General features: G+C 71.7%; 46 protein-coding genes, 3 pseudogenes and 1 riboswitch (2 of these 50 cut by a window edge). Of the genes and pseudogenes, 15 read left to right on the forward strand and 34 right to left on the reverse strand.

Annotated elements, in window-relative coordinates; genetic code table 11:
- Positions 1–851 carry the 5' portion of a peptidase C39 family protein gene (locus ACFU5O_RS19075; RefSeq protein WP_384241810.1) on the reverse strand. It extends 517 nt beyond the left edge of the window, so 851 of the gene's 1368 nt are visible here — the first part of the coding sequence; the start codon lies at positions 849–851; the stop codon falls past the left edge of the window.
- Positions 852–1632: 781 nt separating this feature from the next.
- On the opposite strand from ACFU5O_RS19075, the gene ACFU5O_RS19080 reads away from it, so the two are divergent.
- The 3 genes from ACFU5O_RS19080 to ACFU5O_RS19090 all read left to right on the forward strand — a co-directional run bounded on the left by ACFU5O_RS19080 (position 1633) and on the right by ACFU5O_RS19090 (position 5728).
- Positions 1633–2610: an alpha/beta fold hydrolase gene (locus ACFU5O_RS19080; RefSeq protein WP_384241812.1), complete on the forward strand. Its 978-nt coding sequence runs from the start codon at positions 1633–1635 to the stop codon at positions 2608–2610.
- 208 nt (positions 2611–2818) lie between these two features.
- On the forward strand, positions 2819–3463 hold the full coding sequence (locus ACFU5O_RS19085; RefSeq protein ID WP_384241815.1) for a uridine kinase: 645 nt from the start codon (positions 2819–2821) through the stop codon (positions 3461–3463).
- A 360-nt stretch (positions 3464–3823) separates the two neighbouring features.
- A complete protein-coding gene (locus tag ACFU5O_RS19090; RefSeq protein WP_384241818.1) occupies positions 3824–5728 on the forward strand; it encodes an AAA family ATPase in 1905 nt (634 codons plus the stop codon).
- Positions 5729–5824: 96 nt separating this feature from the next.
- On the opposite strand, the gene ACFU5O_RS19095 is transcribed toward ACFU5O_RS19090, so the two are convergent.
- From ACFU5O_RS19095 to ACFU5O_RS19145, 11 genes are all read right to left on the reverse strand, one after another.
- Positions 5825–6943: a hemolysin family protein gene (locus ACFU5O_RS19095; protein ID WP_384241821.1), complete on the reverse strand. Its 1119-nt coding sequence runs from the start codon at positions 6941–6943 to the stop codon at positions 5825–5827.
- Positions 6940–8271 (reverse strand): hemolysin family protein, encoded by a 1332-nt coding sequence (locus ACFU5O_RS19100; RefSeq protein ID WP_384241823.1) that lies wholly within the window; start codon positions 8269–8271, stop codon positions 6940–6942. Before ACFU5O_RS19100 ends, ACFU5O_RS19095 begins: the two co-directional genes overlap by 4 nt.
- 184 nt (positions 8272–8455) lie before the next feature.
- A complete protein-coding gene (locus tag ACFU5O_RS19105) occupies positions 8456–8917 on the reverse strand; it encodes a PH domain-containing protein (RefSeq protein ID WP_384241826.1) in 462 nt (153 codons plus the stop codon).
- Positions 8918–8940: 23 nt separating this feature from the next.
- Positions 8941–9798, reverse strand: a complete 858-nt coding sequence (gene hisG, locus ACFU5O_RS19110) for an ATP phosphoribosyltransferase (RefSeq protein ID WP_384241829.1) — start codon at positions 9796–9798, stop codon at positions 8941–8943.
- A 64-nt stretch (positions 9799–9862) separates the two neighbouring features.
- Positions 9863–10135 carry a phosphoribosyl-ATP diphosphatase gene (locus ACFU5O_RS19115; RefSeq protein ID WP_093658196.1) on the reverse strand — a complete coding sequence of 91 codons (273 nt, stop codon included), beginning with the start codon at positions 10133–10135 and terminating at the stop codon, positions 9863–9865.
- A gap of 33 nt (positions 10136–10168) precedes the next feature.
- Complete coding sequence (gene ribH / locus ACFU5O_RS19120; protein ID WP_384241832.1) at positions 10169–10654, reverse strand: 6,7-dimethyl-8-ribityllumazine synthase; 486 nt, start codon at positions 10652–10654, stop codon at positions 10169–10171.
- Positions 10655–10683: 29 nt separating this feature from the next.
- Positions 10684–12000: a bifunctional 3,4-dihydroxy-2-butanone-4-phosphate synthase/GTP cyclohydrolase II gene (locus ACFU5O_RS19125; protein ID WP_384241834.1), complete on the reverse strand. Its 1317-nt coding sequence runs from the start codon at positions 11998–12000 to the stop codon at positions 10684–10686.
- Positions 11997–12650, reverse strand: a complete 654-nt coding sequence (locus ACFU5O_RS19130; RefSeq protein ID WP_384241837.1) for a nicotinamide riboside transporter PnuC — start codon at positions 12648–12650, stop codon at positions 11997–11999. The genes ACFU5O_RS19125 and ACFU5O_RS19130 overlap by 4 nt, the downstream gene beginning before the upstream one ends.
- Positions 12647–13255, reverse strand: coding sequence for a riboflavin synthase (locus ACFU5O_RS19135; protein WP_384241840.1), 609 nt, complete (start codon positions 13253–13255; stop codon positions 12647–12649). The genes ACFU5O_RS19130 and ACFU5O_RS19135 overlap by 4 nt, the downstream gene beginning before the upstream one ends.
- Positions 13256–14338 carry a bifunctional diaminohydroxyphosphoribosylaminopyrimidine deaminase/5-amino-6-(5-phosphoribosylamino)uracil reductase RibD gene (gene ribD / locus ACFU5O_RS19140; RefSeq protein ID WP_384241842.1) on the reverse strand — a complete coding sequence of 361 codons (1083 nt, stop codon included), beginning with the start codon at positions 14336–14338 and terminating at the stop codon, positions 13256–13258.
- 155 nt (positions 14339–14493) lie between these two features.
- Positions 14494–14624: riboswitch (FMN riboswitch) on the reverse strand.
- Between the two features lie 458 nt (positions 14625–15082).
- On the reverse strand, positions 15083–16261 hold the full coding sequence (locus tag ACFU5O_RS19145) for an ROK family transcriptional regulator (protein ID WP_384241845.1): 1179 nt from the start codon (positions 16259–16261) through the stop codon (positions 15083–15085).
- Positions 16262–16371: 110 nt separating this feature from the next.
- Between ACFU5O_RS19145 and ACFU5O_RS19150 the strand changes: the two genes are divergently transcribed.
- A complete protein-coding gene (locus tag ACFU5O_RS19150; RefSeq protein ID WP_384241848.1) occupies positions 16372–17592 on the forward strand; it encodes an MFS transporter in 1221 nt (406 codons plus the stop codon).
- 317 nt (positions 17593–17909) lie between these two features.
- Here the strand turns inward: ACFU5O_RS19150 and ACFU5O_RS19155 are convergent, their stop codons facing one another.
- Together ACFU5O_RS19155 and ACFU5O_RS19160 are read right to left on the reverse strand one after the other, a co-directional pair.
- On the reverse strand, positions 17910–18671 hold the full coding sequence (locus tag ACFU5O_RS19155; protein ID WP_384241851.1) for a hypothetical protein: 762 nt from the start codon (positions 18669–18671) through the stop codon (positions 17910–17912).
- Between the two features lie 356 nt (positions 18672–19027).
- Positions 19028–20215 carry a glycoside hydrolase family 6 protein gene (locus ACFU5O_RS19160; RefSeq protein ID WP_384241854.1) on the reverse strand — a complete coding sequence of 396 codons (1188 nt, stop codon included), beginning with the start codon at positions 20213–20215 and terminating at the stop codon, positions 19028–19030.
- A gap of 134 nt (positions 20216–20349) precedes the next feature.
- Between ACFU5O_RS19160 and ACFU5O_RS19165 the strand changes: the two genes are divergently transcribed.
- Both ACFU5O_RS19165 and ACFU5O_RS19170 read left to right on the forward strand, forming a co-directional pair.
- On the forward strand, positions 20350–21066 hold the full coding sequence (locus ACFU5O_RS19165; RefSeq protein WP_384241856.1) for a DUF5995 family protein: 717 nt from the start codon (positions 20350–20352) through the stop codon (positions 21064–21066).
- Positions 21067–21081: 15 nt separating this feature from the next.
- Positions 21082–22010 (forward strand): annotated as a pseudogene (locus ACFU5O_RS19170) (LLM class F420-dependent oxidoreductase).
- 256 nt (positions 22011–22266) lie between these two features.
- Here the strand turns inward: ACFU5O_RS19170 and ACFU5O_RS19175 are convergent.
- Together ACFU5O_RS19175 and ACFU5O_RS19180 are read right to left on the reverse strand one after the other, a co-directional pair.
- Positions 22267–23973 carry a flavin monoamine oxidase family protein gene (locus ACFU5O_RS19175; RefSeq protein ID WP_384241859.1) on the reverse strand — a complete coding sequence of 569 codons (1707 nt, stop codon included), beginning with the start codon at positions 23971–23973 and terminating at the stop codon, positions 22267–22269.
- Positions 23974–24009: 36 nt separating this feature from the next.
- Entirely contained in the window at positions 24010–24828 is an 819-nt protein-coding gene (locus ACFU5O_RS19180; protein WP_384241862.1) for a carbon-nitrogen hydrolase family protein, read from the reverse strand.
- Between the two features lie 276 nt (positions 24829–25104).
- On the opposite strand from ACFU5O_RS19180, the gene ACFU5O_RS19185 reads away from it, so the two are divergent.
- Entirely contained in the window at positions 25105–25677 is a 573-nt protein-coding gene (locus ACFU5O_RS19185; RefSeq protein WP_384241864.1) for a Repetin, read from the forward strand.
- A gap of 23 nt (positions 25678–25700) precedes the next feature.
- Here the strand turns inward: ACFU5O_RS19185 and ACFU5O_RS19190 are convergent, their stop codons facing one another.
- The 5 genes from ACFU5O_RS19190 to ACFU5O_RS19210 form a co-directional block, all read right to left on the reverse strand.
- Complete coding sequence (locus ACFU5O_RS19190; protein WP_384241866.1) at positions 25701–26156, reverse strand: Lrp/AsnC family transcriptional regulator; 456 nt, start codon at positions 26154–26156, stop codon at positions 25701–25703.
- Positions 26157–26166: 10 nt separating this feature from the next.
- On the reverse strand, positions 26167–27639 hold the full coding sequence (locus ACFU5O_RS19195; protein WP_384241869.1) for an amino acid permease: 1473 nt from the start codon (positions 27637–27639) through the stop codon (positions 26167–26169).
- A 268-nt stretch (positions 27640–27907) separates the two neighbouring features.
- Positions 27908–28273 (reverse strand): DUF742 domain-containing protein, encoded by a 366-nt coding sequence (locus ACFU5O_RS19200; protein WP_384241871.1) that lies wholly within the window; start codon positions 28271–28273, stop codon positions 27908–27910.
- A 4-nt stretch (positions 28274–28277) separates the two neighbouring features.
- Positions 28278–28703 (reverse strand): roadblock/LC7 domain-containing protein, encoded by a 426-nt coding sequence (locus ACFU5O_RS19205; RefSeq protein ID WP_384242257.1) that lies wholly within the window; start codon positions 28701–28703, stop codon positions 28278–28280.
- A gap of 46 nt (positions 28704–28749) precedes the next feature.
- A complete protein-coding gene (locus ACFU5O_RS19210; protein ID WP_384241874.1) occupies positions 28750–31662 on the reverse strand; it encodes a nitrate- and nitrite sensing domain-containing protein in 2913 nt (970 codons plus the stop codon).
- A 373-nt stretch (positions 31663–32035) separates the two neighbouring features.
- Between ACFU5O_RS19210 and ACFU5O_RS19215 the strand changes: the two genes are divergently transcribed.
- Positions 32036–33097, forward strand: coding sequence for a GDSL-type esterase/lipase family protein (locus ACFU5O_RS19215; protein ID WP_384241877.1), 1062 nt, complete (start codon positions 32036–32038; stop codon positions 33095–33097).
- On the opposite strand, the gene ACFU5O_RS19220 is transcribed toward ACFU5O_RS19215, so the two are convergent.
- From ACFU5O_RS19220 to ACFU5O_RS19235, 4 genes are all read right to left on the reverse strand, one after another.
- Positions 33081–33578, reverse strand: coding sequence for a GNAT family N-acetyltransferase (locus ACFU5O_RS19220; protein WP_384241880.1), 498 nt, complete (start codon positions 33576–33578; stop codon positions 33081–33083). The two genes, ACFU5O_RS19215 and ACFU5O_RS19220, sit on opposite strands and share 17 nt — an antisense overlap.
- A 126-nt stretch (positions 33579–33704) precedes the next feature.
- Complete coding sequence (locus ACFU5O_RS19225; RefSeq protein ID WP_384241883.1) at positions 33705–35168, reverse strand: GuaB1 family IMP dehydrogenase-related protein; 1464 nt, start codon at positions 35166–35168, stop codon at positions 33705–33707.
- Positions 35169–35612: 444 nt separating this feature from the next.
- On the reverse strand, positions 35613–35957 hold the full coding sequence (locus ACFU5O_RS19230) for a barstar family protein (protein ID WP_384241885.1): 345 nt from the start codon (positions 35955–35957) through the stop codon (positions 35613–35615).
- Positions 35954–36349 (reverse strand): ribonuclease domain-containing protein, encoded by a 396-nt coding sequence (locus ACFU5O_RS19235; protein ID WP_384241888.1) that lies wholly within the window; start codon positions 36347–36349, stop codon positions 35954–35956. The genes ACFU5O_RS19230 and ACFU5O_RS19235 overlap by 4 nt, the downstream gene beginning before the upstream one ends.
- A gap of 174 nt (positions 36350–36523) precedes the next feature.
- Between ACFU5O_RS19235 and ACFU5O_RS19240 the strand changes: the two are divergent.
- Both ACFU5O_RS19240 and ACFU5O_RS19245 read left to right on the forward strand, forming a co-directional pair.
- Positions 36524–37609 (forward strand): annotated as a pseudogene (locus tag ACFU5O_RS19240) (glutamine synthetase); the annotation flags it as partial.
- 534 nt (positions 37610–38143) lie between these two features.
- Positions 38144–39343 (forward strand): amidohydrolase family protein, encoded by a 1200-nt coding sequence (locus ACFU5O_RS19245; protein WP_384241891.1) that lies wholly within the window; start codon positions 38144–38146, stop codon positions 39341–39343.
- Here the strand turns inward: ACFU5O_RS19245 and ACFU5O_RS19250 are convergent.
- The 3 genes from ACFU5O_RS19250 to ACFU5O_RS19260 form a co-directional block, all read right to left on the reverse strand.
- Entirely contained in the window at positions 39285–40331 is a 1047-nt protein-coding gene (locus tag ACFU5O_RS19250) for a sugar-binding transcriptional regulator (RefSeq protein ID WP_384241893.1), read from the reverse strand. The genes ACFU5O_RS19245 and ACFU5O_RS19250 overlap by 59 nt on opposite strands.
- A 75-nt stretch (positions 40332–40406) precedes the next feature.
- Positions 40407–41090 (reverse strand): ribulose-phosphate 3-epimerase, encoded by a 684-nt coding sequence (gene rpe / locus ACFU5O_RS19255; RefSeq protein WP_384241895.1) that lies wholly within the window; start codon positions 41088–41090, stop codon positions 40407–40409.
- Between the two features lie 484 nt (positions 41091–41574).
- Positions 41575–42621 carry a class I SAM-dependent methyltransferase gene (locus ACFU5O_RS19260; protein ID WP_384241897.1) on the reverse strand — a complete coding sequence of 349 codons (1047 nt, stop codon included), beginning with the start codon at positions 42619–42621 and terminating at the stop codon, positions 41575–41577.
- Between the two features lie 127 nt (positions 42622–42748).
- Between ACFU5O_RS19260 and ACFU5O_RS19265 the strand changes: the two genes are divergently transcribed.
- Positions 42749–45613: a BTAD domain-containing putative transcriptional regulator gene (locus tag ACFU5O_RS19265; protein WP_384241900.1), complete on the forward strand. Its 2865-nt coding sequence runs from the start codon at positions 42749–42751 to the stop codon at positions 45611–45613.
- Here the strand turns inward: ACFU5O_RS19265 and ACFU5O_RS19270 are convergent.
- The gene (locus ACFU5O_RS19270; protein WP_384241902.1) at positions 45600–45764 is read right to left on the reverse strand and encodes a hypothetical protein; all 165 of its coding nucleotides are present in this window, start codon (positions 45762–45764) and stop codon (positions 45600–45602) included. The genes ACFU5O_RS19265 and ACFU5O_RS19270 overlap by 14 nt on opposite strands.
- A 532-nt stretch (positions 45765–46296) precedes the next feature.
- Here ACFU5O_RS19270 and ACFU5O_RS19275 point away from each other — a divergent pair.
- Positions 46297–47523, forward strand: a complete 1227-nt coding sequence (locus ACFU5O_RS19275; protein ID WP_384241904.1) for a branched-chain amino acid ABC transporter substrate-binding protein — start codon at positions 46297–46299, stop codon at positions 47521–47523.
- A gap of 374 nt (positions 47524–47897) precedes the next feature.
- Positions 47898–49844 (forward strand): glycoside hydrolase family 5 protein, encoded by a 1947-nt coding sequence (locus ACFU5O_RS19280; protein WP_384241907.1) that lies wholly within the window; start codon positions 47898–47900, stop codon positions 49842–49844.
- 112 nt (positions 49845–49956) lie between these two features.
- On the opposite strand, the gene katG is transcribed toward ACFU5O_RS19280, so the two are convergent.
- Both katG and ACFU5O_RS19290 read right to left on the reverse strand, forming a co-directional pair.
- On the reverse strand, positions 49957–52188 hold the full coding sequence (gene katG, locus ACFU5O_RS19285; RefSeq protein WP_384241909.1) for a catalase/peroxidase HPI: 2232 nt from the start codon (positions 52186–52188) through the stop codon (positions 49957–49959).
- A 33-nt stretch (positions 52189–52221) separates the two neighbouring features.
- Positions 52222–52548, reverse strand: a pseudogene (locus ACFU5O_RS19290) (transcriptional repressor).
- A gap of 216 nt (positions 52549–52764) precedes the next feature.
- Between ACFU5O_RS19290 and ACFU5O_RS19295 the strand changes: the two are divergent.
- Entirely contained in the window at positions 52765–53175 is a 411-nt protein-coding gene (locus ACFU5O_RS19295; protein ID WP_384241911.1) for a Fur family transcriptional regulator, read from the forward strand.
- Positions 53176–53255: 80 nt separating this feature from the next.
- On the opposite strand, the gene ACFU5O_RS19300 is transcribed toward ACFU5O_RS19295, so the two are convergent.
- Both ACFU5O_RS19300 and fmt read right to left on the reverse strand, forming a co-directional pair.
- Positions 53256–54689 carry an RsmB/NOP family class I SAM-dependent RNA methyltransferase gene (locus ACFU5O_RS19300; protein ID WP_384241914.1) on the reverse strand — a complete coding sequence of 478 codons (1434 nt, stop codon included), beginning with the start codon at positions 54687–54689 and terminating at the stop codon, positions 53256–53258.
- 201 nt (positions 54690–54890) lie between these two features.
- Entirely contained in the window at positions 54891–55847 is a 957-nt protein-coding gene (fmt, locus tag ACFU5O_RS19305) for a methionyl-tRNA formyltransferase (RefSeq protein WP_384241916.1), read from the reverse strand.
- 222 nt (positions 55848–56069) lie between these two features.
- Between fmt and ACFU5O_RS19310 the strand changes: the two genes are divergently transcribed.
- Positions 56070–56591: a hypothetical protein gene (locus ACFU5O_RS19310; RefSeq protein WP_384241918.1), complete on the forward strand. Its 522-nt coding sequence runs from the start codon at positions 56070–56072 to the stop codon at positions 56589–56591.
- A gap of 773 nt (positions 56592–57364) precedes the next feature.
- On the opposite strand, the gene ACFU5O_RS19315 is transcribed toward ACFU5O_RS19310, so the two are convergent.
- Positions 57365–57671: the 3' portion of a primosomal protein N' gene (locus ACFU5O_RS19315; RefSeq protein WP_384241920.1), read on the reverse strand. It continues 1838 nt past the right edge of the window; 307 of the gene's 2145 nt are visible here — the last part of the coding sequence; its start codon lies beyond the right edge, outside the window; its stop codon occupies positions 57365–57367.

Below are 57671 nucleotides of genomic sequence, written 5' to 3' on the forward strand. Positions count from 1 at the left end.
GCGTTCGGTCTCCGCCCCCAGTACTCGATGATCATCTGCGAGGAGGTGGGGCTGCACCAGGCCTCGCCGCCGTTGTCGTACTCCGGGTACTGGCCTACGTGCGTGTTCTGCGAGTAGCGCGGCACGATCAGCTCGCGGGCGGGTCCCGGTACGGAGGCGGGCACGGTGAACCGGTCCGGGATGTCGGACGCCATCGCCCCCGTCCGCCACACGGTCGGGGTGAGTCCGCTGCCCGGCCTGCGGCAGAGGGTGAGCCGCAGCCGGTAGGAGGTGAGCCGCAGCCCGCCGGCCGGATCGTCCACGGAGAACGTATCGGTCCAGATGGTGCTTCTGCCGTCGGTCTGGCCGTCGACGGAGGTACGGCAGATGTCGCTGTCCCCGTCGCCGGAGGTCCAGCGGCCCATGACGAACCAGGGGGTCGCCTTTCCGTCCGAGTAGACGCCCGACAGCTGGACCTGCACCCAGGTGCCGGCCGGGGTGCGAGCGTTCCACGAGGCGATGACCTCGGTCGCCGGGACGGCTGGACGGTGGACGGGCGAGGTCCAGACGGCGTACTCCCAGACGGCCTTCTTCCCGGTGTGGGGGTCGGTGTAGTCGGTACGGCCCGCGGGGGCGCCGACGACCAGGCCGGGGCGGACGCCGGGGACGGCCCGGGTGCCCGAGTGGCTGCCCCCCTTCCAGTCGTCGTACGAGGCCCAGAAGCGGTTGTCGACCAGCGGGGATGCCGCCGCCGGTGCCTGGGAGAGGGTGGTCGCCGCGGACGCGGGCGGGGCCGGGGACACCGCGCCGGCTCCGGCCGCTGCGGCGAGTGCGGCGGTGAGCACGGTTCTGCGCGAAGCGGGTCTGGTCATGGGGTTCTCCGTCTCGGGGCACGACAGACTCGGGATGCGCCCCGGGCGCGCACGGTGGGCGCGTGCGGGGCGCGGCGGTGGGGGGATCGCAGAGGGCAACTATCCCGGTTCCTGCAGGGCTTCTGCCAGCGAATCGCACCGTGTCCGCCTGACCAATATTGGTCTCGGCCATGGAAGGCGAGGGCGGAGGAACACCGGGACGAGACCGGCGCCGAGCCTGTGTCCGACCGGACGGGCGGCTGACGTGTCGTCGGCCCCGGAGAGGGCCCGGGGACGGCCCGGGGACGGCCCGGAGCCGTCCCGTGGACGGCGCCCTCCTGCCCGCGGAACTCGGGATGCGCCACCTGCGCCGGCGTCCTCCGGGCCTCTTACGCGGAGCCCGTTGTCGGCGGCAGGCGGAAACGGTGCCGCCGTCGTCCGGGTCCGGACGCGGGAAGGCGCCGGCCTTCCGATCGGCGGCCGATGTCCTCCTCGGCTCGTCCGGCCGCCCGAACGCCCTCCGGAGCCACGGCGTCGGGGGCGGGACGCCCGCGCCGGATCCGCGAAGGCCGGCCGCCCGTCCCGTCGGGGACGACGCGCGCGGCGAAGCAGTTGTCCGGCCGCTCTGCTCCCGCCGCGGGTGAGGAGCACGGACGCGGAAGCGTGACCGGAGCGGGTTTGCCAGGACGGCAACAAATCTCGCTCTGCCCGCACCGCGCTCCGCATGATCGGCGTCCAGCCGTCGAAGGCCGGGCCGGTACCGGTCCCTGGTGCACAGCAGATCGAGAGTCCAGGAGGATTCATGTCACACCCGTCCACGGGCGTCACCCACCGGTCGGTCCCCTCGCCCGCCGGCCGGATCCACCTGGTGGAGCAGGGCACCGGGCCGCTGGTCCTGCTCGTGCACGGATTCCCGGAGTCCTGGTACTCCTGGCGTCATCAGCTGCCGGTACTGGCCGCGGCCGGGTACCGCGCGGCTGCCGTCGACGTCCGTGGCTACGGGCGCTCCTCCAGGCCCGAGGATGCGGCCGCGTACCGAATGCTGGAGCTGGTCGAGGACAACGTCGCGGTGGTGCACGCCCTGGGTGAGCGGTCCGCGGTGATCGTCGGCCACGACTGGGGCTCCACCATCGCCGCCAACTCCGCCCTGGTCAGGCCGGACGTCTTCCGCGCGGTGGGGCTGCTCGGCGTTCCCTACGCCCCTCGGAGCGGACAGAGGCCCAGTGAGATCTTCGGGCGGACGGGCGGCGACGAGGAGTTCTACGTCTCCTACTTCCAGGAGCAGGGCCGTGCCGAGGCCGAGATCGAGCCTGACGTACGCGGCTGGCTCGCGGGCTTCTACGCCGCCCTGTCGGGCGACACCATGCCCGGACCCGACGCACCCGACCCGCACTTCGTCGGCAGGAACGGGACGCTACGGGCCCGGTTCCCCGCCCGTCGGCCCGCCTGGCTCGGCGAGAGAGACCTCGATGTCTACGCCGGCGAGTTCGAACGGACCGGCATGAGCGGGGCGCTCAAGCGCTACCGGAACATGGACCGGGACTGGGAAGACCTGGCCGACCTCGACGGCGCACCCGTCACCCAGCCCTCCCTGTTCATCGGGGGCGGCCTGGACGCCTCCACCATCTGGCTGGCCGACGCGATCTCGGCGTACCCCACCACCCTGCCGGGCCTGCTCTCCTCCCACATCCTCGACGGCTGCGGCCACTGGATCCAGCAGGAGCGCCCCGCAGAGACGAACCGGCTCCTGACCGAGTGGCTCGCGTCCCTGCCCTCCTGAAGCGGACCACAGGACACGGCGCGTCATCACGCGCGGCGCGAGATCCCGTCGACAGCCCGGTTCCGCGGCCGGTTGGGTCATGTCCGTCGAGGCATGGACTCCGCCCGGCCTCCCTGGCTGCCGTACGGGATGTCCCGGACGCAGGGAGTGGGTCTGACCTGCGGCGGTCCGCGCCGGGTCGCCGGGCCGGGCGCTTAGGGTGGCCCCTATGAGCCCCGTCGTCCCCCTCGATCCCGACCGTGCGGCCGCTGGACTGCGCGCGCTGCCGCCGTCCTGCGGTCCGGTCCGGCTGATCGCGATCGACGGACACGCGGGCTCCGGCAAGAGCACGTTCGCCGGGCGGCTCGCCGAGGCGCTCGGCGGGGCTCCGGTGCTCCATCTGGACGATCTCGCCACGCACGACGAACTCTTCGGGTGGACCGGCCGGTTGCTGGAGCAGGTCATCGGTCCGCTGTCGCGGGGCCAGAGCTCGTCCTACGACCCGTACGACTGGAACCTGCGCCGCTTCGGCCCCCCGCGCCCGCTGGCGCCCGCGCCTGTCGTCCTCGTCGAGGGGGTCGGGGCGGGCCGCCGGGCGCTGCGTCCCCATCTCGCCCGGCTGCTCTGGATGGACCGCGGCCCTCAGGAGTCATGGGCGCGCGGTCGCCGCCGCGACGGTCCCGCGCTCTCGGAATTCTGGGACGAGTGGACCGCGGCGGAGACTCGCCATTTCGCGGACGACCCTTCGCGCCCCTACGCGGACACCCTGGTACGGGAGTGGCATGAGCGCTACGAATGGCTGCCGGGACCTGGAGAGACAGCGGGGGCGAGTCATTTCCTTACGGAGCGTGATCACCTTTCGCCACCGTACTGAGCAGTCGGAAATCGGCCCGGGCGAGTGCCTCAACTCCGCTTGACCCAAGGGCCATCGTGGTCTTACGTTCTCAATGTGCGGCTTTTCGAAGCCGCCCGAGCGCGAGGCCCCCGGTTGTTCCCCCGTGATCGGGGGCTTCGTTCGGTCCGCATCCCCCTCTCCGGCGCCGTCACCTCCACCCAGTGCTCACCCTGGGTCACCGTCTGCGGGACGTTCGCGCCGCCCCTCATCACCCGCCTCCTGCGCAGGTACGATGCACCTCGGTGCGGTCAATTCCCGTCCGCGACAAGGTGGTTCAGCACGCTCCGACGGGCGCCCGCCCGGCGGGAGGGCACGGGGGCACGGTATGTGGGGGACCCGATGGACATCGGCACGCACGGCGCGCCGGCGCCGGCCGACCTCGCCTGGGTGCGCGGCGTGGACGCCTACACGATGGGCGCGTACCCGCAGGCGGAAGAGGAGTTCAGGGCCGCGGTAAGGCTGGATCCCGCGATGGCGGACGGCTGGCTCGGACTGCACGCACTGCGCGTGGACACCACGACGGCGCTCCTGCGGATGTACCGCAACCGTGAGCGCTTCGGCGAGCAGCGGGCCCGTCACCGGCGCACGCTGAACTCCTGGTACTGGCTCGGCTGGTGGGTCCAGCCGGTTCTCGAGAGCCCGCGTGACCTCCTGCTCGCGCACGCCTCCCACTGGCTGGACGGCCGTCATGTGCCGGAGCTGGACCGGGCCCTCGCCGGGCTGCCGCCCGTCGACGCGGATCCGCAGGTCCGTTTCCTCCACGCGTGCCGCGCCTATCTGGTCAAGGACTGGGAGCAGCTCGTACGGCACACCGAACCGCTCGTCAACGATCCCTTGCTCGGCATCGAGGCCGGCCTCTTCGGCGGCATGGCCCGGGTGCGACTGGAGATGTACGGGCAGGCCGAGCCGTTCCTGTCCGCGGCGCTGATGCGCTGCCGCAGCGAGCAGCCGCAGCGCAAGGAACTGCGCTACTGGCTTGCGCGCGCCTATGAGGGCACCGGGCGAAGCGCGGGGGCGCTGCCGCTGTACCGGGCGGTGCACCGGGTCGATCCCGCGTTCATGGACACCGCGGCGCGGCTCGCGGCGATCGCCGACTACGACGGGATGGACGGGGCCGACGAGCCCGCCGGGCTCGCCGCGGTCTCGCTGGCGGGCGCGGGCTTCGGCCAGGACGCCGTCGACGCACAGCAGGGCGATCCGGAGCCACCGCCCGCTGCCGAACCGCGGTTCGGCAGCGACCTGCAGGCCCCGTACGGCGCCGGTACGGCGGCGGGCACCCCGGCCGACGGTGCCCGGGAGAAGGCGGCCGTACCGTCCCAGCCGTCCCCGCCCCGGTTCCCGGAGAGCCTCACGGACCCGGTCCTGCTCGCAGAGGCACTGGCCGAACTGGAGCGGATGGTCGGCCTGGAACCGGTGAAGCGGCAGGTCAAGGCGCTTTCCGCACAGCTGAACATGGCCCGGCTGCGGGCCGCCCAGGGGCTGCCGGTGCAGCCACCGAAACGTCATTTCGTCTTCTCGGGCCCCTCCGGCACCGGCAAGACGACTGTGGCTCGCATACTCGGCCGGGTCTTCTACGCCCTCGGGCTGCTCGGAGGCGACCATCTCGTCGAGGCGCAGCGCTCCGACCTGGTCGGCGAGTTCCTCGGCCAGACGGCGGTGAAGGCCAACGAGCTGATCGACTCTGCGCTCGGCGGGGTCCTCTTCGTGGACGAGGCGTACTCCCTTTCGAACACGGGCTACAGCAAGGGCGACGCGTACGGCGACGAGGCCCTGCAGGTGCTGCTGAAGCGCGCCGAGGACAACCGGGACCACCTGGTGGTCATCCTCGCGGGCTATCCCGAGGGCATGGACCGGCTGCTCGCCGCCAACCCGGGGCTGTCCTCCCGGTTCACCACCCGGGTGGACTTCCCCTCGTACCGGCCGCTGGAGCTGACCGCGATCGGCGAGGTGCTCGCCGCGACCAACGGCGATGTGTGGGACGAGGAGGCCCTGGACGAACTGCGCTCGATCAGCGGCCATGTCGTGGACCAGAACTGGATCGACGAACTCGGCAACGGCCGCTTCCTGCGGACCCTGTACGAGAAGAGCTGCGCGTACCGCGATCTGCGGCTCTCGGGCTACGGCGTCACCCCGACCCGCGAGGATCTGGCGACGCTGCGGCTGGCCGATCTGATGCAGGCCTACGGCGAGGTCCTGTCGGGCCGCGGGCCGGTGGACCGCGGCCCGCAGGACCCGACCGCGTGACGCGGTGGCCCCGTCGCGACGGGGCGTGGGCGGCCCCGAAGAGCTCCGGAGAGCTCCGGAGGGCCGCCCACGTTCACCGGACTTGTCGGGTCCGCTTCAGACGCCGGACGGGCTCGGCGTGCGCGGGCCCTTGGGGCCGTCCTCGAACGCCGGACGGGCCGGGGCGGCGAACGGCGCGGGAATCGTACGGTGTGACGGGTCGCGTACCTCACCGACCAGCGTCTCGAGGACGTCCTCCAGGGCGACGAGTCCGAGCACCCGCCCCGACGCGTCCGCGACCTGCGCAAGATGGGTGGCCGCCCGCCGCATCACGGTCAGGGCGTCGTCCAGCGGCAGCTCCGCCCGGAGGGTGGCCATGGGACGCCAGACGTGCTGGGGGACTGCACGCCCGTCGTCCTCCAGGTCGAGCACGTCCTTGACGTGGAGGTAGCCCATGAACGGGCCGACGCCCTCGCCGCGGACCGGGAAGCGTGAGTAGCCCGTGCGTACCGTCAGCTCCTCGATCTGCCGGGGAGTCACAGAGGGCGGCACGGTCACCAGGGCCGACCTGGCGATGAGGACGTCGGACACCGGGCGGCTGCCCAGCTCCAGGGCGTCCTCCAGACGCTCCTGTTCCTCCGGGCCGAGAAGACCAGCCTGGCCGGCGTCCTCGACCAGCTGGCCCAGCTGGTCGCTGGTGAAGACCGCCTCCACCTCGTCCTTCGGCTCGACACGGAACAGCTTCAGCACGAGCCGCGCGCACGCCCCGAGCCCCAACGTCACCGGACGGCACAGCCGGGCGAATCCCACCAGCGCCGGACTGAGCCAGAGCGCGGTCTTCTCCGGGGCCGCCATGGCCAGGTTCTTCGGCAGCATCTCGCCGATGACGAGGTGCAGGAAGACCACGACGGCGAGGGCGATGACATAGCCGAGGGGATGGATCAGGGCCTCGGGGACATGGACGGCGTGGAAGACCGGCTCCAGCAGATGCGCCACGGTGGGCTCCGCGACCGCGCCGAGCGTCAGGGAGCACACAGTGATGCCGAACTGTGCGGCGGCCATCATCTGCGGCAGGTTCTCCAGCCCGTGGAGCACCTGCCGGGCCCGCGAGGAGCCGCCCGCCGCGAGCGGTTCGATCTGGCTGCGCCGCACGGACACCAGCGCGAACTCGGCGCCGACGAAGAATCCGTTGGCCAGCACGAGCAGCAGCGCGAAGAGCAGTTGGAGAACACTCATCGGGCGCCCTCCGGCACATCCGCGGTGCGTACCAGTCTCACCCGTTCCGCCCGGTACCGGTCCACCTGCCGCACGGACAGCCGCCAGCCGGGCAGCTCCGCCCTGTCACCAGGGGCAGGGATGCGGCCGAGCAGGTCGGCGACCAGCCCGGCGACGGTCTCGTATGGCCCGTCGGGCACGTCGAGGCCTATCCGCCGCAGCGTGAGGACGCGGCAGCCGCCGTCGGCCTCCCACGCCGGATGGCCCTCCTCGGGCGCGACCGGGGCGAGCTCGGGCCGCCCGTCGCCCTCGGCGTCGTGCTCGTCACGGACCTCGCCGACGAGCTCCTCGACGATGTCCTCGAGGGTCACGACCCCGGCCGTGCCACCGTACTCGTCGACGACGACGGCGATCGGCTGCTCACTGCGCAGCCGCTCCAGCAGCTGTTGGACCGGCAGGGTCTCGGGCACCAGCAGCGGGGGGACGGCGATACGGCCGACCGGGGTACGCAGCCGTTCGTGCGCCTGGACGGCGAGCGCGTTCTTCAGATGGACCATGCCGACGATCTCGTCGATGCGGTCCCGGTAGACCGGGAACCGGGAGAGGCCGGTGGCCCGGGTGAGATTGAGGACGTCCGCCGCGGTCGCGTCGGACTGCAGGGCGCTCATCTTCACCCGCGGGGTCATCACATGCTGGGCCGTGAGATGGCCCAGCGAGAGGGTCCGCACGAAGAGATCGGCCGTGTCCTGCTCCAGCGCACCGGCGCGGGCGGAATGGCGGGCGAGGGACACCAGCTCGCCGGGAGTGCGGGCGGATGCCAGCTCGTCGGCGGGTTCGACGCCGAACGCTCGTACGAGCCGGTTGGCGACCGCGTTGAGCAGCGCGATCACGGGCCGGAGTGCCGAAGAGAAGATGTGCTGCGGGCCGGCCACGAAGCGGGCGACCTGCAGCGGCCGGGAGACCGCCCAGTTCTTGGGAACGAGCTCGCCGATCACCATCTGGACGGCGGAGGCGAACAGCATGCCGATCACGACCGCGACGCCGGGTACGGCCCCCTCGGGTATCCCCACCGCGGTGAGCGGCATGTCGAGCAGCTGGGCGAGCGCGGGCTCGGCGAGCATGCCGACGACGAGGGAGGTGATGGTGATGCCGAGCTGGGTGCCGGACAGCTGGAACGACAGCTCGCGCAGGGCTCGTACGACACCCCGGGCGCGGCGGTCGCCCTCGGCGGCGGCGCGCTCGGCATCCGCGCGCTCCACCGTGACGAGGCCGAACTCGGCGGCCACGAAGAAGCCGTTCGCAAGGATGAGAAGGAATGCCGCGCAGAGCAGCAGTAGCGGGATGATCATGCCGCCGCCTCGTGGGAGGGGGCGGCGCAGGTACTACCGGACGATCCGTCCATTGCCGGAGGGAGTCACTCCTCGGGTCGAAGTTGCCTCACGGGCCACGGTCGGCCACGCGGGTGTGAGGCGGAGGCGCACTCGGCGCCTCCGCCTCAAGAGTAATCACGACAGCGCCCCGCGGGGCAGGTGCTCAGCCGCGGTCCGTGCCGGTGCCGCGCATTTCCGCGAGCGCACGCAGGGTCTGGGCGTCACGGATCGCGTGCTTCCGGGCGATTCCCGGCTGGATACCGAGGGCCGGCAGGCTCGTTCCGTCACTCAGATCGAGGAAGACCCACGGGTCACCCGGACGGAGGTTGACGCGGAGGATCTCCGCCCACTCCAGCCGGCGGCTGCGGGTCAGGTTGACGACCGTGACGCCCTGCTCGTCGGCGACGACCTTGGGGCGGCTGAGGAGGGCCAGTACGCCGAAGAAGACCAGCGCGGTGAGGACGAAACTGATCCGCTCCCCCGGGCTGAGCTTCTCCAGCGCCAGTGCGACGGCCGTGATGACGGCGAACATCACCGTTCCGACGGACAGCAGCACGGCCCGGGTGCGGGTCGGTCTGAAGGTGACCGGCAGGACGGGGAGTTCCCGCTGTTCCACAGAAGACATGGTCGGTGTGCTTTCTCCGGCCCTCAGAGGCGGCAGGCGTGGATCGCCGTCGTCAGGATCGCCCGGGCGCCCAGCTCGTACAGATCGTCCATGATCCGCTGCGCCTGCTTGGCGGGGACCATGGCGCGGACCGCGACCCAGCCTTCGTTGTGCAGCGGGGAGACGGTCGGCGACTCCAGGCCCGGGGTGAGCGCGACGGCCTTCTCCAGGTGCTCGACGCGGCAGTCGTAGTCCATCATCACGTAGGCCCGGGCCACGAGAACGCCCTGGAGGCGGCGCAGGAACTGCTGGACCTTGGCGTCGGCAATCTCGTCGGCGTTCCCACCGGCTCGGCGGATGACGACGGCCTCCGAGGTGAGGATCGGCTCGCCGATGATGCCGAGTCCGGCGTTGCGCAGGCTGGTGCCGGTCTCCACGACATCGGCGATGATCTGGGCGACGCCCAGCTCGATCGCGGTCTCGACGGCGCCGTCGAGGTGGACGACGGAGGCGTCGATGCCGTTGTCCGCGAGGTGCTTGGCCACGATGCCCTCGTAGGAGGTGGCGATCGTGAGCCCGCCGAAGTCCTCGAGGCCGGAGGCGGTGCCGGGCTTGGTGGCGTAGCGGAAGGTGGAGCGGGCGAAACCGAGCTGGAGGATCTCCTCGGCGTTGGCGCCGGAGTCGAGCAGCAGGTCGCGGCCGGTGATGCCGATGTCGAGGCGGCCCGAGCTGACGTAGATCGCGATGTCCCGGGGGCGCAGGTAGAAGAACTCGACCTCGTTCTCCGGGTCGACCAGGACGAGCTCCTTGGAGTCCTTGCGCTGGAGGTAGCCCGCCTCATGGAGCATCTCCCCCGCAGGTCCGGAGAGTGAACCCTTGTTGGGGACGGCGATGCGCAGCATGAGACGGGCTTCCTTCGTGTGCGTAGGTGCTTGCGTGGGGAGTGTTCGTGCGGAACGAGTCTGCTCAGAGATGGGCGTAGACGTCGTCGAGGGAGATCCCCCGGGCGACCATCATCACCTGGACGTGGTACAGCAGCTGCGAGATCTCCTCGGCTGCGGCTTCCTTGCCCTCGTACTCGGCGGCCATCCACACTTCGGCGGCCTCCTCGACGACCTTCTTGCCGATGGCATGGACGCCCTTGTCCACGAGCTCGGCGGTGCGGGAGGTGGCGGGATCGCCGTTGGCGGCCTTGTGCTGGAGCTCGGCGAAGAGCTCCTCGAACGTCTTCTTGGACATGGTGGTCCCACCCTACGTGGAAGTGGGCCCTCCTCAGCGCCAGGGTTCAGATACTGAACGCAGCGTGGCCGCGGTGGCCACGGCGGCGGTGACCGCCTCGTGGCCCTTGTCCTCGTGGGAGCCCTCCAGACCCGCCCGGTCCAGGGCCTGCTCCTCGGTGTCACAGGTCAGTACGCCGAAGCCGACGGGGACGCCCGTCTCGATCGAGACCTGGGTGAGGCCCTGGGTGACGCCCTGGCACACGTACTCGAAGTGGGGCGTGCCGCCGCGGATGACGACTCCGAGCGCGACGATCGCGTCGTAGCCGCGGCCGGCCAGCACCTTGGCGACGACCGGGAGCTCGAAGCTGCCGGGGACCCTCAGCAGGGTCGGCTCGTCGATGCCCAGCTCGTGCAGGGCGCGCAGGGCGCCGTCGACGAGGCCGTCCATGATCTTCTCGTGCCACTGGGCCGCGATGACGGCCACGCGGAGGTCTCCGCAGTTGCGTACGGACAGTTCGGGTGCGCCCTTGCCGCTCACGTGTCTCCTCGAATCCTTCTCTTGCTGTCTTACTGGTTGCCGCAGGTGGAGGCGGTGGTGGGGGTTCCCCCGGCGGAGCGGGCGGGACCGTCCAGCCAGGGCAGGTCGTGTCCCATGCGGTCCCGCTTGGTGCGCAGGTACCGGAGGTTGTGCTCGCCCGCCTGCACCGGCATCGGCTCTCGGGCGTCGGCCTTCAGGCCGTGCCGCACCAACGCGGTGATCTTGTCGGGGTTGTTGGTCATCAGCCGGACGCTGCGGACACCGAGGTCTTCGAGGATCTGCGCGCCCGCGGCGTAGTCCCTGGCGTCGGCGGGCAGGCCGAGCTCGAGATTGGCGTCCAGCGTGTCGCGGCCGCGCTCCTGCAGTTCGTACGCCCGCAGCTTGGACAGCAGGCCGATACCGCGGCCCTCGTGACCGCGGAGATAGACGACCACGCCGCGGCCCGCCTCGGTGATGCGCTCCATGGAGGCCTCCAACTGGGGCCCGCAGTCGCAGCGCAGCGAGTGGAAGATGTCGCCGGTCAGGCATTCGGAGTGGATCCGGACGAGCACGTCCTCGCCGTCGCCGATGTCGCCGTGGACGAGCGCGACGTGCTCGACGCCGTCGACGGTGGAGCGGTAGCCGTAGGCGGTGAAGGCCCCGTGCGCGGTCGGCAGATTGACCTCGGCCTCGCGGCGGACGGTCGGCTCGGAGGTGCGGCGGTAGGCGATGAGGTCTTCGATGGAGATGATCGTAAGCCCGTGTTTGCGGGCGAACGGGATCAACTCGGGAAGCCGGAGCATCACGCCGTCCTCGCCGGCGATCTCGACGATCGCGCCGGCGGGCCGCAGTCCCGCGAGCCGGGCGAGGTCGACGGCGGCCTCGGTGTGTCCGTTGCGGACGAGCACGCCGCCGGCCTTGGCGCGCAGCGGGAAGACATGGCCGGGTCGCACGAAGTCGGAAGCCTCCGCCGTCCCACCGGCCAGCAGCTGGAGGGTGGTGGCCCGGTCGGCGGCGGAGATGCCGGTGGTCACACCGTGCGCGGGTGCCGCGTCGACGGAGACGGTGAAGGCCGTGCTCATCGACTCGGTGTTGTGCTCGACCATCTGCGGCAGCTGGAGCCGCTCCAGCTCGTCGCTCTCCATGGGGGCGCAGATCAGCCCCCGGCACTCGCTCATCATGAAGGCGACGATCTCGGGCGTGGCCTTCTCGGCGGCGATCACGAGGTCGCCCTCGTTCTCGCGGTCCTCGTCGTCGACGACCACGACGGGCCGCCCCGCGGCGATGTCACGGATGGCCTGCTCGACGGGGTCGAGGGAGAGCTCCTCGGCGCTGTCGGCCGGGTACCAGGTCGGCAGAGCACTCATGCTGCGGCTCCTTCCAGGGCGGATGCGGATGCTGCGCGGGACCGCAGCCACCAGTCGCGCATGCCCCAGAGGACGAGCGCGAAGTAGATCACGTAGACGAGGCCGGAGAAGGCCAGGCCGCTGCTGAAGGCGAGCGGTACGCCGACCAGGTCGACGAGCAGCCAGGCGAACCAGAACTCGACCAGTCCGCGGGCCTGGGCAACCATCGCGATCAGGGTGCCGACGAAGATGTAGGCATCGGCCCAGGGGCTCCAGGACAGCGACGGGTAGAGGGTGAACAGCCCGCCGACTGCGAGGGTGCCCGCGATCGCACCGGCCGCCAGCGCGCCCCGCTCGCGCCAGGTGGCGAACCGTACGGCGATGGAGCCGTCCTGGGCCTGCTGCCTGCCCCGGGTCCACTGCCGCCAGCCCCACACGGCGACGCCGATGACGAGCAGTTGCTTGCCGACACCGCCGGAGAGCTGCGCGGACGCGTACGCGGCGACAAGGATCACTCCGGACAGCAGCTGTGCGGGCCACGTCCATATGGAGCGCCGCCAGCCGAGGGCGAGCGCGGCCAGACCGACCGAGTTGCCGATCATGTCGGACCACATGATGTGCTGGTCGAAGGCCGTGAAGGCCTCCGAGTTCAGCCAGGACAGGGCGCTCACTTGGCGGTCTCCTCAGCACGGGAGCCGAGCAGACGCTCGACGTACTTGGCGATGACGTCGACCTCGAGGTTGACCGGGTCGCCCGGCTGCTTGATGCCGAGCGTGGTCAGCGCGAGGGTGGTGGGGATCAGGCTGATGGTGAAGTGGTCCGGACCCGCGTCGACGACGGTGAGGCTGACTCCGTCGACGGTGATGGAACCCTTCTCGACGACGTAACGGGTGAGGTCCGCGGGGAGCGAGATCTTGACGATCTCCCAGTTGTCGGACGGCGTGCGCTCGACGATCGTGCCGGTGCCGTCCACATGGCCCTGGACGATGTGCCCGCCGAGCCGGCCGCCGACCGCCATCGGGCGCTCCAGGTTGACCCGGGAGCCCACGGCGAGAGCCCCGAGGCTGGAGCGCTTGAGCGTCTCGGCCATCACGTCGGCGGTGAACTCGCCGTCGCCGAAGTCGACGACGGTGAGGCAGACGCCGTTGACGGCGATGGAGTCGCCGTGCTTCGCGCCTTCGGTCACGACAGGCCCGCGCAGGCGGAAGCGTGAGGAGTCGCCGAGATTCTCGACGGCGGTGACCTCACCCAGCTCTTCGACGATTCCGGTGAACACTCAAGCTCCCTTGGGGACAGTCGCGGTGATACGCAGATCGGGGCCGAAACGGACGGTCTCGATCACGTCGAGCCGCAACGCTTCTGTGAGGGTGGAGATTCCGGCGTCGGCGAGGGCCGTGCGTCCCGCGCCGAGGAGTACCGGGGCCAGATAGCCGACGACCTTGTCGACGGCTCCCGCGGCGATGAAGGACCCGGCCAGCGTGGGGCCCCCTTCGAGGAGTACGGAGCGGACGCCGCGCGCGTACAGCTCGGTGAGCAGGGCGTGGACGCCGATGCCGCGTTCGTCGGCGCTCAGCCGCGCGAGGTCGACGCCGGGCAGATGCCGGGCGTCCGCGTCCTCGGCGACGGCGACGAGCGTGGGCGCCGCGTCGTCCAGGACCCGGGCTGTCGACAGGATCGCCGCACGGGTGTCGAGGACCACGCGCAGGGGTTGGGTGATGCCCTCGATGCCCCGGACGGCGAGGTGCGGGTCGTCGGCGCGTGCGGTGCCGGAGCCGACGACGACCGCGTCGGCCTCGGCGCGCAGCCGGTGGACGTCGGCACGGGACTCGGGCGAGCTGATCCAGCGGCTGGTGCCGTCGGCGGCGGCGATGCGCCCGTCGAGGGTGGCGGCGTACTTCCACAGGACGTAGGGCCGGCCGAGGCGGACCGCGGTGAGCCAGGCGATGTTCCCCGCCTCGGCCTCCTCGCCGAGAAGCCCGCACACGACCTCGGCCCCGGCCGCGCGCAGGGTGTCGGCGCCACCGGTGGCCTGCGGGTTGGGGTCGGCGACGGCATACACGACGCGCGCGATCCCGGCGTCGACGAGGGCCTGCGAACAGGGACCGGTGCGGCCGGTGTGGTTGCAGGGTTCGAGAGTGACGTACGCGGTGCCGCCGCGGGCGCGCTCGCCCGCGGCACGCAGGGCGTGGATCTCGGCGTGCGGGCCGCCGGCGCGCTGGTGGAACCCCTCGCCCACCGGCTGCCCGGCGGCGTCGGTGATGACGCAGCCGACGACCGGGTTGGGGCTGGTGGAGCCGAGTCCGCGGGCGGCGAGCGTGATGGCTCGACGCATGGCGTCCATGTCGGCTGCGGTGGCCACCGGGTCCTCCTGCCTCTTCGGGCACGGACTCCGGGGCTGTCGTTCGAACGACAGGGCAAGCGCAACAACACCTCAGGGAATGCCGGGCCTTGCGGAGCCGGTCGTTCGTGGGAACGATCGGTCGCAGACGGCCGACGGACCACGAGGGTCGCCCGCCGCGCACTGCCTCCCATCCGGACTTTCACCGTCGGTCCAGGAATTTCACCTGGTCAACCGGCCGCTGGATGCGGACGGGTCGCGGACTGTAACCGCCGGTTCGGAATTACACCGACCCCGGAGTGCGCTGCTGCTGATACAAGGCCAGTGTGCCATGCCCGATCGACCGGCATACAGGTGGGCTACCTGTGGGCTGGCTCACAACCGACGGCGACGCGATCGTCACTCCAGGGAACTCCTCCACGGCGTCGCGGCGGGGGGTGCGGGGTTTGGTACAGGCCTATTGACCGAACTGGTCTAGTCCTCTTAGTCTCTGCGTCACCTCGCGTGACCGCCTCGGGACGGTCCCGCCGACGCCATGGCGCCGGGGCCCAAGGGGCGCCGGTTCCCGGCCGGTTGGCGTTCAGCGGAAAGCGCATGTGCCGCGAGAACGCCCGGCGGCGGTCACCGGCCCTTGCCGCCGCCGGGTCTCGCGTCCCGGTCACCCCCGTGCTCGCCGCCGTCCGTCAGGCCGCCCTCTTGACCACGATGCTGGTGACCGGCGGCACCGGAACGCTCGGCAGGCATGTCGCCGCCGGGCCGGCGGCGCTACTTGACGGTCGCGCCCCGGCGCCCCGGGGCGTACACGTCGTCCTGTGCCGCGTCGCGCGCCATGAGCAAGGCTCCGCGCAGGACGGCCTGGCCGCCCAGTCCGGACGGGCGGACCGTGGTGCGCAGCGGGGACAGCGTGGCGAGGCGGGACTCGACGCGAGCGGCCAGCGCGCCGCCGCCCGCGTGGCCGATCTCGCCGCCGAGGACCACGCATCCCGGGTCGAGTACGGCTGCCACGGCCGCGGCGCCCAGGGCGAGCCGGTCGGCCAGCGCGTCGAGGAAGGCCGCGGTCGCCTCCCGCTCCGCCGAAACGGCGGCGACCACCGCCTGCTCCGCATCACCGTCCATGCCGTGCCGTTCGGCGAGTTCGCGCACCGCCGCCGCACCTGCCAGGGCGTGGAAGCCTCCCTCGCAGCCGCTCGCGGACGGCAGGCCGGCGGTGCCGGGCACCGGAAGGAAACCGATCTCACCGGCCCCGCCCGACGCCCCGCGCCGCAGCGTGCCGCCGAGGACGACCGCGGCGCCGACACCCTGACCCAGCCAGAGCAGGACGAAGTCGTCCTGGTCCCGCGCGGCGCCGATGCGCTGCTCGGCGACAGCCGCGAGATTGGTCTCGTTCTCCACGAGCACGGTCGCGGGAAGACGTTCCTGGAGCGCGGCGACGAGCCTGCGGTGCCACGCGGGGAGCCCGCTCGAGTCACGCAGCTCGCCCGTGACGGGATCGATCAGTCCCGGGGCACCGATGCCGACGCTGTGGAGCCGCGTCACTCCCGCCTCGCGGGCTGTGTGCTCCAGCAGAGCGACGGCCTGTTCGACGGCCGGTTCTGTGCCCGTGTTGCTGCCGATCGGCAGCGTCGCCTCCGCGAGCGTCGTGCCGAGCAGGTCCGCGACGACGACCGTCACGCCGTGCGTCCGCACGTCGAGGGCCGCGAGATGCGCCCGGTCGGCGACGATCCCGTACAGCCGTGCGTTCGGGCCACGGCGCTGTTCGCCCGCCTCGCCCACGACCCGGACGAGTCCCGCGCTCTGCAGCCGTTCCACGAGGTCTGCGACGGACGGACGGGAGAGTCCGGTCATGGCCTTGAGCTGAGTGGCCGTCAACGGGCCCGCGTCCTGCATGAGCCGAAGGGCGAGCCGGTCGTTGATGGCCCGGGCGGTGCTCGGGGATGCGGGCATGCCGGGAATCCTTCCAGATAGCCGCCGGACCCGAGCGGCGCGACTATTTATCAGGCAGGGTTCCTGATAGTTTACGCGACAGACCACCACTCCAGGGGAGGACGGCGCCGATGCCGAGTGAAGTGGCCTTCGACCAGCGGCAGTTGCGCCGCGCCCGCCATGCCGTGGCCGCCGTCTTCTGTGTCCACGGCGCCGTGACCGGCAGCTTCGCCACCCGCATCCCCTGGATCCAGGATCACGCCGGGGTGGGGACGGGCCTGCTCGGCGTCGCTCTCGCCTTCCCGGCCGTCGGGGCGTCCCTCGCCATGCCGCTCGCCGGAGCGATCAGCCACCGCTTCGGGGCGCGCGCAGCGCTGCGGGGACTGCTCGCCCTGTGGACCCTCGCCCTGGCCCTCCCCGCGCTGGCCCCGAATGTGTACGCGCTCTGTGCGGCGCTCTTCGTGTACGGCGCCACGGCCGGAATGTCGGACGTCGCCATGAACGCTCTCGGCGTCGAGGTCGAGAACCGGATGGACCGCTCGATCATGTCGAGCCTGCACGGCATGTGGAGCGCGGGCGCCCTGCTCGGCTCCGCCGCGGGCACCATCGCCGCGCATCTCGGCAGCGACGCCCGCCTCCACCACCTCTTCGCGTCGGCCGTGCTCACCGCGCTGGGCCTGGTGGCCTGTCAAGGCGTTCTGGATCTGCGCAGCACTCCGGACGAGGAGGCGCCGCCACGCTTCGCGCTGCCGCCGCGCTCGGCGGTGATCATCGGCGCGATCGGCTTCTGCGGGGTGTTCGCGGAGGGCGCGAGCCTGGACTGGTCGGCGGTGTATCTGCGGGATGTGCTCGGTACGTCGGCCGGGCTCGCCGCCGCCTCCACCACCGCGTTCGCCCTGACCATGGCGGTGGCCCGGCTGGTGGGCGACAGGGTGGTGGACCGCTTCGGCCCGGTCCGTACCGTCCGTGCGGGAGGAGCGCTGGCGACCGCGGGAGGACTGCTGGTGGTCCTGGCGCCCCATCCCCTGGCCGCGATGGCCGGCTTCGGCTGCATGGGGCTCGGAATCGCCGTGGTCGTCCCGCTCGCCTTCGCAGCGGCGGGACGTACCGGATCGAACCCGAGCCTGTCGATCGCGGGCGTGGCGACGATCACGTACACCTCGGGGCTGATCGCCCCGTCGGCGATCGGCGGGATCGCCGATCTGACCTCGCTGACGGCGTCGTTCACGCTGGTGACGGCGCTGGCCTTCGGACTGGTGCTGGGAGCCGGGGTGCTGCGGGGCAGCACACGGACGGCTGCTGCCGCCGGGTCCGGGGCGGCCACGCAGGCGGAGACCGGGATCCGGGCCTGACGGAACACCGTCCGGCCGCCCTGTCCGTGGCTCGTGGCACCGGCCCCGGCCCCGGCCCCCGGAAGAACCCCGAACGCGCGCGGCCGGCTTCGCGTACCGCTCGAGGACCTCGCGACCGGGCCCGTGCCGTGGCACGGGCCCGCCTTCGTCGGCCGGGTCCGGTTCGCGCAGGGATCAGCAGCGCCGCCGCCGCGGCCCGCCCGGCAGGGACGGCCAGGTCAACCGTCGACCCGCGGCATCAGCCGTGCCGGGAACGCCCCGCACCAGGTCCCGTCGCACACCACGTCAGGCACCGTCGCCGTTCTGCGTCCGCGTGCTCAGCCGAGCTTCTTCAGCTGGGCGTCGACAACGGCCTTCGGCTGCTCCGCCTTGCCGGCCAGGCTGAGTGCGTGGAAGGTGGCCAGCGTTCCGCCCTTGCGGACCGCGACGAGCTGCGTCGTGCCTGCGTCACCCTCCAGATCCATGGTGAGGGTGAAGGCGACGGCTTCGTCCCCACCGGTGAATGCCGCGGTCTCGATCTTGGTGAACTTCGTCTTCTCGGTGCCGGTGACCAGGGTGAAACCGCCGGCGCAGTCCTCTCCCGCCTTCTTGAAGGCCGCGAAGGCGTCCTGCGCGCCCTGACCGTCGTACGAACCAAGGGTGTCGGCCGTGACCGTCGCGCTGAGGGCCGCGAGGCCGGCCTTCGCCTTGTCCTCGGGCGAGGCGTCGGCGCCAGGCGCCTTCGGGATGGCCACGATCTTGCGCGACGCGGTCGCGCCCGGCGTCCCGGCGGCACGCAGCGCCATCGCGTCGACCAGCGGCTTGCACTCGGCCTTGTCGCTGGTGGCGGTCTTGGCCGTGGCGATGTCCGCCTCGTTGGCCTTGGCGATCTTGTGGTCCTTGAGATCACTCTCGGCCAGGATCAGCTTGTCCAGCTCGGCCTGGGTCAGAGCCTTCGCGGCGGACTCCTTGGGCGTACCGGCGCCGCCCTTCGGCTCGTCCTTCGCCGCCGGGTCCCCGGAACCGCAGGCACCGACAAGCAGGGCCAGCGATACGGCGGACGCGGCGGCGACGGTACGGCGGACATTGATGCGGCGCATAGGACTGCTTCCTTCTGAATCTGGATCGGTGAACAACGTCCCTCCGCGCGGCGTTCGACCCGGCAGTGCTCACGCGGATTTGTTGTGTGCCGCTCAAATCTACGTGCGGCACCGAAGCGGAGATCGGCAATTGATGCCCGGGCCATGATTGTGATCATGGCGAAATCGCACCTGTACCCAACCGAGACGCGCCCCCGTACAACCCCCGGCCGGGCCCTCCGGGCCCCTGATCGACGGCCTGCGCGTCGGTTCCGGTGGGGGTGCAAGGCGCCCGTGATCAGGCCATGTGCACCACGGGCGAATGAAATCGGACCCTCCGGCACCTCTTGCCCCGAAGGCGGGAGCGGAGACGCGGATCAGCCGGTCGCCAAGTCGTAGGCGTAGTCGGGGGTGAAGGAGCCCGCCGCGCCCTTGCAACCGTCCGACTCCCCCGGCAGCTTCACCCACAGATAGGCATCGATCCCCGCCTCCCCCGTCTCGGCCGTCGGCGCCCTGCCGATGGCCCGGCCCGGCGGGTCGCACCATTCCCCCGCCGCGGGGGCGCCGTTGCCGTTGCGGCTGGTGTCGATCACGGCGCCCAGAGGCTCCGGGCCGCCCAGCGCGGCGAGTACCTGCCGGGCGTAGCGCACCTCGTCGGCCGTGCGGTGGAAGTTGGAGACATTGGTGAAGACGCCGTCCGAGGCGGTGGCGGCGCCCGCCGCGCGCAGCAGAGCGGCCTGCTTGCCCGCGGGGTTCCAGCCGGAATGCCCCGCGTCGAAGTAGACCTTCGCCTGCGGGTTGGCGGCCTTGAGGGTGCGGCCGGCACGGGCCAGCGACGCGAAACGTGCTGCCCGTACGCCCGCAGAAAGGCAGTCCGACTGTGAGATCGAGTCGGGTTCGAGGACGACGATGACCGGATCGCCGCCGAGCCCCGCGGCGAACTCCTCGACCCAGCGGTCGTACGAGGCCAGGTCGGGCGCCCCGCCCTGGGACGCGCCGCCGCAGTCCCGGCCCGGAATCGCGTACGGCACCAGGACCGGGACGCGACCGGCTGCCGCCGCCCCCGAGGTCACCGCGCGCACCTGGCCGGTGACCTCGCCGGGGTTGTGGACGGCGAACCAGACGGCGGCCGGCTGAGCTGCGATGCGCGATTCGATCAGGGGCCTGCGAGGGTCGTTCCGGTTGGCCCGCACCCAGTCGAGGACCTGCGAGTCCGGGTGCCGGTACAGCCGGGCGCCCGTCGTGGGCGTCTCCCTGCGGGCAGGCGGGCGGGGCGCGGCCTTCGTGGACGCCTTCTGTGATGCGGTGGGCGAAGACGGCGTGGCCGTCACCGTGGCCGGTGACGGCGAAGGGCTGGGACGGGCGGGCAGCGGGACGGTCAGCGGTGAGGTGGTCGCCTTCGGCCGTGCGGTGTCGTTCTCGTCCCGGTCGCCGGCCGCGGAGACCAGCCCGGTGACCGTGCCGACAGCCACCACCGCAGAGGCAGCGACGGCCATGACGCCGTGCCGTGCGGCACGGCGGCGCTCCATCCGTTCCGTCCGGCGCTGTGTGCGTACGCCTGACACCTTCGTTCCCCCCTCGCACAAGAAGCTCCCCCTGAGCCTCCTCGGCAGCCGCCTGCCACCCGGTCCTTCCCCCGTTCTGGGGAAGCCCGGGCCTGGCGGCACCTGTCCGAGCCTATGGCTGGGACGCTGCCCCCATGGCGCAGACCGAACAGTTCGCAGCAGACTTCGCGGCACGGACCGGACCCGGCAGTCCTTCGGTCGGCTCGGTGGTGAACCGGATGCGGGCGCTCCGGTCGGACTTGCCCCCGCAGGACGGGGTTGCGGTCTTCAACCGGGTGTATCTGGCGGTCACGGAGGAGCTCGGGCTGCGCATCGAGCGGGGCGAGTTCCCCGACCGGCGTGCGGCCGTCACGCTGCACGTTCTCTTCGCCGAGCGCTATCTCTCCGCCGTCGGCACCACGACGGCGGGCGGTCGCCCGCCCGACTGCTGGCGGCCGCTGTTCCAGTACCGCCGCCATCCCCGGGTACGTCCGCTGCAGTTCGCGCTGGCCGGAATCAATGCGCACATCGGCCACGATCTCGCGCTGGCGGTCGTGGACACCTGCCGTAGGCTCGGCTGCGAACCGCCGCAGCTGGAGGGGGAGTTCGACCGGGTGGGTGACATCCTCACGATGCTGGAGGAGCACATCCGCGAAGATCTGATGCCCGGGCCCGATCTGCTGGAGGTCGCCGATCCGCTCACCCACCTTCTCGGCGCATGGAGCCTGGAGCGGGCGAGAGACGGCGCCTGGTCCGCGGCACGACTCCTGTGGGGGATCCGGGAACACCCCGAACTCGTCCGCGAGTTCACCGATCGGCTGGACGCGGGTGTCGGGCTCGTCGGACGCTGCCTGCTCACTCCCTGGCCCTGACGCGAAGGAGTACACATGACGATCCGGCTCGGCCTCGGGCTCCCGCAGATGAGGCAGTACGACATCGGGCGCGACATCCCCGCGGTGGCGGGGCTGCCGAGGAGACCGGCTACGACAGCCTGTGGGTGTTCGAGCGGGTACTGGTTCCCGAGCCCGCGGTCCACGGGCTGTACGGCATCCCCGGCCTCCCGTGGCCCGATGTGTACCGAGGGGTGGCGGACCCGCTCGTTTCGCTGACGCTGGCCGCGGGAGCGACCGGCCGGGCCAGGCTCGGGACCAGTGTGCTGGTCGCGCCGCTGCACATCCCCTTCCAGCTGGCGCGTACGCTCGCCTCGCTGGACGCCGCGAGCGGCGGACGGGTGGTCGCCGGGTTCGGCACCGGCTGGTCCGTCGACGAGTACGCGGCCGCGGCCGTCGCCCCCTTCGAGAAGCGTGGCGCGGTCCTGGACGAGTTGCTGGACGTGTGCCGCGCGGTGTGGGGTCCCGACCCGGTCGCGTACGAGGGGGAACTGACGTCGATCGCCCCGTCCGTGGTCGGCCCCAAGCCGGCCGGGCCCATCCCCGTCCTGCTGCCTGCGCTGAGCCCGAAGGCCACCCGCCGGATGGTGGACCGTGCGGACGGCTGGATGCCGGTCGCCATGGGCCCGCGGGAACTGGCCGAGTCCTGGCGGCGGATCCAGGACGTGGCGGCCGGGCGCGGGCGCGAGCGGCCCCTGGAAGTCGTCGTACGCGCGAACGCGGCGTACAGCGCGAAGCCGCTGGGGGGCAGCGACCGCAAGCCGTTCCACGGCAGCGTGGACCAGATCGTCGAGGATCTCGCGGCCCACGCCGCGCCGGGCCTCGGCGAGTTCCTCGTCGATCTGCAGGGCGCCACGCGCGACGCCGAGGAGTTGAAGGACGTCGCCGCCGCGGTGTACGAGGGCGTACGGGCCGCGGGGCTCTGACGGCATACGGAGCCGCCGCCGACCGGGTTCTCCGGCCGGCGGCGGCTGGTGTGACCACCCGGGGCCGACCGGGTCGCGGTCGGCGGCGGGGGTTCATCCATGGGGCCCTGGCCCTGGGCGGTCCCTGGGCGAATGGGCCGAAGGGACGCGCGGGCGTCGAAAGGAACCGAGCAGGGTCGACCGTCGACGCCCGCTGAAGGGCCCTGGCGGGCGTCGGTCCCCCCGCCGGGGGCGGGGGGAGCACCGAGCCTCGAAATCAGTCCTCGGGAAGCTCCACCGGGGCGATCTCGTCGAAGACGTCACCCGGGCCCCGGTTCGTGGCGTCGGTGGCGCCGCCGAGGTGGTGCATCACACCCCACACGGCGTTGAGCGCGGTCTGCACCGCGCCCTCCGCCCAGCCGGCCGTCCACGAGATGTCGTCGCCCGCGAGGAAGATGCCGCGCTTGTCGGCGGGCAGCCGGTCCTGCATGAAGTGGGTGAACAGGCGCCGCTGGTAGCGGTAGTGACCCGGCAGGTTGGCCTTGAACGCGCCCATGAAATAGGGCTCGTTCTCCCAGGACACAGTGACCGGGTTGCCGATGATGTGCTTGCGGATGTCGACGTTCGGGTAGATCTCGCCGAGCGACTTGAGCATGACCTCCATGCGCTCGTTCGCGGACAGCGGCAGCCACTTGAGGCTGTCGTCGCACCACGTGTACGAGAGGCAGATGACGGCCGGCTTGTCCGGGCCGTCGTCCAGGAGGTACGTGCCGCGGGTCATCCGGTCGGTCAGAGTCATCGACATGACGTCACGGCCGGTCGGATTCCCCTTGTCGTCGACGGCCTTGTCCAGCCAGAACGGCCGGTCGACGGGGACGAACAGCTTGGAGGACTCCATGTAGTGGGTCCGCTCCATCGCCGTCCAGTGGTCGATGGGGAAGAGCGAGTCGTCACAGGCGATCTTGGAGAGCAGCAGCCAGGACTGCGCGGTGAAGATCGCCGCCTGGTAGGTGCGGATGTCGCCGGACGCGTCGGTGACGGTGATCCGGTTGCCGGCGGTGCGGTGCAGACGGGTCACGGCGGGCCGCGGCTCGCCCTCGTGCAGGGACTTCAGCGACGTGCCCTGCGCCCAGTGCACGATCTTCTGCGGCTCGCGCTCCCACAGCCGCAGCGGCAGCTGCTGGGATCCACCGACGATGCCGCGGTGGTGGTCGTCGGCCTCGGTGTAGACGACGCGGAGGATCTCCAGGATGGAGTTGGGGAAGTCGGTGTCCCAGCCGCCGGTGCCGAAGCCGACCTGGCCGAAGATCTCGCGGTGCCGGAAGGACTTGAAGGCCTCGGAGTCACAGAGGAAGCCGTAGAACGTCTGGTTGTCGAGCTTCTCGACGAGCTTGGCCCAGATCTCACGGATGCGCGGGACGTCGCGCTCCCGCATGGCGCGGTTCATGTCGGAGAAGTCCGCGCCCTCCTCCAGGCAGGCGTTCCACGCGTTCATGACGTCGCGGTAGACCTGCGGCAGGTCGTCGATGGTCTCCGCGTAGTGCGACTCGCCCTTGAGGTCGACGACCGTCGACGGGGTGGACTCGGCCAGCGGGTTCGGGAACGGCGCGGTCTTCAGGCCCACCAGGTCGATGTAGTGCTGGAGCGCGGTCGACGAGGGCGGGAAGCGCATGGCGCCCATCTCCGCGGTCAGCGACGGATCGCAGCCGTCGAAGCCGACCGTGCGCAGCCGTCCGCCGATCTGGTCCGCCTCGTAGACGACCGGCTTGAGGCCCATCTTCATCAGCTCGTACGCGGCGATGATGCCGGAGAGCCCGCCGCCGATGACGGCGACCTCTGTGCCGTGCTCGGTCGCGGGTATCTGGCCGAGCCCGGCCGGGTGGGCGAGGAAGTCGTCGTACGCGTACGGGAAGTCCGGCCCGAACATGGTGATGGGCGGCTGCGCGTCGCTGTGCGGGACGGCGGTGGGCACCGTGGACGTCATAGGGGTGTTGCTCCTGGCGTGTGGCGGGCGAGAGGTCTAGCGGGCGAGAGACGCGTACAGCCCGGGACGGCGGTCGCGCAGATACGGGTTGGCGGCGCGTGAGGCGGCCAGGAAGTCCGGGTCGGCGTCGGCGACGACCATCTCCTCGCCATGGCCCGCGCGAGCCCGGGCGATGCCGTCGGGTCCGGCCAGGCAGCTGAGGCCGACGAAGTCGAACTCGCCCTCGGTGCCGGTGCGGTTGACGTACGCGACGTACATCTGGCTCTCGAACGCGCGCACCGGGACGAGCTTCTCGGCGACGAACTGGAAGGGGTGCATCTGTGCGGTCGGCACCACCAGCAGATCCGTCCCGGCGAGGGCGTGGGCGCGGACGTTCTCGGGGAACTCGACGTCGTAACAGATCAGAATGCCGATCCGGAGGCCGCCGAGCTCGGCCTGGACGACGGAATCGTCGCCTGGCGTGAACCACTCCTGCTCGAAGCAGCCGAAGAGATGGGTCTTGCGGTAGTTCGCGAGGCGCGTGCCGTCGGGGCCGATGAGCTGCGCCGCGTTGTACACCACGTTCCGCCCGGCTTCCGCGCCCGTGCCGCGCTCGGGGTAGCCGTAGAGGACGGCGACGCCATGGCGGGCGGCGATCTCGGCGATCGCCCGTGCGGAGGGGCCGTCGGCGTTCTCGGCCAGGCGGGGGACGTCGGCACCGATCGCGTAGCCGGTGAGGAACATCTCGGGGCAGACGAGCAGCCCGGCGCCGGAGGCCGCCGCGTCGGCAGCGTGCGCGTCGATGATCTCGAGATTCTTCACGATGTCGCCGGGAGTACCGGAGCTCTGGAGCAGGGCGGTGCGCAGCGGCGGCATGGGCGTACCTCGGGAAGGTGGGCGGGGGGTGTCGGGCCGACGTCAAAACGGTACGTTCCGGTGATCTGTCCGGACAAGGCGAGTCCGTTGCGGACCGAGAGTCGATCCGTTGCGCGAATGACCGGCTCGGCGGCGATTCATTGCGCGCGGGTCCTGCCCAGGTCGCACCCGTGACCCCACCGGGCGGCGGAGGAGGGTCGCGACCTGGGAGCGACGCCCCGGACGGCGCCGGCCGCAACAGTGGTGGACGTCCGGTCACCTGTCGAAAGGACGGCCATGAACCGCATCGCCCGACGTCGTTCGAAGATCGCCGCGCTCGGCGCCGCACTGCTGGTCATCACCGGAGCCGCGGGCTCCGCCGCCGCCTCGAGGGAGGGCGACGGAGGGGCACCGCGCGAGGCGGCAGCCCCGCGCGAGGCGGCGGCGCTGACCGGGACGGCCAAGCTGTACCGCCCCGCCGGCGACGACATCACGTTCTCCTTCGACGTCCATCTGGCCGCGAAGGACACCATGGATCCGGAGAAGGCCTACGGCACGTTCAGCTTCAGCCATTACGTGAACGGCAAGGGAGGCTGGGCGAAGGCGAAGGTCGACTGCCTGGTGACGGGCGGCAAGGTGGCCGTGGTGACGGGGGTGGTCACCGAGTCCGACACGCCCTTCAAGGGCAAGCGGGTCGGCATCACCGTCCATGACCAGGGCCGCCACGACCGGCTGGGCTACAGCTGGATCACGAAGGAGGTGTACGACGAACTGCCCAGGTGCATGGGCTCGGCACCGTTCGAGACCGTCAAGAGGGGCACCGGCGACTTCGAGGTACTGCCCTGGAAGCCGGAGTACCCCCAGCGGTGACGGTCGGGCGCCGGCAGTGACGGTCAGCCGGGCGAGCCCGACGAGTAGCGCCTGAGCAGCGGCGAAAGGACCAGGACCGACTTCGTCCGCTCCACGTACGGCTCGCCCGCGATCCGCTCCAGCACACGCTCGAAGTGGCGCATGTCGGAGGCGAAGACCTGGACGATCGCGTCCGCCTCTCCGGTGACGGTGGAGGCGGACGCGACTTCCGGGTACCGCTCCAGACCACGCTTGATGGCCTCGGGCGAGGTGTTGCTGCGGCAGTAGATCTCGATGAAGCCCTCGGTCTCCCAGCCCATGGCGGCCGGGTCGACCCGTACGGTGAAGCCGGTGATGGCTCCCTCCGCCCGCAGCCTGTCCACGCGCCGCTTGACGGCGGGCGCGGACAGGCCGACGAGCGAACCGATGTCGGCGTAGGAACGGCGGGCGTCCTCGGCGAGGGCGTGGACGATGCGTTCGTCGAGATCGTTCAGTCGCACGGGGGGTGGATCACTTTTCTGCTGTTGCCAGTCGGGAGCGGCGCAGGCCGTACAGGAAGTAGAACACGAGCCCGGCGATCATCCACCCGCCGAACCACATCCAGGTGACGGCCGGAAGGCTGTACATCATGTAGGCGCAGAAGAGGAATCCCAGGGCCGGTGTGACCGGGAAGAACATCACCTTGAAGGTGCGGTTCATCTCGGGGCGCTTGTGGCGCAGGATGACGACAGCGACGTTGACCAGGGCGAACGCGAAGAGCGTGCCGATGCTGGTGGCGTTGGCCAGCTCACCCAGCGGGATGAAGGCCGCCAGGACGCCGCAGAAGAGCGAGACGATCACGGTGTTCGCCCTGGGGGCTCCGGTGCGCGTGTTGACCTTGGCGAACACCTTGGGCACGAGGCCGTCGCGCGACATCGCGAAGAGGATGCGGGTCTGGCCGTAGAGCACGGCGAACACGACGCTGGCGATGGCGACGACCGCGCCGGCGGCGAGCACCACGCCCCAGAAGCTCTGGCCCGTGACGTCCTTCATGATCTGCGCGAGCGCCGCGTCGGTGCCCTCGAAGTCCTGCCACGGCATGGCGCCGACGGCGACCAGGGCGACGAGGCAGTAGAGCACCGTGACGATGAGCAGCGACAGCATGATCGCGCGCGGCAGGTCGCGCTTCGGGTTCTTCGCCTCCTCACCGGCGGTGGAGGCGGCGTCGAAGCCGATGTACGAGAAGAACAGGGTGGCCGCCGCGGCGCTGATCCCGGTGACGCCCAGCGGGGCGAGGGGGGCGTAGTTGCCGGCCTTGATGCCCATGAACCCGATGCCGATGAAGAGCACCAGCGTCACGATCTTCACCATGACCATGATGGTGTTGACGCGGGCGCTCTCCTTGGCACCGCCCATCAGGAAGACCATGGCGAGCAGCACGACGACCAGCGCCGGGAGGTTGATGAAGCCGCCCTCGCCGAGCGGGGCCGAGATCGTCCCGGGGACGGTGACTCCGATCGTGCCGTCGAGCAGCTCGTTGAGGTACTCGCCCCAGCCGACCGCGACGGCCGCGACCGAGACGCCGTACTCCAGCACCAGGCACCAGCCGCAGATCCAGGCGATGAGCTCGCCCATGGTCGCGTACGAGTACGAGTAGGAGGAGCCGGACACCGGGATGGATCCGGCGAGCTCGGCGTAGGACAGCGCCGAGAACAGGGCGGTGAGTCCCGCGATCACGAACGAGATCGCCACGGCGGGGCCGGCCAGCGGGGTGGCCTCGCCGAGGACGACGAAGATGCCGGTGCCGAGCGTCGCACCGATGCTGATCATCGTCAGCTGCCACATGGTGAGCGAGCGGCGAAGCGTGCCGCCCTCGCCCTGGCCGCCTTCGGCGACGAGCGCCTCGACGGGCTTGCGGCGCATCAGTCGGGCGCCGAGGCCGAGCTGTCGGCCTGCGGGGTCCTGCTGGGGGGAGGCTGGCGGCGCTGCGCCGTGGTCCAACACTGGGGAGGCTCCTTATCGCTGCCTTCTGGCGGCGGCGACCGCGGCGATCCCCTCACCGGATTCACTCCGGGGAATGTGCACGGGCATGGCTGTGCAGCCCTGAGCGGGGAAGCGCCGAGCAGACGGTCCCCGCCGAACTCCACGTACTAGCGAGGACCCTATGAGCCGACGGTTCCCGCTCGTAATGCATGAGCTTTGCGCATCTGCGCAAGATCATTGCGTGCATCCGGCGGTGACGGAGGAACGTTGCACAGCCGCGCAAAAGCGTTCACAGCTCGCGCAGGCGGTCGGCGATTTCCCGCAGAAGGGAGGGGTCGTGGGAGCCCCGGTGCACGGGCGGGGCGGAGATGCGCACGAGCCCCGCCTCGACGAGGTCGACGAGCAGCACTCGCACGACGGTGAGCGGAAGGTCGGCGTCGGCCGCGACCTCGGCGACCGGCCGCGTCCCTCGGCGCACGAGGTGCAGCAGGGCGCTCCGGGCATGGTCGAGCGGCGGTCCCGGCCGGTCCTCGACGGCTGTGACCCGCGACATCAGATCGATGTGATGCTCGGCGGCGGGGCGGGTGCGGCCGCGGGTCACGGTGTACGGCCGCACCATCGGCCCGGTCTCGTCCTCGTACCAGTGGTCGCTCACGGGATCAGACGTCGGATGCCTCGGGTGCGCGCGCCGGCACGGCCATATGCCTTCCTACGCGCCTGACCAGGAGGGTCATCTCGTGGGCGAGCTGTCCCACGTCGGTCTCGATGTCGGAGAGCACCGCGAGGCGGCTGCCGTCACCGGCGGGGGTGATGAACAGATAGGCACCGTCGAGCATGACCATGGTCTGCCGCACCTTGCCGGCCTCGAAACGGGCCCCGGCCTCCTTGGCCAGGCTGTGGAACCCCGCGCACACGGCGGACAGGTGCTCGATGTCCCGCGCGGGCATCCCGCGGGAGGCACAGGTGACCAGGCCGTCCGACGTCAGCAGCACGGCCTGTCTGACATGGTCGGTCCTCGCCACCAGCTCGTCGAGCAGCCATCCGAGGTCGCCTGCGGCGGTCTGTCCGGCCGGTGCGCCCGGCATGGCCCCCCCGGCCTGTTCGGCCTGTTCGGCCTCGTGGTCGCCCTGGTCACGCATCGCGGCCCGTCCCTTCGTCACTCATGCTCTCCCCCACGGCCGGATCACTCCTGCGTCCCCGGTCGACGCCTCGCTGGAACGCCCCGAATATCGCACGCATCTCCTCGGCGCTGACATCCCGCGAGGGCTCCTCCCCCGCGGTCCCGCCAGGCCCGTCCCGCAGGGGCACCGCGAGGGAGGCCTGCCTGACGCGCTTGGGCAGCGTGTGGAGGCCGGCCCCGTCTTCGGAGGTCCGCGCGGACGGCGAGTCCGCCTCGGCCACCGCTCCGGCCCGCTCAGCCGGTTCACGCGACGGCAGCCCGCCGTCCGGGGTCCCGCGGTCCTCGGCGCGCGGTGCCGCCGCCCGCTCGCCGGCCGGAGCGGACTCGCCGCCGCCCACGCCGGCAGGCGCCGAGGCCACTCCCCACCCGCCGCCGGCCTGCCAGGGGCTCCGACCGGCGGGTCCGGCGGGCTCGGCCGCCGGACGTGTGCCCGCCGGATCGTTCTGCGGCTCCGCGGACGGCGTCCTCCGTACGCGGGTGGGCAGCGTGCGCGACGTGGCGCCGCCCTCCGCGGACGTACGGGGCTCCTCCGACGGATCTCCCGGCGACGCGTGCTCCGCCTTGGCACCGGGCTCGTCCTCGGCGTGCGACGCGGGCCGTCCGTCCGCAGGGCCGGGCGGTACCGACATGGGCCGCACCCGCTGGGGCAGTACGCGGGCGGGGCCACCGTCGGCATGTGGTGCGGGCTCGTCCGGACCGGCCGGAAGCGTCCGAGCCCCCGAACCCTCCCCGACGGCCCGGAGGCCCACCGGGACGGTGACGCCGGCACGGGAGGAGCGGGCGGGCGCCGGTTCCGGCGCGTCGCGCTGCGGCGGAACCTCGGGCGCCGACTGCCGCGCCCGCGTCGGCAGCGCGTGGACGACGGCTCCCGTGACCTCCGTCGGCGCCGGCGGGACATCCTCGTGATCGGCGTCCGCGGGCAGAGGGGCCGCTCCGGGGTCCACCGGGGACGTGAGCGAGTTCGGGAGCAGCACGACCGCGGTCGTGCCGCCGTACGGGGACCTGGTGAGGGTCACCGTGATGCCGTGGCGGGCGGCGAGGCGGCCGACGATGTAGAGGCCCAGGCGCTCGTCCTGCACGGGGTCGAAGTCGCCGGGGCGGGCCAGTGTGCGGTGGGCCTGGGCGAGTTCGTCGCGGTCCATGCCGAGGCCGCGGTCGTCGATCTCGAGGACGAAGCCGTTGCGGGCGCCGCCCGTGCGCATCGTCACCTGGGTGTGCGGCGGCGAGAACGCGGTCGCGTTCTCCACCAGCTCGGCGATCAGGTGCACCACATCGGCGACGGCCTCCGCGCCGACGCCGATCGTCGGCATCGGCGGGATGACGACCCGTGTGTAGTCCTCGATCTCGCCGACCGCCGCCGCCACGACGTCGACGAGCGGCACCGGCCTGCGCCACCTGCGTCCGGGCGCCGATCCGGAGAGGATGATCAGGCCCTCCGCATGACGGCGCATCCGGGTCGTCAGGTGGTCGATGCGGAAGAGGTCCTCCAGCGTGTCCGGATCGCTCGTACGGCGTTCGAGCGTGTCGACCAGCTTCGCCTGGCGGTGCACGAGCGCCTGGTTGCGCCGCGCGATGTTCAGCAGCACCGCGAACACTCCGCGCCTGAGCATCGCTTGCTTGACGGCCGCCTCGACCGCCGCCCGGCGCGCCGCGTTGAGCGCGCGCCCGACCTGGGCGATCTCGTCGGGTTGCTGGTCGTCGTCGCCGAAGTCGAGAGGGGGAGCCGCGGCAGCCGCGTCCACGTCCTCGCCCGCCGAGAGCCGCTCCATCACATCCGGCAGCTGACGTGTCGCCAGCACGTCTGCCGCGTCCCGCAGTTCCTCCAGCCGCCGTGCGATGCGCCGCCCGGCCGACACCGACAGCCAGATCGAGACCACGACGGCGATGAGCCCGACGCCGCCGACCACCGCCGCCTTGACCATCTCGCGGTAGGCGAAGGCACGCCCCCGGTCGGCCGCGTTCAGCGCCGACTGCGTGCACAGCAGCATGTACCTCTTGACCGCACGGTCCGTCGTCGTGCGCCAGGAATCGGCCGCTATCGCCTTGCCCGCGCCGGATGCCCCGGCCCGTAGCAGCGCGTCCTCCCCCACGGTCAGCGCCCGGTACTCGGAGGTCTGCTGGAAGTCGGTGAACAGCTTGCGCGAGTTGGCCGGGAGGTCGGCGACGTACGTGCGGTGGAAGACCCGCCGGTCCTCGATCGTGGCCGTGAGCATGTCGTACTGGCTGTCGCTGAGACTGCCCGCGGCCCGGGCGCCGGCGACCAGGGCGTCCTCCCGGGACACGAACTCCCGTACCCGCACCATCTCCACCACGACCTGCGCCTCACGCGCGAGCTGTCCGGCCTGCAGCGCCGTGAGCGTGGACTGGACGTCGAAGGTCGGCTCGACGATCACGGTGTACTCGTCGACGGCCTGGTTCCAGGAGACGGACCGCTCGATGACCTGTTCCCGAAGGCCGTCGATGCGCGCGGCGGCATCGGCCATCTCGTCCAGCGACTGGCGCTGCCGGGCGCTGAGACCGTCGCGGCGCCCCTCGTCGCCGATGGCGTCGTGCATCGCCTGTACGGCACGGTCGGTCCTGCGCTGCTGCGCGAGGAACGCGGCGGCGTCGGCCGAACCGCCCGCTCGCTCCCCCGCGCCCAGATACGCGGCCGCCAGTCTGCGTTCGATCTGGATCTGCCCGACCGCCGTGTCCACCGGAGTGCCGAAGCTCTCGTAGATGCCCTGCAGCCGGATCAAAGCGCGCAGGTCTCCGGTCACCGACACCATGGCAAAGCTCCACAGCGTCAACAACGCGATGATCGGCAACACGGTGAGGGCGACGATCCGGCCGCGGATCGTCGGACGGCGCAATCGCCGGCGCATGGGCTCCCCAGAGCGTCAAGGGCGGTGACAGGTGGTTACCAGTCGGTAAGAGGCAGTCAAGCTACGCGATCCGGAGCGTACGGCGCAACGCTCCTGGCGGTAACAGGGACTGTCCCGTCCGCGGGCTTCCACCGACACTTCGTGAAGCCTGCCGCAAGGCGCCCCAGAGCCACCGTTACTGCGCGAGACCGGGAGAAAGGCATATGCCAAAGAACCTTTCGGCTGGCAACCGCCACCCGGGCAGGGACCCTGCGACGCTGCCCCGGCCCGCAGTCCCCGCCACGGTCCGGCGGCGGGGCAGGGCCGCCGCACACACACGTTGTGGAGAGCGGGGTAGGAGTCAGTTCCCCGTACCCGACGACCGGAGGCCGACATGACGCCGGACAAGACGCCAGACAAGAGGCCCACAGGGTCCGCCGGGACGACCTGGCTCGACCCGGCCCCCTTCCTCCGGGGTGTCGCCTGGCGGGACGGTGAGCGCGTGGTGCGGGCCGATCCCGCCGATCTGGCGCGGCTGCCGTGGGACACCCGCGAGCGCGCCGCGCTGCCGATCGGCGTACGGCTGGAGTTCACCGTGCCCGACGGGGCACACGCGGTCGAGGTGCGCTATCGGGCGCATGTGCCTGGACCCAGGGACTCACTGCGTGACCTCGCCCACTGCTTCTCGCTCTGGCGGGGCGACCGCTGCGTGCACGAGTCGGTCACCGAGCCCGCGGAGGAGGCGACGGTCACGATCGGACTCCCGCCCGGCGAGGGACCGTTCACGATCCATCCGCCCGAGTCCCAGTCGCCCGTGATCCTCGCTCTGCGCGGCGTCGGCGGGACGATCGGCCCCGGCCCTGCGAGGCCCCGCTGGCTCGTCCACGGCGACTCGATCACGGAGGGCTGGTGGTCCACCCGGCCCGCCCACTCGTGGCCGGCCGCCGCCGGCCGGGCCCTCGGGCTGGACACCGTCAATCTCGGCTACGCGGGCGCCGCGCGCGGCGAACTCCCCACGGCACAGCAGCTCGCATCCCTCCCCGCCGATCTGCTGACCCTCGCGTTCGGCACCAACTGCTGGTCCGGGATCCCTTACAACGCCACCCTGCTGTACGAGACGGTCCGCGCGTTCGTCACCCTCGTACGGCAGGGTCACCCCGACATGCCCCTGCTGCTGATGTCCCCTCTGCTGCGCCCCGCCGCCGAATCGACGCCCAACGCCGTGGGAGCCACGCTCGCCGAGCTGCGGACGGCGATGGAGGCCGCGGCCCGGGACCTTGTCGCGGCGGGCGACAAGCGGCTGGCGCTGCTCCCGGGCCGCGGTGTGCTGACGGCGGACCACCTGGCGGACGGGCTGCATCCGAACGACGCCGGCCACGCCCTGATCGCGTCGGCGGTGGCGGACGCCCTGCGCGGCGCCGGGTTCGCCGCCCCTGCCGTCAGCCCAGTCGCTTGACCAGGAAGGTGCACGAGTCGGCGCACTCGTGTCGTGCGCCGTCCTCGCCGGTATACGCCCAGCGGTCGGTGTACGGCACGCCGGGCTCATATCCGAGCCGCGCGTACAGGGCCGCGGCACGCGGGTTGTCGCGGTCGACACCGAGGCCGAGCAGGTCTTTGCCGCGCTCTCGCGCGAGGGACTCGGCGGCACGGATCAACGCGGTGCCGATGCCCTGTCCCCGGAGCGCCTCCGGCCACACGGCCAGCCCGTTCAGCTCCGGGCAGTCGCCGAGTGCCGCCCGTACCTCGGGCGCGGCGCAGCCGGTCCAGCGCACCTCGCCCCGGCCCACGGGAGCGCCGTCGCGCCAGGCGACCAGGTACGTGCTCGCGCCCGCCTCCTGGCGCAGACAGCGGGCGGCATGGTGGGAGTCCGCGCTGTTGGAGGGCATGTGCAGATCGAGCAGCGGCAGATCCTCGGCGCGGCAGGGTGCGATCTCCATGCGCCGACCGTACGGGAACGCCGACGGCCCCCGGGGAGAATTCCCCGGGGGCCGTCGTGCGAACGCGCCGGGCAGGTGTACGACCGGCGGGTGCCGGGCCGGGCCGGATCGGAGTCGGCCCAGGGCTCACCAGCTGGCGTGCAGCGGCTTGCCCTCGGCGTAACCGGCGGCGCTCTGGATGCCGACGATGGCCTGCTCCGCGAACTCCTCGAGGGAGCCGGCACCCGAGTAGGTGCAGGAGGAGCGGACGCCCGCGATGATCGAGTCGATCAGGTCCTCGACGCCCGGGCGAGCAGGGTCGAGGAACATCCGCGAGGTGGAGATGCCCTCCTCGAAGAGCGCCTTGCGTGCCCGGTCGTACGCCGATTCGTCGCTCGTACGGTTGCGGACGGCACGCGCGGACGCCATGCCGAACGACTCCTTGTACAGCCGCCCGTCGGCGGTCTGCTGCAGGTCGCCGGGGGACTCGTAGGTGCCCGCGAACCAGGAACCGACCATGACGTTGGACGCACCGGCGGCGAGCGCCATGGCGACGTCGCGCGGGTGACGGACGCCTCCGTCGGCCCAGACGTGCTTGCCGTACTTCTTCGCCTCTGCGGCACACTCCAGAACGGCGGAGAACTGCGGGCGGCCCACACCGGTCATCATGCGGGTGGTGCACATGGCACCCGGGCCCACACCGACCTTGATGATGTCCGCGCCGGCCTCGATGAGGTCCCTGACGCCCTCCGCGGCCACGATGTTGCCCGCGGCGACCGGTACCTGGGGGTCCAGTCCCCGGACGGCCTTGATCGCGGAGATCATCGACTCCTGGTGGCCGTGCGCGGTGTCGACGACAAGCGTGTCGACGCCGGCGTCCAGGAGCTGCTTCGCCTTGCCCGCCACATCTCCGTTGATGCCGACAGCCGCGGCGATCCGCAGCCTGCCCCGGTCGTCCGTGGCCGGGGTGTACAGGGTGGCGCGCAGGGCTCCCTTGCGGGTGAGGACACCCTCGAGCCGGCCGTCCTTGCCGACCGCCGGCGCGATCTTGCGGTTGGCGTTGTCCAGGGTCGTGAACGCCTCGCGCGGGTCGATGTCCGCGTCGATGAGCAGCAGGTCCCTGGACATGACCTCGGACAGCTGGGTGAAGCGGTCCACGCCGGACAGGTCGTGCTCGGTGACGACTCCGACCGGGCGCTGCTCCTCGTCGACGACGACGCCCGCGCCGTGCGCGCGCTTCGGGAGCAGGGCCAGCGCGTCGGCGACGGTCTGGTGCGGGGTGAGCATGATCGGCGTGTCGAGCACGCGGTGGCGGGTCTTGACCCAGGAGATGACGTCGGTGACGACCTCGATCGGGATGTCCTGCGGGATGACGACCAGGCCGCCGCGGCGGGCGACGGTCTCGGCCATCCGGCGGCCCGCGATCGCGGTCATGTTCGCGACGACCAGGGGGATGGTGGTTCCGGTGCCGTCCGGGGAGGCGAGGTCGACACCCTGACGGGAGCCCACAGCCGATCGGCTCGGCACCATGAACACATCGTCGTAGGTCAGGTCGTAGGGGACCGGAGATGATGCCACGGGCCGTCCGGTGCCAGGCTCAAGGAAACGCATAAGTCTCACATTTTCACGCGAAACGGCGCAGGTCACTCCCACAAGGACACAGCAAAACGCCCCCGCGTTCGTATATTCCTCCAACGAGGTACGGGGGCTCTGTATCAGGCAGAAGTAGGAACCTGCCTTACATCGAGAGATTACCCGAACATGGGAGGAAGCGGCGAGCCACGCGCCCCGGGGCGCTCGTGAGCGCCCCGCCGCGGCCCCGGCGGAAGGGGAATCCGGCCAAGGCCGTGTCAGGCAGGAGCAGCTCCCTCCGCCCTGGAGGCAGGGCCTGGGGCCTCCGGTGCCGGGGGCACTCCCCCGGCTTCGCCTGGACACCCACCCGTGCCCGAAGGGCTACGGCGGAGTGCATGCCTGGGGTCACCCCCCAGGGGCAGCCCCGGGGGATCGCCGAACGGGGCGGGACCTGGCGGACACTGCCTACGCCTGCCGGGGTGCCTACTTCTGCGGGGATCCGCCCAGGGCGACCAGCGCCGCGAGCCGTCCCGGCATGCCGTCGACGGCATGGGCGAAGACCTCCTGGGCGGTCTCCCATTCGCGCGGGCAGGCGGCCGCGAACTCCTGCCAGCGGCAGATGAGGACGAGCGTGCCCTCGTTCCCCGGGAGATCCGTGAGGCAGTCCGCGAGGGCGTCCCAGTTGCGGCCGAACCAGGCGGGCAGCTCCAGGTCGGCCGCGCAACGCTCCATGAAGGCGGCCTTGTCCGTCACCCCGTGCAGGTCGAGCACGGTGACGTTCCGGCCGGGGACGGCACCGAACAGTGCTGCGAGGGGGTCGTTCCTCATCGGAGCACCTCCCTGAACGTCTCGTAGTGATCGTCGGTGTAGTAGATCTCGCCGCGTTGCCCCGTGACAATGCGGCGGGCTCCGCGGTCGCGCTCGCCGGGAGTGCGGACGGTGTACTCGTGGTAGTAGCCGCGGCGCTGCCCCGGCAGAATTCCCTCGAAGTTACCGAAGGTGGCACCGTCCTTGGCGTACGGGAACGGTCCTCCCCGGTCGATCAGGCGCAGCGTCTCACGGGCCTCGGGCGGCAGCTCGGCGGCCCGGACCGACCCGAGGGCAGGCGTCGAGGTGGGGGCCGGGCTCCGCACCTCTGAGGCGGCCGAGCAACCGGCCAGCAGGACACCCAGGAGGACGAGCAGCGCCATGGCGCGGCGGAGGAGCGGCCGGTGCAGCATGCCGCCGATGCTGGCACGGTCCGGCGGTGAAGGTGGTGAAGGTGGGGCCGGGCGGGTAGGGAATGCCCCGTGCAGCACAGCGACCAGACCCACGAGGCCGGCGAGGCCGGCGAGGCCGGCGAGCAGGCCCGTCGGCACGCACGCCAGGCGGCCCGCCAGGAGGCGTCCCGGCTGATGGCCGAGAGCGTCCACGGCGTGGCCCTGACCTGGGTGGACAACGCCGGCCTCACCCGGGTCAAAGCCGTCCCCGTCGGCCGTCTGCCACAGGTCGCGTCGCGCGGCGTCGGCATGTCCCCCGTCTTCGACGTCTATCTGGTGGACGACTCGATCACCACGAGCCGCCGGATCGGGGGCCCGGACGGCGACCTGAGACTCGTGCCGGACCTCCAACGGCTCACGGTGCTCGCCGGACAACCGGGCTGGGCGTGGGCGCCCGTGGACCGCTACGACCAGCAGGGCCGGCCTTACGCCGCCTGCCAGCGGCTCTTCGCACGGCGCATGGCCAGGCGGGCGGCGGAGCGCGGCATCGAACTGCGGATGGGGTTCGAGACCGAGTGGATCGTGCAACGGGACGGGGCCTACCCGGGCCAGGGGCCCGCCTACGGGATGGCACGGGTCGTCGAGCTCTCCGACTACCTCGAGGAGGTGCTGCGGGCGCTGGCGGCACAGGGCGTCGAGGTGCTGCAGATCCACCCCGAGTACGGGGCCGGGCAGTTCGAGGTCTCGGTGGCCCCGTCCGACCCGGTGGGCGCGGCGGATCTCGCGGTGCTGGTGCGTGAGACGGTGCGGGCGGTTTCGCTGCGCCACGGGCTCACGCCGTTGTTCGGTCCCGCGGTCGAGGCGGGGAAGGTCGGCAACGGCGGCCACCTCCATCTGAGCCTGTGGCGGGACGGGGAGAACCTGTGCCGGGGCGGTCGGGGCCCGTTCGGGATGACCGCCGAGAGCGAGGCGTTCCTGGCGGGCGTCCTGGACGCGCTCCCCGCCCTCCTCGCGATCGGCGCCCCCTCCCCAGCGAGCTATCTGCGCCTCCAGCCGTCCCGCTGGGCGGGCGTCTTCCGGTGCTGGGGCCTGGAGAACCGGGAGGCGGCCCTTCGCTTCATCACCGGCGCACCGGACGACCCGGACGGCGCGAACGCCGAGGTGAAGTGCTTCGACCCGGCGGCCAACCCGTATCTCGTCGTGGGCGCGGTCGTCGCGGCGGGCCTGGCGGGTCTGGACGCGAAGACCACCCTGCCGCCCCCGGTACAGGGCGATCCGGCGACGGCGCAGGACGCCGTCCAGGAGGGCGCGCCCGCACGGGAAACGGGCGAGGCCCGTGCCGGCGCATCATCCACCACGGGCGGCGGGCCTTCGCAGGCCGCCGCGGAACCGCAGGGCGCCGTGTCTGGCGGCGGGACGGCACCCGGCGCGGCGGCAGCAGGCGCCGGGGGCGGAGAAGGCTCCGGAGCAGCGCATGACGGCCGCACGGAAGAGGGCGGCGGGACGGCACCCGCCACGGGCCCAGGGGCCACGCCCGACCCCGACGCCGGCGCAGTCACGAGCAGCACCGCAGCGCACACCGCCGCGGGCGGCGGGGCCGTGCCCGGCGCCGGCGTCGGATCCGCCGACGCGCCGGAGCGGCTGCCGCGGTCGCTGCCCGAAGCACTTGAGCACTTCACCCGCTCGAAGGTGCTGCGGGAGGCGCTCGGCGACGCACTGTTCGAGGCCGTCATCGCCGTACGCAGAGCGGAGACCGAGCTCTTCGACGGCAGGACCCCGCAGGAGATCGCCGACGCGACCCGAGGACGGTACTGAATGCCGCTCGCGCTGCCGCCGCTGGTCGACCACCACTGTCACGGGGTGCTGCGCCACGGCCCGGACGTGGAGGGGTTCGCCTCGTACCTCACGGAGTCGGACGCCCCGGCCGCGCCCGGCACGAGCTTCTTCGACACCCAGCTGGGGTTCGCGGTCCGCCGGTGGTGCCCTCCGCTGCTCGGGCTGGAGGCCCACTGTCCCCCCGAGCGATACCTGGAGCGCCGCCGCGAACTCGGCAGCGCGGAGTCGACGAGCAGGCTTCTGCGGGCGAGCGGCACGGGCATGTATCTGGTCGACACGGGGCTGCCCGGGGATCTCACCGGCCCCACGGAACTGGCGGAGCTCGGCGGCGGCGAGGCGCATGCGATCGTACGCCTGGAGTCTCTGGCCGAACGGACGGCGGACGCGAGCCACGATCCGCTGACGTTCCTCGAGGTGTTCGACCATGCCGTCACGGCCTCTGCACGCACGGCCGCCGGGTTCAAGTCGATCGCCGCGTACCGGTACGGCCTGGGTCTCGAACCCGACCCGCCCACCCCGGCGGAGGTCCACCAGGCCGCGTCACGCTGGCTGGAGGAACGCCCTCCGGGCGGACGGCTGACCGACCCGGTGCTGCTGCGCCATCTGCTCTGGTCGGCCGTCCGCACCGGGCTGCCGCTCCAGCTCCACACCGGTTTCGGCGACCCCGACCTGCGTCTCGACCGCTGCGATCCACTGCTGCTGACCGCATTCATCCGGGCCGTCGCGCCGTACGGCTGCCCGCTCGTGCTGCTCCACGGCTACCCGTACCACCGGCACGCGGCCTACCTCGCCCACGTGTTCACACATGTGTACGCGGATGTCGGCCTGGCCCTCTCCCACACCGGCGCCCGAGCCGGAGCCGTACTCGCAGAGGCGTTGGAGCTCACCCCGTTCGGCAAGCTCCTCTACTCGAGCGACGCGTTCGGACTGCCCGAGCTGTATGTGGTGGGTGCACGCGTCTTCGCGGAGGCCCTCGAGCGCCTTCTCGACACCTGGACGTCCTCCGGTGCCTGGTCGGACGAGGACGCCGGACGCGTCGCGCATCTGCTGGCCGCCGGGAACGCCCGCCGCCTGTACGGCCTGGTGACCGGCGAACCGCGGGGCGGCGAGGACGGACCCGTCAGTCGTCCGGGTCCGCCCGCTCCAGGGCCGGCCGCGGCCCCGGGAGGGACTCGGTGAGGAGGAAGTCCGCCGCGGACGTGTCCGTCACCAGGCTCGTGACGAGCCCCGACCGCAGCACCGCGCCGATCGCCGCCGCCTTGCGCTGCCCGCCCGCGATCGCGACGACCTCCGGGATGCGGCGCAGCCGGTCGGCCTCGACCGTGATGCAGCGCTCGCCGAGGTCGCGGCCGACCCGGCGGCCGTCCGCGTCGAAGAGGTGCGCGGACATCTCCGCTGCGACGCCGAGCGAGGCGTAGTGGGCGCGCTCCTCGTCCGTGAGCATGTCGTGGACCGTCGAGATGCCCGGCTCCCAGGAGCCGATCGAGACACAGGCGACGGTGACCTTGTCGAAGTACTCGAAGGCGCGCGCGATGCCCGTCTGGTTGCGCAGGGCGGCCGCCGTCGCCGGATCGGGCAGCAGCATCGGCGCGTAGATCGGGTGCGCCTCGCCGCCGGAGACCTGGGCGGCGCGCCGCACCGCCTCCACCGAGCCACGCTCGGCGGTCCCCGCGTCGTACACACCCGTCAGCTGGACGACCGTGCACGGCGGCAGCCGGTCCAGCGCCGCTGCCATATGAATCGTCGATCGTCCCCATGCGAGGCCGAGCACATCGCCCTCTGCCACCAGCTCCCCGAGGAGATCCGCGGCGACCTCGCCGAGGTTCTCCGGGTCGGGGGACTCGTCCTCGCCCTCCGCCGGGGATTCGACGACCACCGCGTGCCGCAGGCCGTAGCGGGCGCGCAGCGCGTCGGAGCGCTCCGCGTCCAGCTCGGCGGGGACGCGGATCTCGATCCGCACGAGGTCGCGTTCGAGAGCCGTCTCCAGGACCCGCGCCACCTTGAAGCGGCTGACGCCGAACTCCTCCGCGATCTGGATCTTGGACTTGCCCTCGAGGTAGAAACGGCGGGCCATGGCCGCCGCCTGCACCAGCTCCGCGGGTCCCATCCGCAGGGCTGGCCGTCCCGCCGACATAGCAGACACCGCGATCTCCTCACTGCTGTTCACACTCCGGAACCGTCATCCTGTCAGATCCGGAGGTTGTCGATCAGCCCGGTCGGGCCCCGTTCATGTAAGCGTGGCTCAGTGGTCGCATGCCCAGGGTGCCGATGCGATCGTCCGGGCCGCCTGGTCACGCAGTGAGCGAACCGCCTCGGCGGGGTCCTCCGCTCCGTACACCGCCGAACCGGCCACGAAGACATCGGCACCCGCCTCCGCACATCGCTCGATCGTCACCTCAGAGACACCTCCGTCGACCTGGAGCCACAGCTCGAGCCCGTGCTTGGCGATCAGCTCCCGGGTGCGGCGGATCTTCGGCAGCATGATGTCCAGGAAGGCCTGGCCGCCGAAGCCGGGCTCCACGGTCATGATCAGCAGCATGTCGAGCTCGGGGAGAAGGTCCTCGAACGGCTCGATGGGTGTTGCGGGCTTGAGCGCCATCGAGGCGCGCGCGCCCTTCGCGCGGATCTCGCGGGCCAGCCGTACGGGCGCCGCCGCGGCCTCCGCATGGAAGGTGACGGAACCGGCGCCGGCCTCGACGTACTGCGGAGCCCAGCGGTCCGGGTCCTCGATCATCAGATGGCAGTCCAGCGGCGTGTCGGTGGCGCGGCTGAGCGACTCGACGACCGGAACGCCCAGCGTCAGATTGGGCACGAAGTGGTTGTCCATGACATCGACGTGGAGCCAGTCGGCGCCTTCGACGGCCTTCGCCTCCTCGGCGAGACGGGCGAAGTCGGCGGACAGAATGCTGGGGTTGATCTGGGCCATGAGCCAAGACTGCCATGTTCCCGGCCGCTTCCCCTCCTCGGTGCGGGCCGAAGGCCCCGGAGCGGGGGCCCGGGGGCAGGACAGCGGGTCATGGGAAGGGGGCTCCGCCGCGGAGAGGCCGGCAGCCGGACGTCCGGTCGTCACCCGGGAGCGCACGGCCCGCCTCGAGGCGTGATCATCGATCTGCGCACGAAGGGCGGCGGCTCCGACAGCCTCGGCTCCATGCGGCTGAGGGGCCGGACCCGCTTCGCCTACGCGAAGCGGGTCCGCAACCACCCGTCCGTCCCGCCCGACGTCAGCAGCCGCAGTGCGTGCGTCCTGCGCACGGCCCCCGCTGCACCGGTCCGGTCGCGGTGCCGACCGGTGGGCCGACGGTCAGCACCGGGGAGACCTTCACCCAGGCGCTCAGGAGCGCCCGGGCAGCCGATCGGTGCGGGGGCTGCGCCGCGACCACAGGGGTTGAGCGGCGCTCCCGGGCCGAGGGTTACGGCCGGATCTCGAAGACCAGGTTGAACGGGGTTTCCGCGGCGCGGCGGAACCGGGTGAAGCCGGCTTCGGCGATCACCTGGTGGACAGCGGCCTCACCCGCCTGAGCGCCCAGGGCGTGGCCGCCCTGCTGGGAGAGAGCGTTGGGCACGCAGAGGAACGTGGAGCCGCTGTAGTACAGCCTGCCGACCGGGTTGAAGTTGTCCTCGACCTTCTCGGAGGCGAACGGCTCCACCAGCAGCCATGTGCCGTCCGGTGCCAGCGCTTCCCGCACCCGCCGGGCGGCTCCGAGCGGATCACCCATGTCGTGCAGGCAGTCGAACATCATCACCAGGTCGTAGTTCGTGCCGCTGAAGGTCTGCGCGCTCGCCTCCTCGAAGGTGACCCGGTCGGTGACCCCGGCCTCCGCGGCCTTCTTGCGCGCAAGCTCGATCGACTCGGCGTGGTAGTCGGAGCCGACGACGGTGGTACGCGGGTAGGACTCGGCGAGGAGCAGCGACGAGGAGCCGAGACCGCAGCCGAGGTCGGCAACCCGGGCCCCTGCGGTCAGCTTCGCGTCGACGCCGTCCAGCGCCGGGATCCAGCTCGGGATCAGCTCGGCCACGTAGCCGGGCCGGTAGAACGCGTCGCACCCGACGAAGACGTCCTCGTCGTGCTCGTGCCAGGCGACCCCGGCGCCGGTACGGAACGCCTCGGTGATCCGCGATTCGGCGCGCAGATATCCGAGCACGGTGAGGAACGCGGCCGGCACATCGGGACCGTTCGGGTCGGCCAGGCAGTACGCCTGCTCCTCGGTCAGCGAGAACGCACCGGTCGCCGGGTCGTAGCTCACGTATCCGCCGGCGGCCTGGCCGCGCAGCCACTCGGTGAGGTAGCGCGGGTGACACCCGGTTCGCTCCGCGAACTGCCCGGGCGTCGCCGGGCCCTCGGCAAGTGCGCGGTAGAGGCCGAGCCGGTGGCCGATCACCACCGAGCCGGCGGCTCCGGTCGCGCCCAGGTCCGCCACGAACCGTCCGAGGAACTCCGTCACCTTGTCCTGATTCATCCCGGGTCTCCTTCCATCTGTACCGGCTGGTGCCGGTCACAACAGAAAGGGTCGGCGCGCGGCCTTTCACGGCGCTTGCACGGGCTATCGTCGTGCTAACAGCCTGAGTTCGTCCTGGTCACAGGACATGCTGCACACGAGGGGTGCCATGGCGGTCGGGCGTCTGCAGCCGTCGGTCCGGGTGGAGGTCCTCGGTCCGCTGCGGCTCCTTGTCGACGGCGAGCCCGTCGACGTACCCGGTCCCAAGCGGCGCGCGGTGCTCGCGCTGCTCGCGCTCGCCGAAGGCCGGATCGTGGCGGTCGATCACCTCGTGGACGCACTGTGGCCGTCGGAGGTGCCTGAATCAGGCCATCAGGCCCTGCACAACCATGTGTCCCGACTACGCGGGCACCTCGGCCCGGCGGCGGCCCGCCTCGAGACGCGGCACGACGGCTATCGGCTCGCGCTCGAGGCCGACGAACTGGACGTGGCACAGGCCAGAGCGCTGCTCGCGACGGCGCGGCGGGACCCGCCGGCCGCGCTCTCCCTGCTGCGGAAGGCGCATGAGCTGTGGCGGGGGCCGGTACTCGCCGACCTCGTCGACATCGTGCCCGTCGCCACCGCGGTCGAGGAGTACGCGCAGCTGCGCCTGGAGGTGGCCGACACATTGGTCGCCGCCGCCGTCGCCGCCGGTCAGGCCGATGAGGTTCTGGGTCTCGCCGCCGCATCATCGGCCGCCGACCCGCTGCGGGAGCCGGCCGTGCTCCTGCACATGAGGGCGCTGGCGGCGACCGGGCAGGCGCCGGAAGCGCTGCGCACCGGACGGGAGTACCGACGCCGGCTGGTCGACGAGACCGGCCTCGATCCCACACCCGCCCTGGACGAGCTCGAACGCGACATCGTCGGCGGAGCCGGTTCTCCGGCCGGTCCGCCCGAGGCGCCCGCCCGGCCGGTCACCCGGCTGATCGGGCGCGAGCCGCAGGTCGCAGCGCTGCAAAGACTGCTGGCTGCCGAACGTCTGGTCACGCTCGTCGGGCCCGGCGGCGTCGGCAAGACCCGGGTGGCCCTGGAGGTCGCGGGCCGCAACGGCACGGCGACGGTGATGCTGCTCGCCCCCGTCTCCGATCCCGCCGCCATCCCGCACGCGCTGGCGGCGGCCCTGAATCTGAAGGTCGACCAGGGTGACGTTCTGTCCGCCTGCCTCGCCGTGCTGGGCGACCGCCCCGGCCTGTTGGTGGTCGACAACTGCGAGCACCTGCTCGACGGCGTCCGGGACACGGTGGACGCGGTCCTCGCCTCGTGTCCTCGAATCTCCTTGCTGGCCACCAGTCGCGAGCCGCTCGGCCTGGCATCCGAACACATCTCACGGCTGGCGCCGCTGCCACTGCCCCACCTCGGCGAGGATCCTTCGCAGGTTCCGTCCGTGGCGCTCTTCCTGGACCGGGCCCGACGGGTCCGGCCGGGTCCGCCGCCGACGCCGGAGGAGTTGCGTGCGGTGTCCGACATCGTCCACCGGCTCGACGGGATGCCGCTGGCCATCGAGCTCGCGGCCGGCCGGCTGTCCACGTTCTCCGTCGCTGATCTGCGTGGCCGCCTCGACCGCTCGCTCGACCTGCTCGGCGGTGGCAGGACCGGCGCGGATTCCCGGCACCGGACGCTGCGCGCGACCATCGAGTGGTCGTACCGGCTGCTCTCCGAGGACGAACAGCGGCTGTTCCGGCATCTGTCGGTCTTCGCCGACGGTGTCGACCTCGACACCGCCGAGCAGCTCGCCGGTGATCTGGGCCTGGGGAGTGATCCCGGAAGCGCTCTGGCCCGCCTCGTCGACGCCTCCATGATCGACGCCTCGTTCGAGGGGGCCACCCGCTATCGCATGCTGGAGACGCTGCGGGCCTTCGGGCTGGACCGGCTCGCGGCGGCCGGCGAGTACAACACCGCGACCGAGCGCATGCTGCGATGGGCTGTCGAGCTGACCTCGTGGATCGAGAGCGTCATGGCCACCGAGCGGGAGCCCGAGGCGGACGCCGCACTGCGCCGTGAACTGCCGAACCTGCGGACCGCATGGCGGCTGGTCCGGGGCCGGGGATCGCTGGACGACGCGGCGACGATGGTCATCGCGCTGTTCGAGGCAGTGGCCTACCGAGACCTCGTGGAGATCCGGGACTGGGCGGAGGAACTGGCGGACGACCAGGCGCTCGCCACGCATCCGCGGGCGGCCGCCGTACTGGGAACCGCGGCGGAAGCCGCGTACCACCGCGGCGAGTACCGCAAGGCCGACCGGCTCGCCCGCAGCGGGCTGGAGATCGCAGCCGGCAGCGCCGGATCATGGCACTGCCTGATGGTGCTCTCGGTGGCCGACCTGGCTCGCGGAGCCTACGCCGACGTGGTCGAGCACTCCCTCGCCGCGACCGCTCTTGCGGGCCCGCGACGGGAGTGCCTCGGGATCGCCGCCCTCGCGACGGCCTACGCGGGGGATCCGGATGCGGCGCGGCGGCTGAACGACCGAGGACTGGCCGAGGCCGTGTCGCCCTCGATGCTCTCGTGGGGCGCCTATGTCGCCGGGGAGATCGACAGCTTCGCGGGCGACAGCGAGGCGGCAGAGCGGCACTACGTCCGTGCCATCGATCTGGCCCGCACCTCGGGTGCGACCTTCCTCGTCGGCGTAGCGACCGTCGGGCTGCTTTCCGTGCGTGCCTCTGCCGGCCGTGTCCAGGAGGCGCTGCGTGGCTATCGCGACGTCATCGACTACTTCGCCCGCAACGGCAACTGGACTCACCTGTGGGTCACCTTGCGCAATCTGGCCGACCTGCTGCGCCGCATCGGCGACGAAGAGCCGGCGGCGCTGATCGACACCGCGGCCGGCCAGGCTCCCGACGCGCCCGCCGTGGGAGCCATCGGCGAGGCAGAGCACTCCGCGCACACCGCGACCGCGCCTGCGACACCGGTCACCGGCCGGGTCGCGGTCCTCGACGCGGCCCGGCAGGCGATCGAACGGCACCTCACCCGGGCGTGAAAGCCGTGGAGGGCGGCTCGGGAGCCACCGGGCGCAGCGGTCGCTCGACGACGAACGACTCGTCTCCGGCCCCCGCCGTGAACCGGTCGACGCCCATGCCGGCCATGACCCCGCCCGTCCGGGGCGGCGCCGGCGGTGACACCGAAGTCACGTGCGATCCCGCCGGGTGCCCCGGCCACGACGAACATGTCGGTACCGATCGCGAATGTGACGACCCGAGCGCGGCGACCGGGAGCCGGCCGCTCCGGACCGTTGGCGTACGGGAGTTGTCCGGTCCGCACCTCTGTGCGCACCACGTGCTCTGCCGTGCCGTCCGCCACGTTCGCAGCAATCCGATCGTGGGAGCACGGCGGCCTCGCGGCGCACCACCGCGGCGCTGTCATGCGCCGCCGAGATCCTCGGCACCCTGCGGTCGTGCCGGAACCGGCGGCCCACCCGTCCGGCGTCCGGCGTCCGCTCAGGTCCGCCGCAGCGCGGCGTGACACCGCCGCATGGTGACCGTGGGAATGGCGTCCGGAAGGGAAGTCCTCCGTCTGAGCAGCGCCATAACAAGAGAATCACATCGGTTCGTCCCCTCTGCTCGTTTCGGCGGACGCCATCTAGAGTCACGCCAGCCGCCGCGCCACGGGACCGGCCCTCGGTCTGACAACGCGGTCGGCGCCTCGAAGGTGAAAGGACCGATCGTGCGCAACCGTTCTCTCATAGCTGTCACCGCCGCGCTCGCCGCCGGAGCACTCTCGCTCACGGCGTGCGGCTCGCGTGACGCAGGCAAGCCCGACGACGCCTCCGGTGACGGCTCCACCGTCGTCACCATCGGCTTCGACGCGCCGTTGACCGGGGACCTCTCCGCTCTCGGCCTCGGCATGAAGAACTCGGTCGACCTCGCCGTCAAGCAGGCCAACAAGACCAAGGAGGTGCCGGGCGTCACCTTCAAGATCGAGGCTCTCGACGACCAGGCACAGCCTTCCTCCGGCCAGCAGAACGCCACCAAGCTCGCCGCCGACAAGAGCGTCCTCGGTGTCGTCGGCCCGCTGAACTCCTCCGTGGCCCAGTCCATGCAGAAGGTCTTCGACGCCGCCCAGGTGGCCGAGGTCTCGGTGAACACCAATCCCGCCCTCACCCAGGGCGACAAGTGGGACAAGGGCGAGAAGGCCCGGCCGTTCAAGACGTACTTCCGGACGGCCACCACGGACGCCGTCCAGGGCCCGTTCGCCGCCGAGTACCTCTACAACACGGCCAAGAAGAAGAAGGTCTTCGTCGTCGACGACAAGAAGACGTACGGCGCCGGCCTGGCCGCGACCTTCTCCGCCCACTTCAAGAAGCTCGGCGGCGCGGTCGTCGGCACCGATCACGTCAACCCGGAGGCCAAGGACTTCAGCTCCGTCGCCACCAAGATCAAGAACTCGGGGGCGGACGTCGTCTACTACGGCGGTGAATACCCGGCGGCCGGCCCGCTCAGCGCCCAGGTCAAGAAGGCGGGCGCCGCGATCCCGCTCATCGGTGGCGACGCGATCTACAGCGACGAGTTCCTCAAGCTCACCGGCACCCGCGGCGACGGCGACATGGCCACGTCCGTCGGAGCGCCCGTCGAGAGCCTGCCCTCCGCCAAGAAGTTCATCGAGGACTACAAGTCGGCCGGGTACCAGGAGCCGTACGGGGCCTACGGCGGCTTCTCCTACGACTCGGCCTGGGCGATCATCCAGGCGGTGAAGGCCGTGGCCAAGGACGGCAAGCTGCCCTCCGACGCCCGCGCCAAGGTCACCGAGGCCCTGCAGGGGGTCTCCTTCGACGGAGTCACGGGCAAGGTCTCCTTCGACGAGTACGGCGACGCCACCAACAAGCAGCTCACCGTCTACAAGGTCACGGGCGGCGCCTGGAAGGCGGAGACCACCGGTACGTTCGGGGGCTGACCGCCCGCACGGGCCGCGCATCGTCCCGGGGCCGCGAGGATCAGCCGACGCGGCGGCGGCAGAGGCCGGGCTGCCCCCACCGTACGGTGGGGGCAGCCCGGCCTCGCCGCTGCGCCGAGACATCACGCATGGCTGCGGCAGGGCGGTGAGAGGCGAAAGCGCACGGGCGAATCCCGTCCCGGGGAGGGGAGTCCGGGCAGCTCGACCGATGACGGACGAGGCCGGCCGCGGCAGGTGCAGGCGAAGCCATTCCGGCCACTTTCGAGGGCCGTCGCGCTACTGGTCAACGTCAAGGACCGCCCGCCATTATGGCGCATACATGCCAATGGCCCAGCTCTCCGGACGGGTCGCGCTCTGCGAGGGAACGGGTGGTCGTGAACAGGTCTTTCGTCAGATCGGCGCTGGCCGCCGCGGTGCTGGGCGTCCTGGCGGGTGCTTCGGTCGCGCCTCCGGCGAAGGCCGAGCCGGGTCCCGCCGCCACCGCGCGCGCCGGGCATGCCACCGAACTCGCCGCCGTCCGGCCGGCGGAGGCATGGACCCCACCTCTGAGCACCCGGGGCCGGTACATCGTCGACGCCGACGGCGACCGGTTCAAGCTGAAATCGGGCAACTGGCACGGGGCGAGCGGTACTTGGACCGGTTCCGGAAGCCCCGACGACCCGGCGAACAACCACGCCGGCGAGAAGTCGGACCGTATGCCGCTGGGTCTCGACCGCACCCCGATGTCGGAGATCGTCGCCGGCTTCCGCGAACTCGGTCTCAACAGCGTCCGCCTCCCCTTCTCCAACGAGATGGTCCACGACGCCCGCCCGGTCGCGGACGCCTCGGTGGCAGCCAACCCGGCACTGAGGGGGAAGATCCCTCTCCAGGTCTACGACGCCGCCGTCAAGGCCCTGACGGACGCGGGCCTCGCGGTGATCCTCAACAACCACACCAACACGACGCGTTGGTGCTGCGGCGTCGACGGCAACGAGCGGTGGAACGCGAGCCGGAGCACCGGGACCTGGGAGAGCGACTGGCTGTTCATGGCCCGCCGCTACCGGGACAATCCGCGGGTCGTCGGCGCCGATCTCTACAACGAGGTACGCCGCTCCGTCCTCGACGACCCCAACTGGGGCCTCGGCGACCGGCACGACTGGTTCGCCGCGTCACAGCACCTGGGAGACCGGCTCCTTCAGGAGGCCAATCCGGACCTGCTGGTGATCGTCGAAGGAATCAACTGGACCGGGATTCCCGTGGACGGACTCCCGCACGAGCGGCCCACCCTCGAGCCCGTTCAACGGCTTTCTCACACCCTCGTGCGGTCCGGAAAGCTCGTGTACTCCGCCCACTTCTACGACTACACGGGGCCGAACCACACCGGTGCCACCGGCATCGGAGAGACCTCCGACCCCCGCTACCGCGACTTCAGCCGCTCCGAGCTGTACGACGTGCTGCGAGGGCAGGCCTTCTACGTCGCCTCGCAAGCGGACCGGCACTTCACCGCGCCGGTGTGGATCAGCGAGTTCGGCGTCGGCGGCCGCGAGGAGACCGGTGCGAAGCAGCGGGCATGGTTCCACAATTTCGTCGACCTCCTCATCGAGACCGACGCCGACTTCGCCTACTGGCCGCTCGTCGGCTGGCACGAGGACAGGAAGGGCAACGGCTGGGCGCTGCTGCACTGGGACTCCGCAGGGCGGCGGGCGGGCGTCTTCGACGGGGACGACTGGCGCGCCGATCCCTGGACGCGGCTGGTCGAAGCACGCGGCCGTTCGGGCGAGGTCGCCCCGGCCGACCGCTGGTCGATGCTGAGCCCCGACCACGGGGACTTCGTCCAGTCACTGGTGATGCGTGAGGTGCAGGACTGGGACGCCGGGGCGCGGAAGGCGGCGTGCCCTGACGACCAGCGACTGATCGGACTCAGCCACTCGGGCAACCGGGGACTGTGCTCCGACGCCGGAGCCCGCGGTCTTCGCGCATCCGGCGGCCGGCATGAGGTGGTCCGCGACGAACGGCACGTCGAACCCGGCCGCGACTGGGCCTCCGGATACACCAAGCTCCAGTGTCCGTCGCGGCACTTCCTGATCGGCTACAGCGTCCGCGGGGCCGCCGTGTCCGCCGCCCTGTGTGCCGAGGCGGGCGAGCCGCTGGGGTCGGCGGGCCGGACCGTATGGTTCGACCGGTCCGACAACCGCCCGCCGGCGGCCGAGGGGGGCGACTTCGCGTACGGCCGTCGCAAGGGGCAGTGCGGGGACGACGAGTACGCCGCCGGTATCGCGTACACCGGCCGCCTGGGCTCCTCGCGGACCCCGGACGCGCTCCTTTGCCGCAGGCTGCACTGACGCCGGCCCGTACCCGCTGGGCGGCTCAGGAGGCCTGCACGGCTGCGGGCGGCGGCATGTTCCACGGACCGAGGACGTCCAGGTCGGCCGGCGGCCGACCTGGACGTCATGGTCAGACGAGGTCGAACCGGTCGAGGTTCATCACCTTGTCCCACGCCGCGACGAAGTCGTTCACGAACTTCCCCTTCGCGTCATCGCTCGCGTAGACCTCCGCGAGCGCGCGCAGCTCGGAGTTCGAGCCGAAGACGAGGTCGGCACGGCTGCCGGTCCACTTGACCTCGCCCGTGGCGGCGTCGCGGCCCTCGAACGTGTTCTCGTCCTCCGACGTCGCCTTCCACGTCGTGCCCAGGTCGAGCAGGTTGACGAAGAAGTCGTTGGTCAGAGACCCGGGGGTCGTGGTGAAGGCGCCCAGCGGCGACTGCTGGTGGTTCGCGCCCAGGACGCGGAGGCCACCGACGAGGACCGTCAACTCGGGGGCGCTCAGGGTCAGCAGGTTCGCCCGGTCGAGCAGCAGGTACTCGGCCGGCAGCCGGTTGCCCTTCCCGAGGTAGTTGCGGAACCCGTCGGCGGTCGGCTCGAGCGCGGCGAACGACTCCGTGTCGGTCTGCTCCTGGGACGCGTCCACGCGGCCCGGCGTGAAGGGGACCTCGACGTCGAAGCCCGCGTCCTTGGCGGCCTTCTCGACGCCCGCACCACCGGCGAGCACGATCAGGTCGGCGAGGGAGAGCTGCTTGCCGCCGGCCTGGGCGGCGTTGAAGGACTCCTGGATCCCCTCCAGGGTGCGCAGCACCGTCGCCAGCTCGTCGGGGTCGTTGACCTCCCACCCGCTCTGCGGCTGGAGGCGGATGCGCGCGCCGTTGGCGCCGCCGCGCTTGTCGCTGCCGCGGAAGGACGAGGCCGACGCCCACGCCGCGGACACGAGCTGGGACACCGACAGGCCCGAGGCGAGGACCTGACCCTTGAGGGCGGCGACGTCGGCGGCGTCGACGAGCTCGTGCGTCACCGCGGGGAGCGGGTCCTGCCACAGCAGCGTCTCGGTCGGCACCTCGGGGCCGAGGTAGCGCACGACCGGGCCCATGTCACGGTGGGTCAGCTTGTACCAGGCCCGGGCGAAGGCGTCCGCGAACGCGTCGGGGTTCTCGAGGAAGCGCCGCGAGATCTGCTCGTAGGCCGGGTCGAACCGGAGCGAGAGGTCGGTCGTCAGCATCGTCGGTGCGTGGCTCTTCGACGCGTCGTGGGCGTCGGGCACGGTGCCCGCCCCTGCGCCCTCCTTCGGCCTCCACTGGTGCGCGCCGGCGGGGCTCTGGAACAGCTCCCACTCGTAGCCGAAGAGGATCTCGAAGAAGCTGTTGTCCCAGGTGATCGGGGTGTTCGTCCAGATGCCCTCGAGACCGCTGGTGATCGTGTCGCCACCCTTGCCGGTGCCGTAGGTGTTCTTCCAGCCGAGGCCCTGCTCCTCGATCGAGGCGGCCTCGGGGTCGGCGCCCACGTTGTCCGCGGGGCCCGCACCATGGGTCTTGCCGAAGGTGTGACCGCCCGCGATCAGGGCGACCGTCTCCTCGTCGTTCATCGCCATCCGGTGGAACGTCTCACGGACGTCTCGGGCCGCGGCGAGCGGGTCCGGGTTGCCGTTCGGGCCCTCCGGATTGACGTAGATGAGGCCCATCTGGACCGCACCGAGAGGGTTCTCCAGCTCGCGGTCGCCGGTGTAGCGCTCGTCGCCGAGCCAGTTGGTCTCGGGACCCCAGTAGACGTCCTCGTCGGGCTCCCAGACGTCCGCACGACCGCCGCCGAAGCCGAAGGTCTCGAAGCCCATCGACTCCAGGGCCACGTTGCCGGCGAGGATCATGAGGTCGGCCCACGAGAGGCTCCGGCCGTACTTCTTCTTGACCGGCCACAGAAGGCGGCGGGCCTTGTCGAGGTTCCCGTTGTCCGGCCAGCTGTTGAGAGGGGCGAAGCGCTGCTGGCCGGCCCCGGCGCCACCGCGGCCGTCGCTGATCCGGTAGGTGCCCGCGCTGTGCCAGGCCATCCGGATCATGAAGGGGCCGTAGTGGCCGAAGTCGGCGGGCCACCAGTCCTGCGAGGTCGTCAGCACCTGCGCGATGTCCTGCTTCACTGCCGGGAGGTCGAGGGTCTTGAACGCCTCCGCGTAGTCGAACTCCTCGCCGTGGGGGTTGGCCACGGCGGGGTTCTTGGCGAGGATCTTCAGGTTGAGCCGCTCCGGCCACCACTGGCGGTTTCCGCCGCCCTGAGTCGGGTGGGGGGCGCGCCCGTGCGCGACCGGGCAGCCACCTGCGCCCTCCGCTTTCGCGTCTGTGACGATTGCATCGTGGTTCTCGGACATGGGAATCCTTCCGGACTGGGCGGATCACGTTGCTCAGAAACTGCGGGCGGTGGAGCAGTCGGGGCACAGGCCCCGCAGGTGACCTCGGCCTCGTCGATCGAGAAGCCGTGGTCGTCGGACGCGGTCGGCCAGGGGCTCACCGACCACGCAGCCGACGTCAGCGAGGACATGACGCGCCCCTCGAACCGGGCCGGGCTGCGGGCCGGTTGGGCGGCGTACGAGTCCCGCCACGGTGAGCGCCCGGAGGGCCTCACACGGGATACGGATCCCGCGGTCGCGTACCCCGGAGGCGATCGCCCCGACGCCGAGGTGATCACCGTCCCTGGCGGTCCCGGGCAGCGCGGCGCCGGCGGCCGTCATCCGCAGGCCGGCACCGCGCGGCTCCTCGGCGGTGGTCCCGTCACGTCTCTGTCTCCTGCCGTACTGGAGTCTTCCTGCCCCTTGGCTATTGCCGGAACCGATCCTACGATGGACTGTGTCCAAGTCAATAAGCGCGCCAAACCCATATCCAATAGGATCCCGGATGTCCACCGGTAAACTTCGGGTATCCCACCAAGCCTGAATAGGTGAACCGATATGAGTGACCTGCTGGAGCGACTGCGAGGACGTGGCTGGCGGATGACCTCCCAGCGGCGTGTCGTTGCGGAGGTCCTCGACGGCGACCACGTGCATCTCACGGCAGACGAGGTGCACGCCCGCGCGGCACAGCGGCTGCCCGAGATCTCCCGGGCGACCGTCTACAACGCCCTGGGCGAGCTGGTCTCCCTCGGCGAGGTCATAGAGGTCTCCACCGACGGCCGTGCCAAGCGCTACGACCCCAACGCACACCACCCGCACCAGCACCTGGTGTGCTCCCGCTGCGGCACCATCCGCGATGTCCACCCGACCGGCGATCCGCTGGCCGACCTCCCGGCGGACGAACGGTTCGGCTTCACGGTGTCCGAGGTCGAGGTCACCTACCGCGGGGTGTGCGCCTCCTGCGCCTGAAGCGGGTCGCAGAAGGCCGCGATCCGGTCGGTTCGCTTGTGCGCGTGGGGTGTTGAGGGCCGGTGCCGCAGCGGGCGGGGCTACGCCGTGCGCCGGAGCAGTGCCAGATACATCGCGTCCGTGCCGTGCAGATGCGGCCAGAGCTGTACGTCGGGTCCGTCGCCCAGCGCCGGGACCCCCGGCATCAGCGGGCGGGCGTCCACCCACTCCGCCTCGGCGGGCGCACCGCCCCGGCCCTTGAGGACGTCCTCGACGACCACGCGTGTCTCGGCGAGATGCGGCGAGCACGTCGCGTACCCGACGACACCGCCCACACGTACCGCCCGCAGCGCCTCACGGAGCAGCGCACGCTGCAGCGGGCCGAAGGCGTCGAGATCCTCGGGTCGGCGGCGCCAGCGGGCCTCGGGGCGGCGCCGAAGGGCACCCAGGCCCGAGCAGGGGACGTCGACGAGGACGCGGTCGAAGGAACCGGGCTGCCACGGCGGGCGTGTGCCGTCCGCGGCGATGACCTGGTACGGCCCCGGGTTGCCCTCGAGTGCGCGCTGCACCAGCCGGGCGCGGTGCGTCTGCTTCTCCGAAGCCAGCAGTGAGGCGCCTCGCCCGGCGGCGAGCGCCCCCAGCAGGGCCGCCTTGCCGCCGGGGCCCGCGCAACCGTCGAGCCAGCGCTGGTCGGGCCCGTCGAGGGGTGCGTTGGCCAGGGCGATCGCGACGAGCTGGCTGCCCTCGTCCTGCACGCCGGCGCGCCCCTCGCGCACCGGGTCGAGGGCGCCCGGCTCACCGCCTTCCGCGAGCCGGACCGCGTACGGCGACCAGCGCCCCGGCAATCCGGAGTCGTCGCCCAGCAGATCGAGCAGCTCGTCCGTCGTGGCCCGCCCAGGCCGGGCGACCAGCGTCACCTCGGGCCGCTCGTTGTCGGCCTCCAGCAGGTCCTCGATGCCCGCGCGACCGCCGCCCAGTGCGTCCCACAGCGCCGAGACGATCCACCGCGGATGCGAGTGCACCACGGCCAGATGGTCCTCGGCGTCCTCCTCGTACGGCGGGGCCACGCGTTCCAGCCACCCGTCGAGATCGTGCTGCGAGATCTTCCGCAGCACGGCGTTGACGAACTTCGCCCGCCCGTCACCGAGCACCACCCGCGCGAGCTCGACGCTCGCGGAGACCGCCGCGTGCGTCGGGATGCGCGTCCCCAGCAGCTGATGGGCACCGAGCGCCAGCACATCGAGCACCGGGGGGTCCACCTCGCGCAGCGGACGATCGACACACGCGGCGATGATCGCGTCGTACGTCCCCTGGAGGCGCAGCGTCCCGTACACGAGCTCGGTCGCGAGCGCCGCGTCCCTGTTGTCGAAGTCCCCCTGCTCACGGGCCTTCCGAAGCAGCGGAGGCAGTACGAGGTTCGCATACGCGTCCCGCTCGTCGACGGCCCGCAGCGCGTCGAAGGCGAGGATCCGCACCGGGTCCTGCTTCGGGCGGCGGTACGGCTTGTGGGGACGGCGACGGCTCTGCTCGCTCAAAAGGTGCTCCGCGTTTCGAAAGGGTCGAACCCTTTCAGCCTAATCCCCTCCCGTGGCGGAGCCGATCCGGACATGAGACCCGAAGGGCCGGCGGCGCTCGCACGACATCGAGACGGGCACGGCCCACTCCCCACTCCGACCAGTGGCACCGCACCTTGGCGGGCCGCTGCGGGAACGCCGAGCCCGACGACAACGGGAGAACTAGCCCCTGGACGTGTCCGCATCAGCGGCGCCCAGCCGCTCGCCGGGCGCGATGCGCACCCCGCGCGCCCAGTCCGCCGCGCGCATCGGCTTCTTGCCCTGGGGCTGCACCCAGTGCAGCTCAACGGCGTGGGAACCGGTGCCGACGTACACGTTGTTCTTCCCGGCCACGAGCTCTCCGGGTGCGAGATCCGCACGGTCCGGGAGCAGCTGGATGTTGACCAGCTTCAGACGCTCGCCTCGGAAGACGGTCCAGGCGCCGGGCGCGGGCGTGCAGCCCCGTACCACCCGGTCGACGCGCAGCGCGGGCACCCGCCAGTCCACATGGGCGTCCTCGACGCTGATCTTCGGAGCCAGCGTGATGCCGTCGGCCGGCTGTGGAACGGCCTTGAGGGTGCCGTCCTCGATCCCGTCCATCGTCGCGGCGAGCAGCCCGGCACCCGCGAAGGCGAGCCGGGTGAGCAGGTCACCGCTCGTGTCCGTGGAGCGCACGGCCTCGGTGATCACTCCGTAGACGGGCCCGGAGTCGAGCCCCTCCTCGATCTGGAACGTGGAGGCGCCGGTCATCTCGTCCCCGGCCAGGATCGCGTGCTGGACCGGCGCTGCCCCACGCCAGGCGGGCAGCAGCGAGAAGTGCAGATTGACCCACCCGTTCGCGGGGACGTCGAGCGCGACCTTCGGCAGCAGCGCGCCGTACGCGACGACCGGACAGCAGTCGGGCGCGATCTCCCGCAGCCTCGCGAGGAAGTCCTCGTCGCGCGGCTTGACGGGCTTGAGGACCTCGATCCCCGCCTCCTCGGCCCGCTGCGCGACGGGGCTGGCGACAAGCCGTCGGCCACGGCCCGCGGGGGCGTCCGGGCGGGTGACGACGGCCGCGACCTCGTGACGGCCGGAGGCGATCAGGGCGTCCAGGGCGGGGACGGCGACCTCAGGGGTGCCTGCGAAGACAAGTTTCACGGGTATTACCTCGCTCTGTGTGCCGAATGGACGCGCGACACACCAGTCTATTTGGCCGCACCGACAGGGGGCGCACGGAAGCTCGGACGCCCCGCGCATATGCCCTCACTCTCCCGCACCGTGACCACAACGCCGGGTGGAGCGTTGGTCAAGAAAGATTGACCGAAACGGGCCGCCCGGTGCGGCCCCGACCTTTTCAACGCCGGTTCGAGAGGCTTGTTCATGGCCGACCACGCAACCCACGACGCCCAAGCCCGGGCAAGCCTGCACCTGTTGGTGAGGGACATCGAGCGGGTCCGCCGGCAGGTGGACGCACTGCGCACGCTCACGGCCCAGTTGGGCAACGTCTACCGTCCGCGTCGCTCCGGCCCGTCCACGGGCTTCGTCGTCTACGGGAGGGCCCCGGCCCCGACCGTCCGCCTTGCACAGGAACTGCGGGACAGCGTCGAGACTTTGGTGACCGCAGCGGTGGACTTCGACCGTTCTCTGGGCTTCTCGTGGGACGCGGTGGGCTCGGCGCTGGGCGTCACGAAGCAGGCCGTGCACCGCCGTTACGGTTCGCGTCGGTCGACGCCGCAGCCCGCGGCCACGGACGATGTCGCGGCGCCGGCGGTGGCAGCACCCGCGGTCGCAGCACCCGCGGTCCCCGCCGCGCGCTCGATGCCGCCACAGCCGACGGCCGCCACGCAATCGCTGCGCGAGGAGGTCCGCCCAAGCGCCTTTCCCGGCCCCCGCAACGGCTGACGTCGCGCTGCGAGGCGCTGCGGGTCGCTTGGCGGTGCCGGTTGTGGTTGTCGGGGTTGGCCTGTGCCGTGACCGCGGCCGGTGTGTCCGTCCTCAAGCGCCGGACGGGCTCAGGTGGTCGGGGTTGGCCGGTGCCGTGACGGTTGGCCGGGGTGTCCGTCCTCAAACTCCCCCAGACTTCGTCCGGGGGGACCCCCAACGGGCTTGGGCGGCTGCTGTTGGTGGGTGGTGGGGCGGGGCCCCTCCGGGCTCGACTCCTCGGGGACGGCGGCGTACCGCCCACCTCAGGGGCAGCCAGTAGTTCCGCCGTCCCCTGCGGGGCCGACCCTGCACGGCCCCGCCCCTGGCGCGTTGCCGACTGCTCCCCGTTGGGTGGGCAACAGACACGCGACCACGGCGACCGGCCCCCACCCCCGGCCCCGAAGGGGGCCGTGGAGGGGTCGTGTCCGGGACACTAAAGCGTGATTTGTGGCGCGGCGCAGGCGCTGTCCTTTGAGGTGCCGGTCAGCGCGCCGTAAATCATGCCGTCCCGGATGCGAGCCCCGGAACGGACACCAACGCCACGCGACCCGGTACCGGCCGACCCCGACCACCTGAGCCCGTTGGGGTCCCCCCGGACGAAGTCTGGGGGAGATTGAGGACGGACACCCCGGCCAACCGTCACGGTCCCGGCCAACCCCGACAACCACACCGGCACCGCGCAGCGGACCCGCACCGCCCACCACGACAACCACACCCGCACCGCCCGCGCAGCGGACCCGCCGGAGGCAACGTCAGCCGATGTCCGGCGGATCCACCCGCACGCGTACCGGATCCCCGCCCCCCCGCGCCAGCCTCGCCGCCTGGGCCGACTTCAACGCGGACGCCAGCGCCGCCCCGCTGCCCGGAGGCACCCGCAGCAGCATCCGTTCCCATTGCTCCCCCGGCGGAGGATCACCGGGCCTCCGCGGCCGTCCCGGCACCACCGGCGGCAACGGCACCGGCCCCAGCAGCTCCGCATCGCGCGGAAGCTCCGCCGCCGCCAGGAACGCCGCCACCGCTTCGCCCCGCCCCGTCACAGAGGCCATCCGGGACACCGGC

Source organism: Streptomyces sp. NPDC057445 (assembly GCF_042802855.1).
Classification (GTDB): Bacteria; Actinomycetota; Actinomycetes; order Streptomycetales; family Streptomycetaceae; genus Streptomyces.

Excerpts from the sequence above, each read along its gene's own strand:
- ACFU5O_RS19080 (WP_384241812.1), top strand. The coding sequence starts at position 1,633 with ATGTCACACCCGTCCACGGGCGTCACCCACCGGTCGGTCCCCTCGCCC.
- ACFU5O_RS19085 (WP_384241815.1), top strand. The coding sequence starts at position 2,819 with ATGAGCCCCGTCGTCCCCCTCGATCCCGACCGTGCGGCCGCTGGACTG.
- ACFU5O_RS19090 (WP_384241818.1), top strand. The coding sequence starts at position 3,824 with ATGGACATCGGCACGCACGGCGCGCCGGCGCCGGCCGACCTCGCCTGG.
- ACFU5O_RS19095 (WP_384241821.1), bottom strand. The coding sequence starts at position 6,943 with ATGAGTGTTCTCCAACTGCTCTTCGCGCTGCTGCTCGTGCTGGCCAAC.
- ACFU5O_RS19100 (WP_384241823.1), bottom strand. The coding sequence starts at position 8,271 with ATGATCATCCCGCTACTGCTGCTCTGCGCGGCATTCCTTCTCATCCTT.
- ACFU5O_RS19105 (WP_384241826.1), bottom strand. The coding sequence starts at position 8,917 with ATGTCTTCTGTGGAACAGCGGGAACTCCCCGTCCTGCCGGTCACCTTC.
- hisG (WP_384241829.1), bottom strand. The coding sequence starts at position 9,798 with ATGCTGCGCATCGCCGTCCCCAACAAGGGTTCACTCTCCGGACCTGCG.
- ACFU5O_RS19115 (WP_093658196.1), bottom strand. The coding sequence starts at position 10,135 with ATGTCCAAGAAGACGTTCGAGGAGCTCTTCGCCGAGCTCCAGCACAAG.
- ACFU5O_RS19125 (WP_384241834.1), bottom strand. The coding sequence starts at position 12,000 with ATGAGTGCTCTGCCGACCTGGTACCCGGCCGACAGCGCCGAGGAGCTC.
- ACFU5O_RS19145 (WP_384241845.1), bottom strand. The coding sequence starts at position 16,261 with ATGCCCGCATCCCCGAGCACCGCCCGGGCCATCAACGACCGGCTCGCC.
- ACFU5O_RS19150 (WP_384241848.1), top strand. The coding sequence starts at position 16,372 with ATGCCGAGTGAAGTGGCCTTCGACCAGCGGCAGTTGCGCCGCGCCCGC.
- ACFU5O_RS19155 (WP_384241851.1), bottom strand. The coding sequence starts at position 18,671 with ATGCGCCGCATCAATGTCCGCCGTACCGTCGCCGCCGCGTCCGCCGTA.
- ACFU5O_RS19165 (WP_384241856.1), top strand. The coding sequence starts at position 20,350 with ATGGCGCAGACCGAACAGTTCGCAGCAGACTTCGCGGCACGGACCGGA.
- ACFU5O_RS19175 (WP_384241859.1), bottom strand. The coding sequence starts at position 23,973 with ATGACGTCCACGGTGCCCACCGCCGTCCCGCACAGCGACGCGCAGCCG.
- ACFU5O_RS19180 (WP_384241862.1), bottom strand. The coding sequence starts at position 24,828 with ATGCCGCCGCTGCGCACCGCCCTGCTCCAGAGCTCCGGTACTCCCGGC.
- ACFU5O_RS19185 (WP_384241864.1), top strand. The coding sequence starts at position 25,105 with ATGAACCGCATCGCCCGACGTCGTTCGAAGATCGCCGCGCTCGGCGCC.
- ACFU5O_RS19205 (WP_384242257.1), bottom strand. The coding sequence starts at position 28,703 with ATGCCGGGCGCACCGGCCGGACAGACCGCCGCAGGCGACCTCGGATGG.
- ACFU5O_RS19210 (WP_384241874.1), bottom strand. The coding sequence starts at position 31,662 with ATGCGCCGGCGATTGCGCCGTCCGACGATCCGCGGCCGGATCGTCGCC.
- ACFU5O_RS19215 (WP_384241877.1), top strand. The coding sequence starts at position 32,036 with ATGACGCCGGACAAGACGCCAGACAAGAGGCCCACAGGGTCCGCCGGG.
- ACFU5O_RS19220 (WP_384241880.1), bottom strand. The coding sequence starts at position 33,578 with ATGGAGATCGCACCCTGCCGCGCCGAGGATCTGCCGCTGCTCGATCTG.
- ACFU5O_RS19225 (WP_384241883.1), bottom strand. The coding sequence starts at position 35,168 with ATGCGTTTCCTTGAGCCTGGCACCGGACGGCCCGTGGCATCATCTCCG.
- ACFU5O_RS19230 (WP_384241885.1), bottom strand. The coding sequence starts at position 35,957 with ATGAGGAACGACCCCCTCGCAGCACTGTTCGGTGCCGTCCCCGGCCGG.
- ACFU5O_RS19235 (WP_384241888.1), bottom strand. The coding sequence starts at position 36,349 with ATGCTGCACCGGCCGCTCCTCCGCCGCGCCATGGCGCTGCTCGTCCTC.
- ACFU5O_RS19245 (WP_384241891.1), top strand. The coding sequence starts at position 38,144 with ATGCCGCTCGCGCTGCCGCCGCTGGTCGACCACCACTGTCACGGGGTG.
- rpe (WP_384241895.1), bottom strand. The coding sequence starts at position 41,090 with ATGGCCCAGATCAACCCCAGCATTCTGTCCGCCGACTTCGCCCGTCTC.
- ACFU5O_RS19260 (WP_384241897.1), bottom strand. The coding sequence starts at position 42,621 with ATGAATCAGGACAAGGTGACGGAGTTCCTCGGACGGTTCGTGGCGGAC.
- ACFU5O_RS19265 (WP_384241900.1), top strand. The coding sequence starts at position 42,749 with ATGCTGCACACGAGGGGTGCCATGGCGGTCGGGCGTCTGCAGCCGTCG.
- katG (WP_384241909.1), bottom strand. The coding sequence starts at position 52,188 with ATGTCCGAGAACCACGATGCAATCGTCACAGACGCGAAAGCGGAGGGC.
- ACFU5O_RS19295 (WP_384241911.1), top strand. The coding sequence starts at position 52,765 with ATGAGTGACCTGCTGGAGCGACTGCGAGGACGTGGCTGGCGGATGACC.
- ACFU5O_RS19310 (WP_384241918.1), top strand. The coding sequence starts at position 56,070 with ATGGCCGACCACGCAACCCACGACGCCCAAGCCCGGGCAAGCCTGCAC.